Genomic DNA, 57,671 nt, shown 5'->3' with positions numbered 1-57,671 from the left:
TGCTACACCGTGTACCTGCTATATGTGGGGCTGCCGACCTTCATGAACATTCCGTCGGACGAAGGTTTTCTGTTCTCGAGTTCAGTGCTCGCCGTAGGGCTGGTGGTGCTGGTTGCGATCATGGCATTCACCGTGATCGTCTGGGGCCTGGGCGTCGGCCCGGTCTATACCAACTAGTACGGGCAACTTACACCGAGCAAATGAAGCGGGCGAAGGACGCTGCCTATAAAACAAACAGGGATCTGCCAACACAGGCCGCCGCAAGGCGGCCTTCTCTATTGCGCGACGACCATTCGGCGCCTGAGCGATTCGCAATGAGCACGGTTTGCAGCATACTCGACGCCTCTGGAGATCCGCCAAGCATGCCCGAGCAACTCAATTCCCGCGTCGAAGACTGTTTCCAACAAGCCGAATCCTTTTTCAAACGTTCCTTCAAACGCCCGGTGGTCAGCCTCAAGTTGCGCGGCCAGAAGGCCGGCGTAGCGCACCTGCATGAAAACCTGCTGCGCTTCAATCCGCAGCTGTACCGGGAAAACGCCGAAGATTTCCTCAAACAGACCGTGGCTCACGAAGTCGCGCACCTGATCGCCCATCAACTGTTCGGCGACCGCATACAGCCGCATGGCGAAGAATGGCAATTGATCATGCGCGGGGTGTACGAACTGCCGCCCAACCGCTGCCACACCTACGCGATCAAACGCCGCAGCGTGACCCGCTACATCTACCGCTGCCCCTGCGCCAACAGCGATTTCCCGTTCTCGGCCCAGCGCCATAGCCTGGTGCGTCAAGGACGACGGTATTTGTGCCGGCGTTGCCGGCAGACGCTGGTGTTTACCGGTGAGTCGCGGGTCGAGTAGCGGGATGTGTGGCGTCCATACCGACACCATCGCGAGCAGGCTCGCTCCCACAGGGGATTTGTGAACGACGCAGATCCAATGTGGGAGCGAGCCTGCTCGCGATGGCTCCCTGACCGGCGCTAAATCACCACCCCGGCGCGCCGCAACGCTTCAATCTGCTCAGCGCTATATCCCAACTCACCCAACACCTGATCGGTATGTTCGCCCAACGCCGCGCCGATATGTCGCGGCTCGGGCAAGCCCTCTGAAAACTTCAACGGACAGGCCATCTGCGCCTGCGCGGTGCCGTCTCCGCGTGGTACCTGGGTGACCAGATCCCGAGCCTTCAGCTGCGGGTGCTCGACCGCTTCGGCCAGGCTCAGCACCGGCTCAACGCAAGCATCGAGCCCGGCAAACAGCGTGCAGAGTTCGGCAAAGTCATGTTTTTCGAATTCGATCTGAAACGCCAGCTTGAGCGCCTTTTGCTGCTCGGGAACGGGCGACAAACCCAGTACCGCCAGCTCCGGCTGACCCAGCGCCGTGCACAGCTGCTGCATGAAGTCCGGTTCCAGGCTGCCGACAGACATCCAGCGACCATCGCGAGTGCGGTAATAGTCGTAGAAGCTGCCGCCATTGAGCATCTGATCTTCACGCCCCGGTGTGACACCACAAGCCAGATACCCTGCACCGGCCATGGCGTTCAGGCTGAATGCGCAATCGGTCATGCTCACGTCCAGGTGTTGCCCCTGGCCACTGTGCTCACGGGCAATCACCGCCGCCAGCAGGCCGATCACCCCATGCAGCGAACCACCGGCAATGTCCGCGACCTGAACGCCCAACGGCAACGGCCCGCTATCCTCGTGCCCCGTATAGCTGGACACGCCGGCCAGTGACAGATAGTTGATGTCGTGACCGGCGCGGTCCTTGTAGGGGCCCGTCTGGCCGTAGCCGGTGATCGAGACGTAAATCAGCCGCGGATTGATCGCCTTCAGGGCCTCGTACCCCAGCCCCAGGCGCTCCATCACTCCCGGGCGAAACTGCTCGAGGAGGATGTCGTGGTCCTGCAGCAGTTGCTTGACCACTTCCAGCGCTGCCGGCTGCTTGAGGTCCAGCGCCAGGCTGCGCTTGTTGCGATTGAGGTAGGCGTGGCTGGCGGAAGTGCCCTGATCGTGGGGTGGTAGAACCCGCACCAGATCCATCCGGGTCGGCGATTCTATCCGTAGCACCTCGGCCCCCATGTCCGCCAGCAACAGCGAGGCGAACGGCCCCGGCAACAGCGTCGAGAAATCCAGAACCTTGAGTGATGCCAGTGGCCCGTGCATGTGCGTTCTCCCTAAGCGATACATAAAGCCTAGGCAGCCGATGACCTGGCAGCAATCACCGTAACCATCAGCCGGACTGACCTTTGCGCTCAAACCACAGGCAATAAAAAACCCGCCGAAGCGGGTTTTTCATCAACTCGAAGAATTACTTCACCGAAGTCGGGGCCGGGCTTTCAGCCACATGCGCATCGTCTTCGCCATGCGTATTGGTGATTGCACGACCACCGGAAGCCAGTTCCTCATGCATCTGGTCGACATCCAGCTCTTTGACCCACTTGGCCACGACCAGGGTGGCAACCGCATTACCCACCAGGTTGGTCAGGGCGCGGGCTTCGGACATGAAGCGGTCGATACCCAGGATCAGTGCCAGACCGGCAACCGGCAGGTGACCGACCGCCGACAGGGTGGCGGCCAGCACGATGAAGCCGCTACCGGTCACACCGGCGGCGCCTTTGGAGGACAGCAGCAGCACGATCAGCAAGGTGATCTGGTGAGTGATGTCCATGTGGGTGTCGGTCGCCTGAGCGATGAACACCGCGGCCATGGTCAGGTAGATGGCAGTCCCGTCGAGGTTGAACGAGTAACCGGTCGGGATCACCAGACCCACGACGGATTTCTTCGCGCCCAGACGCTCCATCTTGATCAGCATGCGTGGCAGCACCGATTCCGAAGAGGAAGTACCCAGCACGATCAGCAGCTCTTCACGGATGTAGCGAATCACTTTCAGCACGCTGAAACCGTGAGCGCGAGCGATGCTGCCCAGCACGACCAGAATGAACACCACGCACGTGATGTAGAAGCACGCCATCAACTGACCCAGTTGCACCAGCGAGCCAACGCCGTAGGCACCGATGGTGAACGCCATGGCGCCCAGGGCACCGATCGGCGCGAGCTTCATGATCATGTTGATGATGTTGAACATCACGTGGGCGAAGCGATCGATGAAGTCCAGGATCGGCTTGCCGTAGGCACCCAGGCGATGCAGGGCGAAACCGAAGATCACCGAGAACATCAGTACTTGCAGGATGTCGCCGTTGGCGAACGCGCCGACGATGGTGGCCGGAATGATGTTCAGAAGGAAGCCAACGACGCTTTGATCCGCACCGGCAGCGACATAAGCAGCCACTTTGGAAGCATCCAGGGTGCTGACATCGATGTGCATGCCGTTACCTGGCTGCACGATGTTGACCACCACCAGACCCACCAGCAGCGCGATGGTCGAAACGATTTCGAAGTACAACAGCGCGTAACCGCCGGTCTTGCCGACCGATTTCATGTTCTGCATGCCCGCGATACCGCTGACCACGGTGCAGAAGATGATCGGTGCGATGACCATTTTGATCAGTTTGATGAACCCGTCACCCAGTGGCTTCAGTGCCACGGCGGTTTGCGGGTAGTAGTGACCGAGCGCGATGCCGATAGCAATGGCAACGATCACCTGGAAATACAGGGATTTGTACAGTGGCTGACGAGTCGTCATTACAAAGTTCCTCAAGAGCACCGCACTGCAATCAATCATCTGACGCAGACGACACCTAAAGTGCGAACCCTCCTGCACCGGAGGGATTTGTTTTGTCGAGCTGCGCGCTGGCAGACCTCTCGCCCTTATCGCAAAGCTCGTGCCACCTTGCCAAAATCGTCCAGAAGCCTTTTGCCATCGGGGCTGCCGGATTTTTTTCATCCCTTGACCCGCCGACCGAAGTGGCGGATTCCCGCCCATCAACCGACTCTCGTCCTGCAATTTGGCGGATATCCGCCTTGTCCCGCCACCAGGCCGTGGCTAAGATCCGCCACTCAATGGACGGACCAGCCCCCAATGCGCGAACGTACCATCGCCAGTCATTTTGCTCGTGCGGCCCTCGGTGGCGCGCGCCGGCGCGGCTATGACTATTCGGGCCTGCTGCAACAGTTGGGGATCAGCGTCGAATTGCTCGACGAACCTCGCGCCAGGATCGCGCCCGAACAGTTCACCAGCCTGCTGCAAGGGCTCTGGCAAGCGCTGGATGACGAATACCTGGGCTTTGCCCGCGGCCCAAGCAAACGTGGCACCTTCGCCATGATGTGCCATGCCTTGATTCACTGCCGCACCCTCGAGAAAGCACTCAGTCGCGGCTTATTATTTTATAGCCTATTCCCCGACGCTCCGCGCCTGACCCTGACCCGCGAAGGTGAAATGGTGCGTTTGAGCCTGGATGATGCTCGGCTGTGGGACCCGGATCACTTTTTCAGCGAATGTCAGCTGGTGATCTGGCATCGACTGGGCAGTTGGCTGATCGGTCAGCGCATTCGCCTGGAACAAGCCTGTTTCAGCTACCCGAAACCCGGGCACGCTGCCGAGTACGACCTGTTGTTCCCCTGCCCGATGGTGTTTTCTTCCGAGCAAAGCAGCCTGTTGTTTCACAGCCGTTACCTGCAGATGCCATTGCTGCAGGATGAACGAACCCTCAAGCATTTCCTCGAACGCTCGCCCGCCGACCTGTTGTCGCGCCCGGATGACGGCGACAGCCTCAGCAGCCAGCTACGGCGCCTGCTCAGCCGCGAAAACGCGCGCTGGCCAGACCTGGAAGCGGTTGCCGCACACCTGCACATCAGCCCGCAGACCTTGCGTCGACACTTGCGTGAAGAGGGTTCGAGTTTTCAGGAATTGAAAGACCAACTGCGCCGCGACATCGCGATTTATCACTTGAGCCGTGCCGACCTGTCGTTGCAACAGATCGCCGAACAGCTGGGATTCTCCGAGCCGTCGGCGTTTCACCGGGCGTTCAAGAAGTGGACCGGGTTGACGCCTGGCGCCTATCGCGCCCAAGAGAATTGAGTTTCAGGGCTGATTTTTTGATGTGCCCACTGGCCCCTTCGCGAGCAGGCTCGCTCCCACATTTGATCTCAGGTGTTCACAATTAGTGTGTTCACAGCATATCCCCAGTGGGAGCGAGCCTGCTCGCGATGGGGCCAGAAAGAGCACTACCCACTACCTCAAGCCACCGGAAAATGTATCCGGAATGCCGCGCCGCCCAAGGCTGAGTCCCCCAGGGTCAACTGTGCGCCGTAGCTCTCGATGATGTCCTTGACCACCGCAAGGCCGATGCCCTGCCCCGGGTGCTGGCGGTCCAGCCGTTCGCCGCGCTGGAGAATCCGCGCGCGCTGATCCGGCGGCACGCCCGGGCCGTCATCTTCGATACACAGCTCAACACCACTCATGGTTTGCCTCAGGCTGACGCGCACTTCGCCCAGGCACAAGCGATAGGCGTTTTCCAGCAAGTTGCCGAGCATTTCCAGCAAGGCGCCCTGCTCGATCGGTACGTAGCACGGGTCCGGCAGGTCGAATGAGGTCCGTACCTGCTTGTCGCGATAGACCTTGTCCAGTGTATCGCAAAGGCTTTGCAGCACCGGCCGCAATCGCACTTGGTGACGCACCAGGCCGCTTTTGCGCAAGCTCGCACGCTGCAACTGGTAGCTGATCTGTTGGCTCATGCGCTCGATCTGCGATTGCAGCACCCACGCCTGCTCCCGATTTTCCGGCCGCTGGGCCATGTCTTCACTGACCCCTTGCAACACCGCCAACGGGGTTTTCAGGCTGTGGGCCAGATCATCCAGAGAGTCGCGGTAGCGACTGCGCTGTTCACGCTCGCTGCGCAGCAAACGGTTCAGCGAGCCGGTCAGGCGCAACAATTCGCGGGGGTGTTCTTCGCTGAGGCTTTCAAGGGCACCGTTCTCGATCTGGTCGAGTTCCTGGCTCAAGCGTTTCAAGGCCTGCAAGCCCCAGGTCAGGCCGATCCACAGCAGCGACAGCAACACCAGCAACGCGGCGCCAAACCCCAGGTAGAGATTTTCCCGCAGGCCGTCGAGCGTCTGCTCGTATTCACGCACCGGCTGCAGCGCAACCATACTGAACGCTGCGCTTTTACCGCCGAGCAGCTTGACCTCGACGTCATAGACGAAGAACTCCTGACCGTTGGCCTCACGAATCCGCGCGAATTGATCGCCATGTCCGTCGTAACGCGGTCGGTAACTGATGTCCTCGTCATGCGTCGCCCGCGAGCGCCAGACCAGATGACCGTCACGGTCATAGATGTAGCCCAGCAAGCGGCTGTCGGTGAGCTTGAAGAGCTCGTCCGGCAACTGCGTGGGCATCAGTAATCGGTTGCCTTCAACCCGCGCAGCAGATATCAGTGTGGTGACATCCGAGGCCAGGCGTTGCTTGATCGAGTCTTGCAGCGCAAGGCTGAACGCGCCCTGCATGGCCGGCAACAAGGCCAGCATGAACAGCACCGCCAGTGTCGTGGCGGCGAGCATCAGACGCAGGCGCAGCGATCGAATCACCGGCAGCGCTCGTTGAACAGGTAACCCAGGCCACGCACGGTATCGATCGGCTTGAAGCCGGTCGGCCCTTCCAGCTTGCGCCGCAGGCGGCCGACCAGCACTTCGATCACGTTTGGATCACGCTCGTCGTCGTCCGGATAAAGCTGTTCCATCAAGCGGTCCTTGGCGACCACCTGCTGGTGATGACGCATCAGGTATTCGAGGATCCGGTACTCGTAGGCGGTCAATGCCAACGGCTGCTCGTCGAGGGTCGCCTGCTTGCGATTGAGGTCCAGCACCAGCGGCCCGGCAATGATGGTTGACTGGGTAAAACCGCTGGAGCGGCGCAGCAAGGCGTTCAGGCGCGCGTCCAGTTCTTCGAACTGGAACGGCTTGACCACGTAATCGTCGGCACCGGCGGCCAGGCCCTCGACCTTGTCCTGCCAGTTGCCGCGCGCGGTCAGGATCAGGATCGGAAAGGTCTTGCCTTGCGCACGCAGCTGGCGAATCAGGTCCAGCCCGCCCATGCCCGGCAGACCGAGGTCGATTACCGCCAGGTCATGGTTGAATTGCCCGGTCTGGTACAACGCCTCTTCGGCATTGGCCACGGACTCGACCACGTGGCCATTGTCGGTCAGGCGGGTTTGCAGGTGATGACGCAGCAGCGCTTCGTCTTCGACGACCAGCAGTTTCATAACGCTCTCCCAGGCAAAATCAACATCTCCACAGGTACCTCGCACCTCGATTGCTAATACGCCAGTAACGGTAACCTGGTTCTACCAAGGTGTTTGGCGAAACCTGCTGCATCATCCCGGACAACCCTGACGAAGTAACCGATACCACAATTGTGACTGTAGGTTAACCACCACCCGCTGAACTCGGACTGAACAGGATCGACTAGGCTGTCTGGACGTCTTTATAAAGGAGCATCAACCATGCGCGTATTGATCGCACTCGTTTTATTCGCCCTGAGCGGCCTCAGCCAAGCGGCAATCAAGACTCAGGAGATCCCTTACAAGAGTGCCGACGGGACTGAAATGATCGGCTATTACGCCTACGACGACAGCATTCAGGGGGCTCGCCCGGGCGTGGTGGTGGTCCATGAGTTCTGGGGGCTCAACGACTACGCCAAGCGCCGGGCGCGTGACCTCGCCGGGCTGGGCTACAGCGCGCTGGCGATCGATATGTATGGCAAAGGCAAAAACACCGAGCACCCGAATGATGCCATGGCGTTCATGAATGAAGCGCTGAAAAACAGCGCGACGGCCAGTGCCCGCTTCAATGCCGGGCTTGACCTGCTGAAAAAACAACCGCAGACCGACCCGAAAAAACTCGCGGCGATCGGTTACTGCTTCGGCGGCGGGATTGTCCTCGATGCCGCCCGCCAAGGGGCACCGCTGGCGGGTGTGGTGAGTTTCCACGGCGTATTGGCGACCAAAACCCCGGCGACGCCTGGCAGCATCAAGGCCAAGGTACTGGTGGAACACGGCGCTCTGGACAGCATGATCACCGCGGATCAAGTGACAGCATTCAAAACCGAAATGGACAAGGCTGGCGTCGACTATAAGTTCGTCAGCCTGAAAGGTGCCAAGCATGGTTTCAGCAATCCGGACGCTGATCGCCTGAGCCACGGCGATCACGGCGGTCCGGACATCGGCTACAACAAAGCCGCCGATGAAAGCTCGTGGGCGGATATGAAGGCGTTCCTCAAAAAAATCTTTGGCTGATCGCTGCCTGCACCCGCCTTGTGGCGAGGGAGCTTGCTCCCGCTGGGTCGCGAAGCGGCCCCCAAAACCTGCACATGCATTCACTCCAATGTACCGAGTACGCAGGGTTTGCGATGGCTACGCCATCGAGCGGGAGCAAGCTCGCCACAACAGCACTGCGCGCCAGATGTTTACAAAGCGGCCACTACCCAGCTCCCGGTCAACCCGGCAAAATGCCGGGATGAACCTGCTCCCCGCTCTCCCCGCCTGCTGCACGCCGCTCGACACCCACTGGCCGTTGCCTGATGCGCTGCCCGACACCGTGCTGCTCAGCACTCGTTTCGATCCGTCATTGCTGGTGTTCGATGACTTCCGGCGCAGCATCATCGAACCGCCCCCCAGCATCCAGCGCTCGGTCGCCAAACGTCAGGCCGAGTTTCTCGCCGGACGGGTATGTGCCCGGGCCGCCTTGCAGCAACTGGAAGGCCTGGACTGCATTCCGGCGATTGGCGAGGACCGCGCACCCGTGTGGCCGGCGCATATCTGTGGCTCGATCACTCACAGCACCGGCCGGGCTGCCGCTATTGTTGCGCGCAAGACCCATTGGCGCAGCCTGGGCATGGACCTGGAAAACCTGCTGAACGCCGAACGTGCCGAGCGTCTGGCCGCCGAGATCCTCACCCCACCCGAGCTCGAACGCATGGCCGCGGGCCGTCAAGATCAGCTGGCGCTGTGGGTGACCCTGACCTTCTCGGTCAAGGAAAGCCTGTTCAAGGCGCTCTACCCCATCGTGCAGAAGCGCTTCTATTTCGAGCATGCCGAGGTGCTGGAGTGGACCGACAGCGGGCACGTGCGCCTGCGCTTGTTGACCGACCTCTCCAGCGAATGGCACTACGGTACGGAACTGGATGCGCAATTTGGCGTGCACGATGGACAGCTGTTGAGCCTGGTCAGCATCAAGGCCTGAGGGTCTTCAGTGTCTGTTCGGCCGTCATCGCGAGCAGGCTCGCTCCCACATTGGATCTCCAGTGTTCGCAAATCGTGTGTTCACCACAGATTTAATGTGGGAGCAGCCGGTCGACGCTCGACTGCTCGCGAAGAGGTCCTTACAGACGCTAAAGCTCTCAAGGCTTCTCCCGATTCCTGGGCCAGCTCAGACTGAAACACGCGCCCCCCAGGCTTTTACTCTTGCTGATCAACGCCCGACCGCCATGCCAGTGAACGATCCGGCGCACGATGGACAGCCCCAGGCCGTGCCCACCAGACGCCCGGGTGCGGCTGTCATCCAGACGCAAAAATGGCGTGAAGATCTTTTCCCAGGCACTTTCCGGCACGCCCGGCCCGTCGTCTTCGACATCGACGCGACAACGCTGCTGCCCCACCTGATAACTGATCGACACCTGGGACTGGGCATGACGCATCGCGTTGCTCACCAGATTCTGCAACGCCCGATGCAGGTAGCGCGGCTCAGCCTCGACCCAGGCCCCATCGCAATCGGCCGCCGACAGGCACAGGCCGCGATGCACCGTCACGTTGGCGCGTAAGGGCGCCAGTTCGCCGATCACCTGATTGACCAAGGCATCGAGGTCGACGCGCTGGAAGTCCAGCGCCGGTGAACCCTGCTCCAGCCGCGCATACGTGAGCATTTCGTCCACCAGGCCATCGAGGTCCTGGATATCGTGATCCATGCCCTCCAGGTACTTCTCCCGCGCCTGTTGCGTGCTCGCCGTGCTGATCATCTCCAGTCCGAAACGCAACCGCGCCACGGGCGTGCGCAGTTCATGGGACACCGCGCGCACCAGTTCGCGCTGAATCGCCAGCAGTTGCTGCAAGTGCTCAGCCATGCCGTTGAACGCCGCCGCCAATCGCCCCACCGAATCCGCACCACGTGCCGGCACGCGGGTTTCCAGGCTGCCTTTGGCGATCCGTGTGGCAGCCGACTCCAGACCTCGCAAGCGGCGCTCCAACTGGCGCACCAGTAAATAAACGATCAACCCGATCAGGCTCAGGCCCAATGCAGCGATCAGTACCAGCCACTCCGGCGGGTACGGGTTCATCTGATACAGCGGGCCGATTTCCAGCACCCAGGGCGTACCGACCATCCCGGCAAACACCCGGATCGAATCGCCGCCCTTGCCCAGCGCCATCACCGTGTCGCCTTCAGAGACCCGACGGCTCTGGTCCTCGTCCATGTCTGCCTGATCGACCGTAATCAGTTGCAGCTCGAAACCGAAGCCCTTGTCCTTCTTCAGTGCCTCAAGACGCTTGGGCTGCTCGGCCACCGGATAACGCACCAACTCATCGGCCAACAGGTAAATGGTCGCCCGTGCCAGTTGCTCGCTGATCTGTTGCACTTCCCCTGTCAGCACCAGCTGTTCTTTATCGCTGACCAAGCGGTAGACCTTCGCCGCGTGCGGGCCGGTCTGCTCCACCAATGCCTGGCCGTGCAGCACCCGCGTACGCTGGCTCAGGTCGAGGTCAGTCTGGGCGAACCTCTGCAAGCTCAAGGGAATGCCCAGCAAACGCTCCCACACCAGCAACGCGCGATGACGCTCGGTCTCGTTCATCGGTTGCAGATTGTCGGCCATCAAGGAAAACGTACCGTGGGCCAGGCGCTCGCGGTATTGCTCGCTGCGCACCTGATTGAGCAGGTGCAAGGCCAGTACGCCGAGCACCGCCACCAGAATCAGCGCGGCGCACATGCCGCCATAAATGCGCAGGAAGATCGAATTCACAGGGGTTGATCTACACAGGCTTCGGGAACGAACAGATACCCCTTGCTGCGAATGGTCTTGATCAGTCGCGGATGGTCCGGGTCATCGCCGATCTTCGGTCGAATACGCGAAATCCGCACATCGATCGAACGATCCTGGCCGTCGTAGCCGATGCCTCGCAGCGCCGTGAAAATTTCCTCGCGGGACAGAATCCGCCCGGCATTGGCCACCAGCAGCCAGAGCAGATCGAACTCGGCACTGGTCAACTCGATGCCAGTGTCCTGCAGCCACGCCTCACGCAGGGCGTTGTCGACAACCAGCGGGCCGAACTGCAAGCGACGGAGTTTTTCCGGTGCCGCAGGCTCGGGTGCTTCACTGCGTCGCAGCAAGGCCTGGACACGCGCCAGCAGCAAACGCGGGCGCACCGGTTTGCACACGTAGTCATCGGCGCCCATGTCCAGGCCCTGGATCTGGTCCATGTCGTCAGTGCGCGCCGTGAGCATCAGGATCGGCCCGTCGTAGTGATCACGGACCTTGCGGCAAATCGTCAGGCCGTCTTCGCCAGGGAGCATCAGGTCGAGGATCACCAGGTCCGGTTGCTCTTTGATAATCCGCGCCGCCGCCAGCGCTCCGTTGCCTTCGAGGGTGACCCGCAGACCGTGGCTTTCGAGATACTCACGGGTCAACTCGGCCAGGCGCTGGTCATCCTCGACAATCAATACCTGCCAGGCTTCTTGCTCCACGGGTGACCTCTACTTGCCAGAACGCTATTAAGGAAGGCTCCACTCGTCTTTTTGTAATGATTGGAGTGGATAAGTCTGCGTATGCAGTGACCGATTGTAGCAACGCCTTCCCTTGAGAACACAAGCTGGCAAATGCGCTCGGTAACGGCGTTTTTTTTGTGATAGGGTTCGCGCCCTCAAAAATACGCCCAAGGCTATTTTTCAGGGCAAAATTCCATGACAAACGGTCCACCCCAGCAGGGTTGCGGCCTACACGCGGATTGACAGTTTCATACACATTTTACGCACAGCTTTATCCACAGGTAGTACGTTGCAATCACCCCCCAAAACGCATTATCTTGTAGCTCGCGTTCAAAAAACCCCTACATGTAGGGGTTTTCACGAAAAACCAAACACAAATCAGACAAGAAACTCAAGTCCTTTTCTTGCATGTTTTTGGTTGAACCAAACGCATTTTCAGAAGCCCAAACCGCACCTGCGGATGGCGACTGTTTTTCAGCCGCCAACGGCGAAAACGGTACGGGTGTTGCAGTCAATCACTGCTACCCAAACGGAATTCGGTTTTCGGCCCCAGGCTTGAGACCAAAGACTTCGGCAAGGAAGCGGCGCTCACCAGCCCCTTCCTGACTGTCCCGAAGTTGTTATGCCCGGCGCTTGCCGGTTGTAGTGCTTCAGGACGGAACGGTGGGCGCCTTCATGGTGCCCAAACAAACATAGAGAACGTGGAGACACCCATGCAAACCGACACAACTCGCGAGAACCCGCAGGGCACCGCGCCGATGGCCACTGATTCGAATTCGGATCTGTCCGCCACCGCGCCAGGCCAACTGCGCGTGATCAAGCGTAACGGCACTGTCGTTCCTTACACCGATGACAAAATCACCGTCGCCATCACCAAAGCGTTTCTCGCAGTTGAGGGTGGCACCGCTGCTGCCTCGTCGCGAATCCACGACACCGTTGCCCGCCTGACCGAACAAGTCACCGCGACCTTCAAGCGTCGCATGCCATCGGGCGGCACCATCCACATCGAAGAAATCCAGGACCAGGTCGAACTGGCCCTGATGCGTGCCGGCGAGCAGAAAGTCGCTCGCGACTACGTGATCTACCGTGACGCCCGCTCCAAGGAGCGCGCTGTACGCGCACCTGCCGAGGAAGCGGTGCAGGCTCACCCGTCGATCCGCATCACCCGTGCCGACGGCACGTTTGCGCCTCTGGACATGGGCCGCCTGAACACCATCGTCACCGAGGCCTGCGAAGGCCTGGAAGAAGTCGACGGCGACCTGATCCAGCGCGAAACCCTGAAGAACCTCTACGACGGCGTGGCCCTGACCGACGTCAACACCGCACTGGTGATGACCGCCCGTACGCTGGTCGAGCGTGAGCCGAACTACTCGTTCGTGACCGCGCGCCTGCTGATGGACACCCTGCGTGCCGAAGGCCTGAGCTTCCTGGAAGTTGCTGAAAGCGCAACTCACCACGAAATGGTCGACCTGTACGCCAAGGCCCTGCCTGCCTACATCGCCAAGGGTATCGAATTCGAATTGCTGAACCCGGTCCTGGCGACCTTCGACCTGGAAAAACTCGGCAAGGCGATCAACCACGAGCGCGACCAGCAGTTCACTTACCTGGGCCTGCAAACCCTGTACGACCGTTACTTCATCCACAAGGATGGCGTGCGTTTCGAACTGCCGCAGATTTTCTTCATGCGCGTGGCCATGGGCCTGGCAATCGAAGAGAAGAACAAGGAAGACCGTGCGATCGAGTTCTACAACCTGTTGTCGTCCTTCGACTACATGTCCTCGACCCCGACCCTGTTCAACGCCGGCACCCTGCGTCCTCAGTTGTCCAGCTGCTACCTGACCACCGTGCCGGACGACCTGTCGGGCATCTACCACGCGATCCACGACAACGCCATGCTGTCGAAATTCGCTGGCGGCCTGGGCAACGACTGGACCCCGGTTCGCGCATTGGGCTCGTACATCAAGGGCACCAACGGCAAATCCCAGGGCGTCGTACCGTTCCTGAAAGTAGTGAACGACACCGCTGTGGCCGTCAACCAGGGTGGCAAGCGCAAAGGCGCTGTCTGCGCTTACCTGGAAACCTGGCACATGGACATCGAGGAGTTCATCGAGCTGCGCAAGAACACCGGTGATGACCGTCGTCGTACCCACGACATGAACACTGCCAACTGGATCCCTGACCTGTTCATGAAGCGCGTCTTCGATGACGGCAAGTGGACCCTGTTCTCGCCGTCCGAAGTTCCGGACCTGCACGACCTGACCGGCAAGGCCTTCGAAGAGCGTTACGAGTACTACGAAGCCCTGACCGAGTACCCGGGCAAGGTCAAGCTGTTCAAGACCATCCAGGCCAAAGACCTGTGGCGCAAAATGCTCTCCATGCTGTTTGAAACCGGCCACCCATGGCTGACGTTCAAAGACCCATGCAACCTGCGTAGCCCACAGCAGCACGTTGGCGTGGTTCACAGCTCGAACCTGTGCACCGAGATCACCTTGAACACCAACAAGGACGAGATCGCCGTTTGCAACCTGGGCTCGATCAACCTGCCGAACCACATCGTCAACGGCAAGCTGGACACCGCCAAGCTGGAACGCACCGTGAACACCGCCGTTCGCATGCTCGATAACGTGATCGACATCAACTACTACTCGGTGCCACAAGCGAAGAACTCCAACTTCAAGCACCGTCCGGTCGGCCTGGGCATCATGGGCTTCCAGGACGCTTTGTACCTGCAGCACATCCCTTACGGTTCCGACGCGGCCGTCGAGTTCGCCGACAAATCGATGGAAGCGGTCAGCTACTACGCGATCCAGGCTTCCTGCGACCTGGCTGACGAGCGTGGCGCTTACGAGACGTTCCAGGGTTCGCTGTGGTCCAAAGGCATCCTGCCGCTGGATTCGCAACAGATCCTGATCGACCAGCGTGGCCAGAAGTACATCGACGTTGACCTGAACGAGACCCTGGACTGGGCGCCGGTGCGTGCTCGCGTACAGAAAGGTATTCGTAACTCCAACATCATGGCCATCGCACCGACCGCGACCATCGCCAACATCACTGGCGTCTCGCAGTCGATCGAACCGACTTACCAGAACCTCTACGTGAAATCTAACCTGTCGGGCGAATTCACCGTGATCAACCCGTACCTGGTTCGCGACCTCAAGGCTCGCGGTCTGTGGGACTCGGTCATGATCAACGACCTGAAGTACTACGACGGTTCCGTGCAGCAGATCGAACGCATCCCGCAAGAACTCAAGGAGCTCTACGCGACTGCCTTCGAAGTCGACACCAAGTGGATCGTTGACGCGGCCAGCCGTCGTCAGAAGTGGATCGACCAGGCTCAGTCGCTGAACCTGTACATCGCCGGCGCATCGGGCAAGAAGCTCGACGTGACCTACCGCATGGCGTGGTACCGTGGCCTGAAAACCACTTACTACCTCCGTGCCCTGGCCGCGACCAGCACCGAGAAGTCGACCATCAACACCGGCAAGCTGAACGCTGTTTCCAGCGGCGGCAACCACGGTGACGACTCGGTCCTGGCGGCTCCCGCCGGTCCAGCTCCAGTGCCTAAGGCCTGCGCTATCGACGAGCCGGATTGCGAAGCTTGCCAATAAGCTGAGCCGGTAAGCGTCGCAAGGCGCTTACCTGAAACCCCCGATCAGTCTTCTGGACTGGTCGGGGGTTTTCTTTTGCCTCAAGGAAAGTGGTGACCGTACAGGCAACCAGAGCCTCAGTTGCCGACACAAATCCCGACCACAAAAAAGCCCCTCTTCCGAGGGGCTTCTTGTGTAGCGCTATCAACCAACCAGCATCAGGTCATCTGAATGATGGTCTGCATGATGGTGCTCTGGGTGGAGATGGTCTTGGCGTTCGCCTGGTAGTTGCTCTGCGCCTTGATCAGGTTGACCAGTTCGTTGGTCAGGTTGACGTTGGACTCTTCCAGGGAGTTGGACTGAATCGAACCCAGGGTCCCGGTTTCCGGAGCATCGTAGCCAGGAATACCCGAGGCGAACGTTTCTTTCCAGCTGGTGCCGCCTACGGCTTGCAGGCCTTGTTCGTTGGTGAAACTGGCCAGCGCAACCTGGCCGATGGCCTTGCTCTGGTTGTTGCTGAAGTTGGCGAACAGGGTGCCGGTGCCGTCGATGGTCAGGTTGGTGATCTGGCCAGTCGCGTAACCGTCCTGAGCCGGGATAGAGCGGGCGGAGTCGGCATTGAACTGCGTGGTGTTGGTCATCGAAATGACCATGCCGCTAGCGCTTGGTGCCGCGCCGTTGGCCGCCCACACACCGTTGGTCACCTTGCCTGGTACCCAGCCAGCTAATGTTATGGCGTTGTTTACGTTAGGTGCCGCCGGTGTTGCAGGAGGCGTGGCAACCGAGACCAGTTTGCCGGCCGAATCAAACGTCATGGTCGTGGCGACCGGAGGGGTGATTTTCGGGTCGCTGCCGGTGGCATCCGGGTTGCGACCGTCTACCAGGGTGTAGGTCTTCCAGGTGTTGGCGCCGGTCTTGACCATGTATTGATCCATGACGTGCGAGTTGCCCTGGCTGTCATAGATCGGCGTACTGAACGATTTGGTGTAGGTGGCGAGGGTGCCCGGGTCGAATTTGTTAGCCGGGATCGTGTCGTCAATCACTGGAGCCGTCGAATCCAGGTTGATCGTCGAGGACACGGTCGACGTCGGTTTGGGCGCCAGGTTCGAGGTGTCGATCTTAAGGTCGGTCAACACGCCGTTGATGACCTTACCATTGGCGTCCACACCGTAACCCTGCAAACGGGCGGTTTGATTGGTATTGGTGATGAAGCCATCCTTGTCGACCTTGAACGTACCGGCACGGGTGTAGGTCGTCGAACCGTTATTGCTCAGGGTGAAGAAACCCGAACCATTGATGCCCATGTCCAGTACGTTGCCGGTGTTGTTGATATCACCTTGGGTGAACTGCTGGGATACGTTGGCCAGGCTTACACCGCTGCCGACGACTTTACTACCACTACCCAGCTTGGTTGCCGAGTAGACATCCGCGAACTCGGCGCGCGAGGACTTGAAACCGGCGGTCGCAACGTTGGCGATGTTGTTGCCGGTCACGTCCAGTTGTTTGTTGGCTGCATAGAGACCGCTAAGGCCGATATTGAAAGACATATTCCACTCCTTTATGCCGCGTTAGCCGGCTCTATAGACCAATGGTTTGAACTTTGGACAGGGCGATAGGGCCCAGACCTGCAAGATTGAGCATCAACTCGCCGCCGGTTTGGCTCAGCGTCACGCTGTTGACCGTTGCCGGCAGGTAGGTCGCCAGATCGGTCGCCGTGCCGTTGATCGGCGCATTGGCCTTGAAGGTATAAGTGCCCGCAGCGACTGCGGCGCCGCTATTGTCGTTGCCGTCCCAAGTGAAGCTGGCGCTGCCGGCCGGCCGGTTGCCCAGGTTAAGGGTTCTCACAACCTTTCCGCTTGCATCGCTGATAGTCACGGTGCCATCGGCAATGGACGAGGTCAGGTTCACCGAACCGCTCAGTCCCTTGCTCGGGTCAATGATCTGCGCGGTGCTGGTTTGCGCAATGACCGAACGGCCGACCAGAGAAGAAGCCTGCAAGGCCTGGGAAGAGCTGAAATTACTGGCAAGGGAACTCACAGTCGTATTGAGGGAGGTAATCCCTTCAAGGCTGCTGAACTGCGCCAGTTGAGCCACGAATGCGCCGTTGTCCTGTGGCGAAAGCGGGTCCTGGTTCTTCAGCTGGGTCACCAGCAACTGCAGGAACGCGTCCTTGCCCAACGCCTTGCCGCCGGTCGCGCTACTGGTTGCTGCGGAAAGGCCATTCGCGGCCGTACCGGTGCTCTTGACCGAGGAGTTCGCCAGCAGGTCGGTCATGCTCAGGCCGCCGGTGGAATCGGTAACGCTCATAAAAATCGCCCCTTATCACTGACCGAGGGTCAGGACCTTCTGCATCATGGTTTTGGCGGTGTTCATCATTTCCGCATTGGTCTGGAACGAACGACTGGCGGAAATCATGTCGGCCATTTCCTCCACCACGTTGACGTTGGGGTAATACACATAACCCTTGGCGTCAGCCGCCGGATGGTTCGGCTCGTAGCGTGCTTCGAGGTTGCTTTGATCTTCGACTACGCCGAGTACCTGCACGCCCTGCCCTGCGGCATCCTGATTCTGGAACAGCGAATTGCTGCCACCGGACTGACCGCCCTGGAACATGGTGGCAAACACCGGGTGACGGGCACGGTAGGTCTGATCGATGCTCGAAGAGACGGTCTCGGCGTTGGCGATGTTACTGGCGACGGTGTTCAAGCGAGTGGTTTGAGCACTCATGCCGCTACCGGCAATGTTGAAAACACTGGACAGAGACATGGATTACTCCCCGCGCAGGGCTGATACCAGCCCTTTGAATTTGCTGTTGAGCAGCGTGAAGCTGGCCTGGAAGTCGACCGCGTTTTGCGCGTAGTTCGACTGTTCCAGCTGGGCGTCCACGGTGTTTTGGTCAATCGACGGTTGCATCGGCGTGCGATACAGCAACGACTCCTCACCACTGCTCATGCCCTGGGCTTCGATATGACGGCTATTGGTCATGCTCAAAGCAAAGGTGCCGTTCTTGTTCTTGTCGTTCTGGGCGGCCAGCACCGACGAGAAGTCCAGATCCCGAGCCTTGTAGTTCGGGGTATCGGCGTTGGCAATGTTGTTGGCCAGCACTTCGGCACGCTGAGCGCGGAAGCCCAGGGCCTGTTCGTGGATACCGAGCGCTTTATCGAAGCTGATGCTCATGTCGGAAACCTTTGGGTGACCTGATTTTTCGTAACAGGGGTGTAGCAAGCCCCGTGCCAGCTTCTCACCCCCCGTAAACCGGGGCTTTGCGGGCGACGGCAAAGCGGCAATGCCAGAAAAGCGGCAACGGATTTCCGGCGCCTGCCGCTTTTCTGCCGCTTCCCGAGAGAACAACACCGGACCCCTTGTGGGAGCGAGCCTGCTCGCGATGACGTCGTGTCAGTCAATATCAATGCAACCTGCAACACCGCTATCGCGAGCAGGCTCGCTCCCACAAAGGGGTCCGGGTGCCGGGGAATTTGGCGGGCAAAAAAAACGGGAGCCCCCGAGGGCTCCCGTTTTCATGCAGTACCGATTACCGTCCAATCACTTGGCCTGGTAGATGATCCCCGGGCTGCACTGAACCATCTGATAGTGATCCGGCAAACCGTTCAACGCTTCGGAAGCCCCCAGGAACAGATAACCGCCTGGCTTCAGCGTGCTGTGAATCCGCAGCAGGATGTCTTTCTTCACTTCGGCAGAGAAGTAGATCAACACGTTGCGGCAGAACACGATGTCGAACTTGCCGAGACTGGCGTAGCTGTCCAGCAGGTTGAACGAGCGAAACTCCACCCGACTCTTGATCGGTGCCTTGACTGCCCAACGCCCCGGCCCTTTCGGATCGAAGTAACGCTGCAGACGCTCCGGCGACAGACCCCGACCGATCGCCAGGCTGTCGTATTCGCCGGTCTTGCAGTTGGTCAACATGGTCCCGGACAGGTCGGTGGCAACAATCTGCACCCCCATCTTCAACTGCCCCATATTGACCCGCTCGAACTCGTCGATCGACATCGACAGCGAATACGGTTCCTGCCCGGACGAGCACGCCGCCGACCAGATCCGCAGGCGCTGCCCGGGACTGGCCTTGATGGACTCAGGCAGCACTTTGTTCTTCAAGACTTCAAACGGATAGGTGTCACGAAACCAGAGGGTTTCGTTCGTCGTCATCGCGTCCACCACCATCTCGCGCAAACCACTGCGCGGTTGGGTCTGCATCCGCTGCACCAACTCACCCAAGGACTTGATGCCTTGCTGTTCCATCAGTTTGTTGAGACGGCTCGACACCAGATACTGCTTGTTCTCACCGAGCAAAATGCCACAGGCTTTTTCCAGGAAGACCCGGAACTGTTCAAAATCCAAATTACCCGTAGACAATGATGCCGCCTCTTAAATCGTGTTGACCGCCAGGAGCGAAGGCCACTAGCTGTTGTCTGCTGCTTTGATCCGGTCGACTACCCGGGATGCCAGGTCATCAGGACGGAATTTGGCAAGGAAGTCATCGGCACCGACTTTCTTCACCATCGCCTGATTGAACACACCTGACAACGAAGTATGCAGGATGATATGGAGCTTTTGCATGCGAGGGTCACTGCGGATCTCGCTTGTAAGGGTGTAGCCGTCCATTTCGGGCATTTCGATGTCGGAAATCATCATCAGAAACTCTTCTTCCGGCTTCTTGCCCTCATCGACCAGTTTGCGCAGGTAATCCAGCGCTTGCCGGCCGTCGTTCAACGAAATGACTTCAACCCCCACCGTCTGCAGGCAACGCGTGATCTGCTTGCGCGCCACCGACGAATCATCGACCGTGAGCACTCGCAAGGAGATTGCCTTGTGTTGGGTATCGGCATCGATCACGCCAACCGAAATCGCATCCGACGTCGGCGCAACTTCCGCCAGGACCTTTTCCACGTCGATGATTTCGACTAGCTGATTGTCGACTCGAGTCACAGCGGTCAGGTAATGATCGCGCCCCGTGCCCTTGGGTGGCGGATGGATCTCTTCCCAGTTCATGTTGACGATCCGCTCGACCGACCTCACCAGAAACCCCTGGGTCTTGGTGTTGTACTCCGTGATGATCACGAAGGGATTGCTTTGATCCTGCAACCCGCCTGAGCCGGTCGCCATTGCCAGATCCAGAATCGGAATGGTTGCCCCCCGAATATTTGCCACACCGCACACGACAGGACTGGACTTGGGCATCAAGGTCAGCTTGGGGCATTGCAGCACCTCCCGAACCTTGAACACGTTGATCCCGTAAAGCTGCTGGCCGTCGAGACGGAACAACAACAGCTCCAGGCGATTCTGCCCTACCAGTTGCGTGCGCTGGTTAACCGAATCCATTACACCAGCCATGCCCAGACTCCTACACCAACGCTAAGTGTGTTGCGACGCACATTCATCACTAAACGGCACGGCGCTTGCTTTTTAACTGCGATGAACACAAAAACGACATTTTCCCGACGCCTGACATCAATGTGCCGTAAATTCCTCGGCGCCCTGTCAGCCGTATGCCTGTTGAACGCTGGCAGCCCTGCCTTTGCCGACCCGGTTACCTTGCCTGATCTACTTATCGGCGTCACTCAGGGCTTTCTTGAATTCACCGTAGAAGACTATCTGGCCACCAGTCAAACCGCAGGGCGCTACGAAATCGAAGTCAACAAGCTCGACCCGCGCATGTACATGCCGCCGTGCGACAAGGAATTGACAGCGACACTGGACCGCCCAGCCATACCTTTGGGCCGGGTCACGGTGAAAGTCCGTTGCGAAGGCGCCTCCCCCTGGACCGTCTTCGTACCCGCTCAAGTCCGCCTGTTTCGCGAGGTCGTCACGACCACCCGCCCCCTCAAGCGGGCCGGAATCATCGACCCTTCGGATGTGATGCTGCGTGAGCGCGATATCAGCCTGATCAATCAGGGATATCTGACAAACGTCGATCAAGCCATCGGACAAAAACTTGTCCGACCAATGGTCAGCGATCAAGTGATCACGCTTGTTCATCTGGAGCAGGCAGAAGTCGTGCGCAAGGGCGATCAGGTGGTCATCACCGCCCGCAGCGGCACACTGAGTGTGCGGATGCCGGGTGAAGCACTGTCCAATGGCGGCCTGAGCGAGCAGATCAGAGTCAAAAACCTCAACTCACAACGAGTCATCAAGGCGCAAGTCACGGCACCGGGCCAGGTGGAAGTCTCCATGTAGATAACTGGCGCACAACCGTCCTGTTCCCTAAACTGTGCCTCACGCAGGGCAAATACCGACGCGCCCGAGCTCATCGACTATTGAGCCTAAAGTTTTCCCGGGTATGGCCGAAAACATGGCAAGCGTCCAAATTCCCAGAGGTTTTTTTATCATGGTCATCGATTTCAGCCGTTTAAACAGCTCCCCCACGCTCGCAAGCAGCGCGCGGACCAGCGTCAGCAAGGACACCGGCGATGCCGGCAAATCCGCGCCGCTGAGCACCTCGACCGAACAGGTCGGTGCCACCCAAAGCGGGGAATCGGTACACCTCAGCAATGAGGCTCAACAGTTGCAGAAGATCACTGACAAGCTGCGCGATCAGCCTGCCGTCGACAACGCCCGCGTGGCCGAGTTGAAAGCAGCGATTGCCGATGGCAGCTATAAGGTCGACAGCAACCGTGTAGCCAGCAAACTGCTCAACTTCGAAGCCCAGCGCTAGCCAAAGGCCTGCGCCAGGCTTTTGGACGCTTAAAACCCAAGGCCAGCCATGCACGACACTAATTTACTGCAACTGATCACCGATGACTTTGCTCCAGCTCAACAATTGCTGGAGCTGCTGAAGACCGAATCCCTCGCCCTGCACGGCCGCGACATGCCGCTGCTCGAGGATATTCTGGCGCAGAAACAGGCACTGATCATTCTGCTGGAACAGCATGGCCGCAAACGCAGCGAAATTCTCGCGAGCCTGAACCTTCCTGCCAACCGCGCAGGCCTGGAGCAGTTCGCCGCCCACTCAAGTATCGGCGATCAGTTGCTGACCCAAAGCGACGCCCTGACCCGACTGCTTGCAGATTGCCAAACTGCCAACGAGCTCAATGGCCGCTCGATCCAGGTGCAACAAGCCTCCACCGCCAATCAGTTGAAAATTCTTAACGGTGGCGAGCCTCCAGCGCTTTATGACGCCCGTGGATCAACCTCCATGCTCGTGAAGCCCCGCGCACTCAGTCAGGCTTGAACTCATAAATAAGCGTGCTCTATCAAGGCACGAAACATGCTGGCAGAATGCTGGCTCTTGCGTGTGATCGTATTCTGTCTGGAGATTGATAAACCGTGTTCAACGCCTCAAGCGCGGAAGATGCTCCGCAGCCACCCAAGGTGCTCAGCACTCCGCTGGAAATCACCGGCAATCTGCGGATGCTGCAAGAGAGCCATGATCCCCTGATCATCACGTTCCATGAACGCAGCCAGCGCTTTCAGAGCTACCTGATCGACGTCGATCGCGACAGCAACATGATCGCCCTGGACGAAATGATCCCTCGCGATGGCGAACGCTACCTGCTTGCCGGCGAAGCTTTTCGGGTTGAAGGCTTTCATGAGGGCGTACGTATTGCCTGGGAAAGCAACGGCGCGCTGACCATCGACGAGTCCAACGGCGACCGCTGCTACCGTGGCACGCTGCCCGATGAAGTGGTTTACCACCAGCGTCGCAATGCGTTTCGCGCAGCCTTGAAACTGGCACAACTGGTAAACATCGAACTCGGTGGCGAAAAGCTCAAGACGCCTCTCAGTGGCAAACTGCTGGATATCTCTGCGACGGGTTGCAAGCTGCGCTTTGATGGCGACATCACCAGCGGACTTCAATTGGGTCAGGTCTATGAACGCTTCATCGCCGCCCTGCCCTTCGGCAGCATGACCGCACCGATCGAGCTGCGTTATCTGCACCACGAAGAGAAAATCGATACCACCTTCGCCGGCGTACGCTTTCACAACATGAGCGGACTGGTGCAGCGTCAGGTCGAGCGCTTCGTCTATCAGTTGCAACGCGAAGCGCGCCGCTTCGACAAAGACGACTTCTGATCCAGACGCTTGAAAAAACGGGCAGTCCCTTTCGGTGACTGCCCGTTTTTTTTGCCCCTAAGGCCTGGCCTCGGTAAAGCTTTTCGGATGCTCCGCCCCCGGATCATCAGGCTGCTCATCAGAGCCGCCGACATCCTCAGCGTCGGACTTTGCGTCCCGCTCAGGATCCAGATCAGGGCTCGTGCCATTTTGCATCTGCTCATGCACGACCTGCTCATCGACCCGCGGATCGAGAGCCGCCACCAATGGCGAACTCGACATGCTGTCCGGCATTGCCACGTGATGCAGCGGCGCATCTTCCACCTGATGCAGGTTGGTCACCGCTTTTGGCCGGATGCGCCATACCAGTACCAACGCGAAGAAACTGAAGAACGCATACAGCATCTGACTGCCGAACAACTTCATCAGCACACCCGCCACCAGCGGCCCGATGCTCGCCCCCACACCGTAAGTCACCAGCAACATGGCAGTCAGCGATACCCGCCGATCGCTTTCGACGTGGTCGTTGGAAAACGCCACCGCCAACGGGTACAGACAGAACTGCACCAGCGAGCAGGCGAAGCCCGCGATAAACAGCATCTCAAGCGGCACCTGCGGCATGATCGCCAACGGCAACGCCGCCAGCGCCAGGCAAAAGGCAAAACTGCGAATCAGCACGGCCCGATCATAACGATCCGACAACCAGCCCAACGGCCATTGCACCAGCAACCCGGCAAAGATGCAGCTCCCCATGAACAGACCGACCTCTTCAGTGGAAAGCCCTTGCTGGGATGCGTACAACGGCGCCAGACCATAGAACGAACCGACGATCAGGCCAGCGCCGAGCACCGTACTGAGAGATTGCGGAACCCGCTTCATGAAAAAGCGCGGTTCCATCGGCGCCGGGTGCAAGGGCGCCGGGTGAATCCGCCGCGTCAGCGCGACCGGCACCAGGCACAGCGCAAAACACAACGCCACCAGCATCAGCAATTCCAGCCCCAGGGACGGGTGCATGACCAGAATCAACTGACCCAGCACCAGCCCCAGGTACGAAGCGATCATGTAGCCGCTGAACACCACCCCGCGCTGTCTGGCTTCGGCCTGCTCGTTCAGCCAGCTCTCGATGACCATGTATTGGCACATCATGCCCAGACCGACGACCATCCGCAGCACCAGCCACGCCGGTAGCCAGTCGATCAGGCCGTGCCCCAGCACCGCCGCACCGACGATCCCGGCACAGGCCGAGTAGGCCCGGATATGACCGACCCGGGCGATCAACCGGTGGCCTATTTTCCCGCCCAGCACCAGGCCGAAATAGTTGGCCGCCATCAGCGCACCGACCCACAGGCTGTCGACATGGTCCGCTGCCAGGCGCAAGCCCAGGTAAGTACTGAGGAGGCCCGAGCCGATCAACATCATCAGCGAGGCGAAATAAAGCGCTCGAAAGGATTTCAGGATTTGGCGCATCGGCGTTCCGAGCGGCTCCTTGCAGTGAGTACCGGACTACCGTCAACGATAGCCCGACAGCGACGAATCGGTTAGGCCTGGGCGGCTAAAACGCGCCGCTCCCAGGGAGTGATTTCATCAAGAAAACTGCTCAACTCCATGGTCTTCGAAGCGATGTAGCCTTCGATGAACTCCTTGCCAAACAGTTCCTTCGCCAATTGGCTACGGTTCAGACGTTCAAGAGCAGCATGCAAGGTACACGGCAACGACAAACTGTCCGGCACTTCAAACTCGCCCTGAATGGCCGGCGTCGGCTCCAGCTCGTTTTCAATGCCATACAACCCGGCCGCCAGACTGGCGGCAATCGCCAGATACGGGTTGGCATCGGCGCCCGGCAGACGATTCTCGACCCGACGCGCCTCTGGCGAACTGGCAGGAATCCGCAAACCCGCCGCCCGATTGTCATAAGACCAACAGGCATTATTCGGCGATGCGTAAGGATGGCACAGACGCTGGTAAGAGTTCACGTTCGGCGCAAACAACGCCGTGAAATCTGCCATCGCTGCCTGCTGGCCACCGATGAAATGACGGAAGATTGCAGTCGGCTGTCCAGCGTCATCGCTGAACACATTTCGGTCCGTGCCCACCTCGACGATGCTCTGGTGAATATGCATCGAACTGCCCGGCGTATGCGCCAGTGGCTTGGCCATGCAGACCACGGTCAGGTGGTGCTTGAGCGCGACTTCCTTGAGCAGGTGCTTGAACAGGAATGTCTGGTCGGCCAGCAGCAGCGGATCACCGTGCAGGAGATTGATTTCGAACTGGCTGACGCCCATCTCGTGCATGAAGGTATCGCGCGGCAAACCGAGGGCCGCCATGCATTCGTAGACGTCATTGAAGAACGGGCGCAAACCGTTGTTGGAGCTGACACTGAATGCCGAATGACCTTCCTCGCGACGTCCGTCCAGCCCGACCGGTGGCTGGAAGGGTTGAGTCGGGTCGGTGTTCGGTGCAAAAACAAAGAACTCCATCTCGGTCGCCACCACGGGCGCCAAACCATGGGCGGCATAACGGGCGATCACCGCTTTCAACTGACCGCGAGTCGAGAGACGCGAACTTTCCCCACTCAACTCATCGGCATCGCAAATGGCCAACGCGCGAGGCTGCTTGCTCCAGGGCAAACGGTGAATCTGTTTTGGATCGGCATTGAGCGCCAAGTCGCCATCATCACTGCCGTAAAATCGTGCCGGCGGATAACCGCCCATGATGCATTGCAGCAGCACGCCACGCGCCATTTGCAAACGCCGCCCCTCAAGGAATCCTTCTGCGGTCATGACCTTGCCACGCGGCACGCCATTGAGATCCGGGGTGACGCATTCAATCTCATCAATGCCCGTCAATCGCTGCGCGAGTGAACGCTGGCCATCGGTCGTCATGACTCTATCCTTGACGTTGTGCAAGCCGCGAACGGCGACATGTACAAAATAGGCACCAGCTGTTCGGAATATCAAGCACCGGGACATAAAAATGTCCGACAAAATTGCCGCTCGGGGTGGCGGCCATCAGGGCAGGTAAAGATTGAACAACCCACCTCCCAATGGGCCGCCATTACGGATCTCGGTACGCCCGTGCACGCCGCTGCGCTGATGCAGGTGTGCAATACGCGCGGCAAAATACAGACCAAGACCGGTGCTGCCACTGGCCGGATTGATGCCCTGTACGTAATCCGCCTGACGCTCGATCATCTGGGCCGGGAAACCCTCGCCGTCGTCGTTGATCGACAATAGCAACTGCCCGGTTTCCTCACCGATGCTGATCAATAGCGAATGCCTTGCATGACGAATGGCATTGTTGATCGCATTGGCCAGTACCGTCCCAATCAGCTCCCGGTCGAAGAACCCGAGAGGGCTCAAGGGATCGATCTCATAAGTCACCACAAGGCCGCGACTCTTGAACACGTCCTGATGCGCCGCCAACTGCGCTTCGATGAAATCGTCCAGCTCGTGATAGTCCGGGCGCAATGGCAACTGGTTGACGCCGAGCTTGTAGAGCCCCAGCAACTGCACCAGCATGCCGTTCAGATGAGCGAACTCATAGTCGATCACGCCCTGCTCGGCAGTGTGCTGCTGAGCCGCAGGCAAGCGCGCAAGCCACTGTCCGTGGGCCTGCATCAGCAACGCCAGGGAGTTCTTCATGTCGTGTACGGTGGAGGCAATCACCGTGGAAAAGTCGAGCCCCTCGTCAACATCATTCATTCGCCAAACGCCTTGCTTCGCAGCTTCTGATAACGCGGATAACGCGCATCGCTCTCGGGCATCATGCCCACCATTTTCAGGCACGTACGACACTCTTCCAGCAGCGCTGAATCGAGGCTGGCATCGGCCCCATGCAACAGCGATTGCGCCATGTTGAGCGCAATACTGATGTTCTTCGGCTGCAACAACAGTGCACCGCGGAAAAGCTCCCGCGCCTCGGGTAACGCGCCCGCCTTGTAACTGCGCACGCCCTGGCGGTTGAGGTCCGCCGCCGCGTTGCCGGAGTTGAGAATCGCCGGGTCGTCGGTCTGCTGGGCAATGCCTTGCATCACCACCGGGTCGTCGCCGTAAATCTCGGCGCAGTTTTTCAACATCGAATTACCGGCGTCAGCCTGCCCCAGCATCTTCAACTGCTTGGCAACCAGCAACGCCGCTTCGGCGCTCATGAACTGCTCCATGCCATCCAGACGGGCCAGTGCTTGCTCCGTCAGCTTCTCAGCGGTTTCGGCATCGTTGAGCAGCAGGCTGGTGGCTTTCATCAAGCGCGCCCGGATCTGCAATCCCGGATCGTTGATGTTTTCCTTGGCGACAGCACTCAGGGTCTGGTTGATCTCCAGTCGAGTGCGGGTATCCAGGCCTTTTTCACTGCCTTTACTGATGAGCGCATGAGCCAGGCCCAGATTGCTTTCAGGGTCCTTGAAACGTGACTGCGCGCCTTGGGAGACCGCTTGACGATAGGCTTTCGCCGCACCCTCGAAGTCTTCGTTGGTCATCGCCAACTTGCCCAACAACGATTGCCTGCGTACCGCCAATGGCGACAGGCGAACGGCTTCTTCCAGCACATTCTGCGCAGCCTTGGTGTCGCCTTCAGCGACCAGCACTTCGGCCAGTCCGTCATACAACGCCGGCATCATCGGGAAAGCCTTCAGTGCCTTTTCGTAGACGGCTTTGGCCTGAGCGACCTGGCCACGCTTGAACATCAATCGCCCCAGACCGACATAGGCCCAAGGCAACGGGCGATCCGCCAGAATGCTGTTGTACAAGCGCTCCAGCGCCTCATTCTGATTCATGTCACGCAGCGCATCGGCACGATAGCGCAGACACAGCGGCGAATAGCGCGGGTCCTGCTTGCACAGCTCAATGCAGGCATTCAGGACTTCAACCGGCTTACCCCGATCCAGCGCTTGCAGAATCGGCTTGAGCAACGTCTTGCGCTGCTCCAGTCGCTCCAGCCGCTGGGCCAGGCCAGCGCGGTTGAAAGGCTTGGTCAGATACGCATCCGGCTCATGCTCGAGCGCACTGAGCACCATCGCCTGACTGCTCTCGGCAGTTACCATCAGAAACACGCTTTCATGGCTGATCAGCTTCTCGACCATCAGGTCTTCAAGCACCTGCTGACCGTTCTTCTTGCCATCGCCAAGGTGATAATCCTGCAAGATGAAGTCGTAGCGTTTCTGCGCGCACATGCGCAGCGCCACCTCACCCGTGTCGGCAGTGTCGACATCCTTGACACCCAGCTCACGCAACATCGACCTGACCGAACTACGGAAATCCGAGAAATCATCGACGATCAAAAAGCTTTTTTGGTGGTACGCCAGCATCGAAGATTCCAGGCAATTAAGAAGATGAACCCAAAGACAAATGCAGGGACCAGCTCAACTTCGCCGCCCATAGGGGCGTCGTGCAGGACAACGGCCCATCGGGTTATCGGCCAGTTGTGGCGTTCCCTTATAGGGGCCGGCACAAATTGTGGGCTGATGCAGGCGCACTGCAAAAACACCTCAAAAAAAAACCCGCCAGGTAATCCTGAGCGGGTTTTTCGATGTTGTTTTCGGCTACGCAACGGTCCCGATAATATAAAGAGGTCGGAGCGCGTGAAGAAACATCGTGTGTTAGTGGTGTCCCAGGGCAGGTTCGAACTGCCAACCTTCCCCTTAGGAGGGGGATGCTCTATCCAATTGAGCTACTGAGACACATGCCGGCCGCAAGGACATGCGGCGCGATGGACGGCGTGCATGTTAACGGGCAGGCCCGGTTTTGTCATGTCGTCTGTAGGGCTTATTAAGTGTAGGCAAACGCCGGCTTCGATCACGGGCTCAGATTTGACCCGCTTTTGCGCTGATACCCTCTAGCATCAATAGAGCCAGCAAGTTGTCGACGGCAGTGGAAAGCTCACCAGAATTATCCAGCTGAAAAATCCCTTCCCAGTTCTCCTGAGCAGCATCCGTTGAAAACAGGGCATTGCGCTCAAGTCGGGCCTCGATTTCCTCAGTGCTCTCACGCCCTCGCCGTTCCAGGCGTTTGCGCAGGGCATCGGTCTTTACCGTCAGCACTATGGGCAACAACGTCGGATAACGCGCCATGGCTTCAGACAAATGACCTCTTGAGCCGTTGATCAGCACATGGCGACCGTCACTCAACCAGCGATCGATCTCTGCCGGGATGCCGTAATCAAGCCCATTGGCACGCCAGCACAGCGCAAAACCGCCTTCGCGCCTCATTTGAGCAAATTGCTCCCTGGAAACACTCAAGGCGTCTTCGCCGACCGATTCAGCCGACCGGGTAATCACCCTGCGCACCACAACGCAATCAAGGCCAAGCAAGGCGCCGCGGGCCGCATCGATCAGGCTGTCTTTGCCGGAGCCGGATGGCCCCATTAAATAAATAAGTCTGCCGCGCATCGCTATATCACCCCCATTGCGTGCCCGCCCTAGTAAATCGGCCATTTGCCACTATTCTGTATCTCGTAAGGAACGAAGATCGTATCCGCATAGCATGCACGCTCAGGGGCGCCCAAGCACCCATCTGTCGGGCAAAGAGGACGCGGTCAGATGTACGGGCCCGGTGACTGTTTTCAAACCAGTCCGCATTTCTGATAATTGGTGCTGGCATAACGCCTGCTTCCAGTTCAATATTTGTCACAGAATTGACGCCAATGATCTGGCAACTTTGAGGCATGATGCGGGCCTCATATCAATTCAGGTTGAACATTTGGCGACGAGGCTTGTCCTACATGACATCCTGCGGCCAATTCCGAGAACCGCTCCCCTGAACTAACCGGTTAAATATATGCGCCCATTGAAACAGGCAATTTATTCCAGCCGTACGGCTGACAAGTTCGTCGTACGTCTGCCAGACGGGATGCGTGAACGCATTGCCGAGGTGGCTCGCAATCATCACCGCAGCATGAATTCCGAGATCATCGCCCGCCTTGAGCAGAGTCTTATTCAGGAAGGCGCGCTGGGCGAAGAATTGAGCATGCGCCTGGACAGCCCCGAGCTGTCACTGCACGAACGCGAACTGCTTCAACGTTTCCGCCAACTCTCCCACCGCCAGCAAAACGCACTGGTTTCGCTGATTGCCCACGACGCTGAAATGGCCGCAGACGCCTCCTGATTGCATCCCGTAAGCTCTAGCCAGCCATGTGCTGGCTTTTTTTTGCCTGAAATTCAGCCAATCGCTTACTCAACGGCAAGCTCAGTTGCCATCGACATTACGCTAACAGATTAAAAAATGAAGATGCGCKGCCTGCCGGCTTGAGCAGGACCGCGCAATAGAAACTCAGAGCAGGAAGATTGTCGCCAGCCCGAGGAAGATGAAGAAACCACCGCTGTCGGTCATGGCCGTGATCATGACGCTCGCCCCCATTGCAGGGTCGCGTCCGAAGCGCGCCAGGGTCATCGGAATCAAAACCCCCATCAACGCCGCCAGCAACAGGTTCAAGGTCATCGCGGCAGTCATCACCACGCCCAGCGACCAACTGCCATACAGCATGTAAGACACCACGCCGATTACCCCACCCCAGACCAGGCCATTGATCAAACCAACCGCCAGTTCCTTGCGCATGAGACGTGAGGTATTGCCGGTACTGACCTGATCGAGTGCCATCGCACGAACGATCATGGTAATCGTCTGGTTGCCGGAGTTACCGCCAATACCGGCAACAATCGGCATCAACGCTGCCAGAGCTACCAGCTTCTCGATAGAACCTTCGAACAAACCGATTACCCGCGATGCTACAAACGCGGTAATCAGGTTGATCGCCAGCCAGGCCCAGCGGTTGCGCAAGGATTTCCAGACTGACGCGAAAATATCTTCCTCTTCACGCAAACCCGCCATGTTGAGAACTTCACTTTCGCTCTCTTCACGAATCAGGTCGACCATCTCGTCGATGGTCAGACGACCAATGAGCTTGTCGTTCTTGTCGACCACCGGGGCCGAAATCAAGTCATAACGCTCAAACGCCTGTGCGGCATCGTAGGCGTCTTCATCCGGGTGGAAACTCACCGGATCGCTGGCCATGACTTCCGAGACTTGCTTGTCAGGATCGTTGACCAGCAGTCGCTTGATCGGTAGCACCCCCTTGAGCACACCGTCGTAGTCAACCACGAACAACTTGTCGGTATGACCGGGCAGCTCTTTGAGGCGACGCAAGTAACGCAGAACCACTTCAAGACTGACATCCTCACGGATCGTCACCATCTCGAAGTCCATCAATGCACCGACCTGCTCCTCGTCATAGGACAACGCGGAGCGAACGCGCTCACGCTGCTGACCATCAAGGGTTTCCATCAGTTCGTGGACGACGTCTCGCGGCAGCTCGGGGGCCAAGTCAGCAAGTTCGTCGGCATCCATCTCCTTGGCCGCCGCCAGGAGCTCCTGATCATCCATGTCGGCAATCAGGGTTTCGCGAACCGAGTCGGATACTTCAAGCAGAATGTCGCCGTCGCGCTCGGCCTTGACCAACTGCCAGACAGTCAGACGCTCGGCAAGCGGCAAGGCTTCAAGAATGTAGGCAACGTCGGCGGAATGCAGATCATCGAGTTTGCGCTGCAACTCGACGAGGTTTTGCCGGTGGACCAGGTTCTCGACCAGATCGTGATGATGACCTTCCTGGCGATGAGTCAGGTCTTCGACCACCCGCTGGCGGTGCAGCAACTCAACGACTTGAGCAAGGCGGTCTTGCAGGCTTTCTTGCGTTTTCTTTACTTCAACTTCGGTCATAGGCGAACTCCACTCCCAGCAGCGGGGCACGCCGGAAGGATCAATCAGTCAATTCATGATTGGTAAAACGGGGTACTGAGTAACTACTGGGTAAGTCCATGGAGGTATTCCACAAGCCCCGGCGGGGCTGACGGGCGCAATCATACACCGCCCGAGGGTTTTAAACGTTAAAAAATCCAGCCTGAAACAAGCGCTTGCGAGATAAACCTGAGCGCTGTCCGCCTCCGTGAAACTGCGACGACTCATCCTGAAAAGAAAACACACCCCCCGGGAGAAATGTACTGACTACCCTTGATCGTGACCGTCATGGAGGACGTCCAATGCTCAGGAAAACACTCGCAACCCTGTTGATCACCCTGCTCTGCCCGCCCCTACAGGCCACTGCAATGACTGTGCATCGATGTGAAGACGCCGAGGGCCGTATCACTTACACGACGCTGAGCTGCCCTCCTGGAGAGGCACTGTCGCGACAGCACATTTACAACCCAAGCGTTTTCACATTCGAGGCGATACTCCCCAGCACCAACCACCAGGAAACATCAGGCATCAAAAGCACACCGAGAGATCCGACCGTCGTCGGCCAAATGAATGACAAATGCGCAAATGTGCTCAGTGCCAAGGAGCGTCGCGAAGCGATCATCAATCAGCGGATCGTTCCAGGCATGAGCCAGCAAGACGTTGAATGCGCGCTGGGCAAACCAGACAAGGTCAGCATTCGAAACGAGACGACGAATTATCGTTACGACAGCAAGAAAGGTCGTAGCGCGCAAATCGTGTTCGATGAGAAGGGATGCGTAAAAGGCAAATCCCAGACAGCAAAAAGCCCGCGTTAGACGCAGGCTTTTTGGTGTTTGGTGCACTCGACAGGATTCGAACCTGTGACCGCTCGGTTCGTAGCCGAGTACTCTATCCAGCTGAGCTACGAGTGCAATTTGTGTTTTTAGACCAGATCACAACTGGTTGAAGCCAGGTTACCTGCATTACTGCAAACAACCCTTAAATGGTGCACTCGACAGGATTCGAACCTGTGACCGCTCGGTTCGTAGCCGAGTACTCTATCCAGCTGAGCTACGAGTGCATTTGTTGCCGCGCATTATAGGCCGTTAAATCTTTTTGTAAAGCGCTTTTTCTAGTAATTTCAACAACTTACCGAAGAAGCCAGATTACAACGTACTAAATAAATAATGGCGGAGAACGGGGGATTCGAACCCCCGACACCCTTTTGAGGTGTACTCCCTTAGCAGGGGAGCGCCTTCGGCCACTCGGCCAGCTCTCCGCAACACGGGGCGTATCTTAACCAACCTTTTCCCCGTTTGCAAACATAAAAAACGATAAAAATTAATGGCTTGGTTCGTCGTCCTTCTCTTTCTTGATCCGCAGGTAGATTTCCTCACGGTGAACAGCCACCTCTTTCGGCGCGTTAACGCCAATACGCACTTGATTTCCTTTGACGCCAAGCACGGTCACAGTGATTTCGCCATCACCAATAATCAGGCTTTCTGCGCACCGACGAGTCAGAATCAGCATACCTTTCTCCTCACGCATTTCATTTCAGGGACAACAGTCTGCAAAAAAAAGGCGTTCGACCTACAACCAGAACGATCGTAGCCCTACACGCCTAAGTATTGACCAGCACGAGCAAAAGAACAGATTTCAGTCGCGCCGCTCAAAAAAACAAAGGGCGCGGTCAGACCGCGCCCTTAGAGGAGCATCACTCGCCCTGGCGGGCCGGTGCGTCCAGTTCGAAAGCCGTGTGCAGAGCGCGCACAGCCAATTCCAGGTACTTCTCTTCAATCACCACGGAAACCTTGATTTCCGAAGTCGAGATCATCTGGATGTTGATGGTTTCTTTAGCCAGCGCTTCGAACATGCGGCTGGCAACGCCTGCGTGAGAACGCATGCCGACGCCGACGATCGATACCTTGGCGATCCTGGTGTCGCCAACGACTTCACGGGCACCGATCTCGCGAGCGGTGTTTTCCAGCACGGTCTGGGCCGCCTGGTAGTCGTTGCGGTGCACAGTGAAGGTGAAGTCGGTGGTGTTATCGTGCGCAACGTTCTGCACGATCATGTCGACTTCGATGTTCGCGGCGCTGATCGGGCCGAGAATCTTGAAAGCCACGCCCGGGGTGTCTGGCACGCCACGGATGGTCAGCTTGGCTTCATCGCGGTTGAAAGCGATGCCGGAAATGATCGGCTGTTCCATGGATTCCTCTTCATCAATAGTAATGAGGGTGCCCGGACCCTCCTTGAAGCTGTGCAGTACGCGCAGCGGAACGTTGTACTTACCGGCGAACTCGACCGCGCGGATCTGCAACACCTTGGAACCGAGGCTGGCCATTTCCAGCATCTCTTCAAAGGTGATCTTGTCCAGGCGCTGAGCCACGGACACCACGCGCGGGTCGGTGGTGTAGACGCCGTCGACATCGGTGTAGATCTGGCATTCATCAGCCTTCAGGGCCGCTGCCAGCGCCACGCCGGTGGTGTCGGAACCGCCACGACCAAGGGTGGTGATATTGCCGTGCTCGTCGACGCCCTGGAAACCGGCAACGACAACTACACGACCGGCCTTCAGGTCACCGCGAATCTTCTGGTCATCAATCTGCAAGATACGCGCTTTATTGTGCGCGCTATCCGTCAGAATCCGCACCTGGTTGCCGGTGTACGACACCGCCGGTACGCCGCGCTTGATCAGCGCCATGGCCAGCAGTGCAATCGTCACCTGCTCACCGGTGGAGACGATGACATCCAGCTCACGCGGAACCGGTTGATCGTCACCACTGATTTGCTTGGCCAGATCGATCAGACGGTTGGTCTCGCCGCTCATTGCAGACAGCACAACCACCAGGTCATCGCCGGCTTCGCGGAATTTCTTAACCTTGTCGGCGACCTGCTCGATTCTCTCGACAGTGCCGACTGAGGTGCCTCCAAATTTCTGTACGATCAAAGCCATTTCAAAGCCGCCTCAGCCCATGAAGGGCGCCCATTAATCACTCAAACAGCTACGAAGCCCGCCACTAGACGACGGGCTCGGCACGCAGCCTTAAATACCCTGCTCTACAAACGGCACGGTCAGGGCCAATGCAGCATCCAGTGCGCCAGCGTCGATACCGCCGCCTTGCGCCATGTCCGGACGACCACCACCCTTCCCGCCCACTGCTGCAGCGGCYTGCTTCATCAAATCACCGGCTTTGAGTTGGCCAGTCAGGTCCTTGGTTACACCCGCAACCAGTACGACCTTTTCCTCATGGACACTGCCGAGCAGGATCACTGCGCGGCCGAGTTTGTTCTTCAGTTGATCGACCAGCGCCAGCAGCGCCTTGCCGTCCTGACCGTCGAGACGCACGGCCAGCACTTTCACGCCTTTGACGTCCTGGGCAGAAGCCGACAGGTCGTCGCCCGCCGCACTGGCGGCCTTGGCTTGCAACTGCTCGAGTTGCTTTTCCAGCAGACGGTTGCGCTCAAGCACAGCCGACAGCTTGTCGATCAGATTGTCGCGGCTGCCCTTGACCAGGTTGGCCGCTTCCTTGAGTTGCTCTTCCGCAGCGTTCAGGTAAGCCAGTGCCGCAGCGCCTGTCACCGCTTCGATACGACGTACGCCAGAAGCCACGCCGCCTTCGCTGATGATTTTCAGCAGGCCGATGTCGCCGGTGCGACTGGCATGGATACCACCGCACAGCTCGACGGAGAAGTCGCCCATGCTCAGTACGCGCACGCTGTCGCCGTACTTCTCGCCGAACAGCGCCATGGCGCCTTTTTGCTTGGCGGTGTCGATATCGGTTTCTTCGGTTTCAACTTCGGAGTTCTTGCGAATTTCGGCGTTGACGATTTCTTCCAGCGCTTTCAGCTGTTCAGGCTTGATCGCTTCAAAGTGGCTGAAGTCAAAGCGTAGACGCTGACTGTCGACCAAGGAGCCTTTTTGCTGAACGTGCTCGCCCAGCACCTGGCGCAATGCTGCGTGCAGCAAGTGCGTGGCGGAGTGGTTCAGCGAAGTGGCGTGACGCACCTCGGCATCCACCTGGGCCTGAACCGGCGAGCCGATGGTCAGGCTGCCCGAATCCAGCACACCGTGGTGCAGGAATGCACCGCCGGTCTTGGTGGTGTCGCGCACGTCGAAACGCGCAGCGCCTGCCTGCAGGTAACCGCAGTCACCGATCTGACCGCCGGATTCCGCATAGAACGGCGTCTGATCGAGAACGACCACGCCCTCTTCGCCTTCGCTCAATACGTCGACCGATTGCCCGTCTTTATACAGAGCAACGATTTTGGCCGAACCGCTGTGAGCGGTGTAACCGGTGAACTCGGTGGCCACATCAACCTTGACCAGGCTGTTGTAGTCCATGCCGAAGGAACTGGCCGAACGGGCACGGACGCGCTGGGCTTCCATTTCGCGCTCGAAGCCCTCTTCGTCGATGGTCAGGTTGCGCTCACGGGCGATGTCGCCGGTCAGGTCCATCGGGAAACCGTAGGTGTCGTACAGCTTGAACACCACGTCGCCTGGCACCACATCGCCTTTGAGTTCGGCCAGATCCTGCTCGAGGATCTTCAGGCCCTGCTCCAGGGTTTTGGCGAACTGCTCTTCTTCGGCTTTCAGCACGCGCTCGATGTGCGCCTGCTGGGATTTCAGCTCAGGGAAGGCTTCGCCCATCTCGGCAACCAGTGCGCCGACGATCTGATAGAAGAAACTGCCCTTGGCGCCCAGCTTGTTGCCGTGACGGCAAGCGCGACGAATGATCCGGCGCAGCACGTAGCCACGACCTTCGTTGGACGGCAGCACGCCGTCGGCGATCAGGAAACCGCAGGAACGAATGTGGTCAGCCACGACTTTCAGCGAAGCCTGGTTGTCGTTGGTGCAACCAATGGCCTTGGCCGAAGCGCTCAGCAGGCTCTGGAACAGGTCGATTTCATAGTTCGAGTGAACGTGCTGCAGCACGGCACTGATCCGCTCCAGGCCCATGCCGGTATCCACCGACGGCGCTGGCAACGGGTGCAACACGCCATCGGCGGTGCGGTTGAACTGCATGAAGACGTTGTTCCAGATTTCGATGTAACGGTCGCCGTCTTCCTCTGGCGAACCCGGTGGGCCACCCCAGATGTCGGCGCCGTGATCGTAGAAAATCTCGGTGCAAGGACCGCACGGGCCGGTATCGCCCATGGTCCAGAAGTTGTCGGAGGCGTACGGCGCGCCTTTGTTGTCGCCGATGCGAACCATGCGCTCGGCCGGAACACCGACTTCCTTGGTCCAGATGTCGTAGGCCTCGTCATCGCTGGCGTAGACGGTGACCCAGAGCTTTTCCTTCGGCAGGTTCAGCCACTTGTCGGAGGTCAGGAAGGTCCAGGCGAAGGTGATCGCATCACGCTTGAAGTAGTCACCGAAACTGAAGTTACCCAGCATTTCGAAGAACGTGTGGTGACGGGCGGTATAACCGACGTTTTCCAGGTCGTTGTGCTTGCCACCGGCGCGAACGCACTTCTGGCTGCTGACGGCGCGGGTATAGGCGCGCTTTTCCTGGCCCAGAAAGCAGTCCTTGAACTGGTTCATCCCCGCGTTAGTGAACAGCAGGGTTGGGTCGTTGCCCGGAATCAAAGAGCTGGAGGCTACACGGGTGTGGCCTTGCTCTTCGAAGAAGCGAAGGAAGGCTTCACGGATTTCTGCGCTTTTCATTAGGTTCTTCCACGGAGACTGCGGCCAAAGGCCTGTACGAATCGTCAACAGACGAAGCGACGGCAAAGGGCCGCATTATATCGGCGTTAGTGTGCAGGTACAGTGTGTTTGTACGATACAGACAGTCAATTGGACGGCTAACACCTTCAGTTTTGAGAAAACTCGACGAAAGTGGCGATCACCTGCTCGATCTGCGCCCGGTTGACGTCCATGTGAGTGACCATGCGCAAACGTGAGGCGGCGCTGAGCTTGATCCCGCGCTCACCGGCAAACGCCTTGAGCGCCTCGCACTTATCGCCCATCTGCACGTAAACCATGTTGGTCTGTACAGGCTCGACTGTATACCCCGCCGCGCGCAGGCCTTCAGCCAAAAACTGCGCGTTGTCGTGGTCATCCGCCAGGCGTTGCACGTTGTGATCCAGCGCATACAAGCCTGCCGCCGCAAGAATGCCGGCCTGACGCATGCCGCCGCCAACCATCTTGCGCAGGCGCCGGGCCTTGCCGATCAACTCGGCCGAACCACAGAGCACCGAACCGATCGGCGCGCCGAGGCCTTTGGACAGGCACACCGACACCGAATCGAAGTGCCGGGTGATTTCCCGCGCATCGACGCCCAGCTTGACCGCTGCGTTGTACAACCGCGCGCCGTCCAGGTGCAGCGACAGGCCGTGCTCACGGGTAAAGCGGCGAGCCTGCGCCAGGTACTCCAGCGGCAATACCTTGCCTTGCATGGTGTTTTCCAGTGCCAGCAAACGGGTTCGGGCGAAGTGGAAATCGTCCGGCTTGATCGCCGCTGCCACCTGAGCCAGGTCCAGCGAACCGTCGGCCTGAACGTCCAGCGGTTGCGGCTGGATCGAGCCCAACACCGCGGCCCCGCCACCTTCATACTTATACGTGTGCGCCTGCTGGCCGACGATGTACTCGTCCCCGCGCTCGCAGTGGGCCATCAACCCCAGCAAGTTGCTCATGGTTCCTGTCGGCACGAACAGCGCCGCTGCAAAGCCCAGACGCCTGGCCAGTTCGGCCTCAAGCTGATTGACCGTCGGATCTTCGCCGTAGACGTCATCCCCGGTGGCCGCGTTGGCCATCGCGTCGAGCATCCCTGCGGTCGGTTGGGTAACGGTGTCGCTACGAAGATCGATAACGCTCATGAATCAGGCCTCGGAATAGGACGCTAACGTCGCTGCTGATAAAGGAAATCTCTTTCGAAGGGGATTACTGCGGCCAACGCCGCAATTAATCAAGGCCAGGACTGGAAAAGCCGGTTCAAGCCAACGGAAAAACCGATGTATATCATCAGAAAGCAGCCATGCGCAGCCCGCAAATATGTGTTAAAAACTCTCCGCCGCCAGAAAACCTGGCAGCAAAACGTTCTCAGGGCGGGGTGCAACTCCCCACCGGCGGTAATTGCGCGCAATGCGCATAGCCCGCGAGCGCTTGGTGTCACTGATGCTTCGGCAGCAGGTGACGGCAAGGTCAGCAGACCCGGTGTGATCCCGGGGCCGACGGTCATAGTCCGGATGAAGAGAGAACGGGATTGGCACCAAAGGGCCGTCCGTGGGCAACGCGCATACTCTGCACGTCTGACCTGCACGTACCCTTAAATCCCATTCGATTCATAACGCCCTGTTTTTCACACAAACAGGAGTCAGAACAGATGCAACCCACCGCAATCGATAGCAAAAGCAAAAACCATCAGGGCGAGCGCGTAGCGTTTATCCAGGCGTGCTGGCACAAGGAAATCGTTGATCAGAGCCGTAAGGGCTTCGTCAGCGAGATGCTCGCCCAAGGCTATCAGGAATCGGATATCGACTTTTTTGAAGTCGGCGGCGCCTTTGAAATTCCACTGCACGCCAAGCTGCTGGCCAAGTCTGGCCGTTATGCCGGTATCGTCGCTGCAGGCCTAGTGGTTGACGGCGGCATCTACCGTCACGAATTCGTTGCCCAGTCGGTGATCAGCGGCCTGATGCAGGTTCAGCTGGAAACCGAAGTGCCGGTGTTCTCGGTCGTGCTGACCCCGCACCACTTTCATGCCGGCGAAGAGCACCAGAAGTTCTTCTTCGAGCACTTCGTGCACAAGGGCCAGGAAGCGGCAAAGACCTGCGCCGACACGCTGCACAAGATGCGCGCCTTGCGTCGCACTGAACACCGCGCAGTAGCCGTCTAAGCACAAAACCTGTGGGAACGAGCCTGCTCGCGATGACTGCTCATCAGCCGACAACTGTGCTGGCTGATACACCGCTTCGCGAGCAGGCTCGCTCCCACAGTAGATCTTGGTCGGGATCGAGGTTCTGGTCTCAGACCAGGTTTTCGTCGGTGGTCGGCACAATCAAAATGCCGGCGCGCAGGCCGTTCTTGACCTTCGGGTTCGGGAAGATGATTCGCGCCCCCTCCTCCTCGACGATCCAGCGGGTCTGGGCGATGTCCTCGGCCAGCAGATAACCCTTTTTCAGCTCCGAGAAGTTCTCGATATCCGCTGGCAGGTTCAAGTGGAAGCTGTCGCTGTGCTTGATGATTTCCCGCGCCACGCTGAACAGCTGCAAGCCATCCAGGCTCTCTTCTGCTGACTCCGGCTCGGTGCCTTCGATGATCTGCTTCAAAAGGGTTTCAAGGCGCGAGACGTTGACCCCGTCGTTCTGCCCGAACGGCCGGGCCTTGCCCAGTTCAAGGGTGAAAGACTCGGCATCGAGCTTGTCGTAGGTATACGAACTGAAAACGATGGAGGGCTTGTTCTGCAACAGCACCGCCTCCATGCCGGCAGCGCGCAAGCGGGCCAGTTCATGACGGGAATGGTGGCGACCTTCTTTCCAGGGATACAGCGCGAACTGCTCGATCTTCGAGCCACGGATCGCGGTGTGCAGGTCGTAGTGCAAACGGGCGCGGTCGGGCAGATTGAAGAAAGTCGCCGCCAGACGCTCCAGTTCACAGGCTCGCAGTGCTTCGGAGCCACTGCTGAGTTCGTGACGGCCGTTGAACAGCCGATTGACGTCCTGCTCGATAAACCGCTCGCCGCGACGCATGGCGTCAGGGTTGCCGAACAGGAACAGAATACGTGCGCGCGGCTTCAACTCTCCGCGGGCAATGTCATGCAACAGGCGATCGAGTAACTCGATCGGCGCTGTTTCGTTACCGTGGATGCCGGCCGACAACAGCAAGTCCAGGCCATTGTCGCGAGCCTCGGGTGGCCGGACTTCCAGCGCCCCTTCGCTCAGCCAGCGCATCCGCACGCCTTCGACAGTCAGTTGAGTCTTCTCCGCCGGTTCACGACCGGCGAGGGTCAGTTCAAGCAGTTTGCCGAGGGCGAGCATAGAGCGAATTCCTTAGTGATCGTGTTTGCAATCCGGGCCGTGCACGTGGTCTTCGTCACCGATTTCAGCCGGTTCCATTTCCAGTTGCAGACTTACCAGATTAGTCGCCAATGGGCGCAGCAGCAGGTTCGCGTATTCGGCATCGCCTTCTTCGACGTCAACACCGATCAGCAGCTGGCCACGGCCATCGTGCTGGATCCACAACTCTTTGCCCTGCCACATTACCGCAACGCGGGTGCAAGAGGTTTCCAGCTGAGTGCCGTCGGTGTCTTCAAGAATCAGCTGCAGGGTATCGCTCATTTTTACGTTCTCATCGGGAGATAAAGCAACGTGTCCGACTCTTCATGAGCAGGACGCGGGCTTTCAATTGATCTGGAATGGATAAACCGCGCCCAGTTTAAGGATTTGCGTCAGTTCATCCAGTGCCGTCCGGCACTCAAGCAACAATTGTGGGTCCGCCAGATCGATTTCGGTCATGCGGTCACGGTAGTGCTTGTCGACCCATTGGGTCAGCGTGCCATACAACGGCGGGGTCATGATAACCCCTGGGTTGACCGCCGCCAGCTCGGTTTCATTCAGTGCGACACGTAACCGCAGGCAAGCCGGGCCACCGCCGTTCTGCATGCTTTGCTTGAGATCGAAGACTTTCACTTCGCGAATCAGGCCGCCAGAGCTGGTCAGCTCTTGCAGGTACTGCCAGACGCGCGGGTTGTTCTGGCACTCTTGCGGCACGATCAGCAGCATCGAACCGTCAGCGCGCGACAGCAACTGGCTGTTGAACAGGTAAGAACGCACGGCGTCTTCGACCGACACCTGGGAACGCGGTACGCAGATCGCCTTGAACTGGCCGCCACGCTTGGCCAGCTTGGCCGACAGTTCCGCCAGCATCTGCTCGGTATCGAGGAACGCGTCCTCGTGATAGAACAGCGCCTCGCCGTTACCCACCGCGATCACGTCGTTGTGGAACACGCCCTGGTCGATCACCGCAGGATTCTGCTGGGCGAACACCACGCCGTCATCGCTCAAGCCGTGCAGACGGGCAACCGCTTGCGACGCTTCAAGGGTCTGACGCGCCGGGTACTTCTGCGGTGCCGGGTAGCGGGTATCGAACGCGCTACGACCGAACACGAAGAACTCGACACCGGCTTCACCGTATTCACGGCAGAAGCGCGTGTGGTTGGCTGCGCCTTCATCACCGAACTGCGCCACGGCAGGCAACGCTGCGTGGTGGGCGAAGTGTTTCTGGTCCGCGAACATCGCCCCCAGCACGCGGCTGGTGGTCGGGTGCTCGATGCTGCGGTGATATTTGCAGTTGAGGTTGGCGGCGGTGAAATGCACGCGACCGTCGGCGGTATCAGCGCTCGGGCTGACGGTGGCGGCGTTGGCCACCCACATGCTCGACGCCGAGCAGCTGGCAACCAGCAACGGCATCGCCTGTTTGGCGGCCTGCTCGATCACTTGAGCGTCGGTGCCGCTGAAGCCCAGGCTGCGCAGCGCGCCGACATCCGGGCGCTCTTGCGGCGCGAGTACGCCTTGCTGAAAGCCCATTTCCATCAGCGCTTTCATTTTCGCCAGGCCTTGCAGCGCCGCTTCCTTCGGGTTGGAAGACTGCTGGCTGTTGCTCTGGGACGCGACGTTGCCGTAAGACAGACCGCCGTAGTTATGGGTCGGCCCCACTAGACCGTCAAAATTGACTTCATAGGATTTCATCAGCGAGGCTCCACAAGAATCTGTTGTTATAGGCTTCAGTAACTGTTCTTCAAGACCGGGGCGCGGCCATCGCGAGCAGGCTCGCTCCCACAGGGATTTCATCGCCCTTGTGGGAGCGAGCCTGCTCGCGATTGGGCATCACGCCATTTTTACGCCAGGCGTCAGGGCGGCCGGCAAGGTCAGGCTTGGGGTTTCCAGCGAGGCCACCGGGTACGCGCAGTAATCCGCCGCGTAATAGGCACTGGCGCGATGGTTGCCCGAGGCGCCCACACCGCCGAATGGCGCGCTGCTCGCGGCGCCGGTCAGCTGTTTGTTCCAGTTGACGATACCGGCGCGGCTTTCCAGCCAGAACTGCTGATAACGCGCTTCGGAATCCGACAGCAAACCTGCGGCCAGACCGTATTGGGTGTTGTTGGCTTCAGCGATCGCCGCCTCGAAATCAGCGTAACGAATCACTTGCAGCAACGGGCCGAACAACTCTTCGTCAGGACGATTGGCAACCGCGCTCACATCAAGAATGCCCGGGGTCAGCAACGCGGCGTTGGCCTGTGGCTGGGTCATTTTCAACAGCGGCACGGCGCCATTGGCGAGCAAGTGTTCTTGCGCATCCATCAGAGCCTTGGCAGCGGCCAGAGAAACCACCGAGCCCATGAACGGTGCGGGTTGCTGATCGAACGCGCCGACGTCGATCGTTGCGCTGACCGCCACCAGACGCGCCAGCAGCGTATCGCCCCAGGCACCTTGCGGTACCAGCAAGCGACGGGCGCAGGTGCAACGCTGACCGGCAGAAATGAACGCCGACTGAATGATCGTGTACACCGCAGCGTCGAGGTCTGCGACCTGATCGACCACCAGCGGGTTGTTGCCGCCCATCTCCAGCGCGAGGATCTTGTCCGGACGACCGGAGAACTGCGCATGCAGGTGGTTGCCGGTACGGCTGGAACCGGTGAAGAACAGACCGTCGATACCCGGATTGGCCGCCAGGGCGATCCCGGTTTCACGCGCGCCTTGCAGCAGGTTCAGCACGCCGGCAGGCAGGCCGGCTTCGATCCAGCATTTGACCGTCAGCTCGGCGACTTTCGGGGTCAGCTCGCTTGGCTTGAACAGCACGCTGTTACCGGCCAGCAGCGCCGGAACGATGTGACCGTTCGGCAAGTGCCCAGGGAAGTTGTAAGGACCAAACACCGCCACCACGCCGTGAGGCTTGTGGCGCAGCACGGCAGTGGCGTCGCCCAGCGGGCCGCTCTTCTCGCCGGTACGCTCGCGGTAGCTCTGCACCGAAATAGCGATCTTGTTGACCATGCTGGTCACTTCAGTCGCGGCTTCCCACAGCGGCTTACCGGTTTCTTCACCGATGCAGTGAGCCAGTTCGTCAGCGTGTTTTTTCAGGCTGGCGGCAAAGGCCTCCAGCACGCCGATGCGATCTTCCAGGGAGCGTTTGGCCCAGGCCGGGAAGGCCTGACGCGCAGCTTGCACGGCGCTTTCGACTTGAGCAGCGCTGGCGCCCTGCCCCGACCACAGCACTTGCTGGGTGACCGGGTTCAGCGATTCGAACGTGTCACCCTGGCCCGCCAGCCATTCACCAGCGATATAAAGCGAATTCATTATTTCGACTCCCGAGCAGCAGACAACGGCACGGCACGTACTTGATCGCCGGCATTGAGTTGAAGACGTTTGGCGGTCAACGGGTCAACCACCAGCGTACCGGCAGCAAAGCGTGCGGGAGCGGCAGTGATCCGGCAGTCTTCGCGTTTGCGGTTGTGAATCAGAAATGGCGTGGCGTCGTCACCCGGGGTGCCGATGGCCAGTACCAGCGCCTGGCTGTCGCGGACCGCGCGGATCTTGCCGGTTTCGCATTCAACGGCAGGACCGGCGTCGAAGATGTCGACGTAACCCTGGTAGCTGAAGCCTTCGCTCTTGAGCATCGCCAGCGCTGGCTCGGTGTCAGGATGAACCTTGCCGATCACATTGCGCGCGCCTTCAGAGAGGAAGCAGGTGTACAGCGGGAACTTCGGCATCAGCTCGGCGATGAACGCCTTGTTGCCCACGCCCGTCAGGTAATCGGCCTGGCTGAATTCCATTTTGAAGAAGTGCCGCCCCAGGCTTTCCCAGAACGGCGAGCGGCCGGCTTCATCGGACACTCCGCGCATTTCGGCGATGATCTTGTTGCCGAACAGCTGCGGGAATTCGGCGATGAACAGCATCCGCGCCTTGGCCAGCATGCGACCGTTGAGGCCGGAACGGTAATCGGCGTGCAGGAACAACGAGCACAGCTCGGAATTGCCGGTCAGGTCGTTGGCCAGGAACAGCGTCGGGATTTCCCGGTAGATGTTCAGCTCTTGCGACGCGCTGACGGTCAGACCGACCCGGAAGTTGTACCAAGGCTCACGCAGACCGACAGCGCCGGCGATAGCGGAAATCCCTACCACGCGACCGTTATCGTCTTCGAGCACGAACAGGTAGTCCGCGTCGCCGCGCCCCGCTTCGCCGCGAAAGGTCTTTTCAGCCCAGCCAACCCGGTGAGCCAGACGCTCTTCGTTGGCCGGCAAGGTGGTCAGGCCGGTGCCGGTGCTGCGGGCCAGGTCGATCAGCGCGGGTAAATCGCTGCTGCGTACGGGACGAACGATCATGCTATCTCCTCAAACGGGTCGCTCAGGCCACCCGTAAAACTCTCTGCTCTTAAGCCTGAAATCGGCCCTTAAACTGCCACCAGGCGCACGCTGGCACCTTCACCGACACCCAAGGCCTCGGCGGCTTCAAGATCCAGGGTTACCGGTTTGCCCGGCGCATAATCCAGCTCGAGCAATACCGCGCGGTAATCCTGCAACTGCGCGTTGGCCACCAGGTACTGACGACCGGCCCCCTTGACCGGCTCACCGATTTTCACCGGCACCACACGGCTCTGGGCGATCGAACGAATCCCCGAGACACGTGCGTGCAGAGTCGGGCCACCGTCGAAAATGTCGATGTAGTGATCGGTCTCGAAGCCTTCGCGCATCAGGATGTCGAAGGTGATCTGCGCGCGCGGGTGCACCTGGCCCATCGCCTCTTGGGCGGCGTCCGGCAGCAGCGGCACGTAGATCGGGTAATGCGGCATCAGTTCGGCGAGGAAAGTCCGGCTCTTGAGCCCGCACAGACGCTCGGCTTCAGCGTAGTTGAGGTCGAAGAAGTTGCGACCGATGGCATCCCAGAACGGCGAGTCGCCATTTTCGTCGCTGTAGCCGACGATTTCGGTGACCACCGAATCGGCGAAACGCTCCGGATGGCTGGCAACGAACAGCAGGCGACCGCGAGAGTTGAGTTCCGACCAAGGCGAACCGACCAGCTCCGGCAGCACGTAGAAGCTGGTCAACAGGCTGTTGCCGGTCAGGTCGTGGCACTGGGAGAGCACGTGAATCTTGTTATGAATCTTCAGCTCGCGAGAAGCGTGCACGAAGGTTTCATTACGGAAACTGTAGAACGGCTCCGAATAACCGGCCGACGCGACGATGGCCGAGCAGCCCACCAGTTTGCCGGTGGCGGTGTCTTCGAGAACGAAGAAATAGCTTTCTTCACCGTTGAAGCTGACTTCGGCAGCAAACGACGCTTCGCTTGCGGCGATCTTGTCGCTCAAGCGTTCGACATCATCCGGCAAGGACGTGACACCAATCGGGCTGTCCGCAGCCAGACGCTGTACCTCGCCCAGATCAGCCATTTGCGCGGGGCGCATCACCAGCATGGTGTCACTCCTTTTTCGAAAAACTCTTTGAGGAAAATAAACCGGGCCGGCCTTGAGTCACTCGGACTCAAGTGTGGGAGCGAGCCTGCTCGCGATAGCGTCAGATCAGCCAACAAAGATGTTGAATGTGAAACCGCCATCGCGAGCAGGCTCGCTCCCACATAAGAACCGGCCCGGCATAAGAATTTGCTTCGACGCCTGAATGATCAGGCGTCGAAGGGACTATCAGGCTTGAGTCAGTTTGGCCACGGCACGCTCGAAGCGCTGCAGGCCCTCTTCGATGTCCGCGTCTTCAACCACCAGGCTTGGCGCAAAGCGAATCACGTCCGGACCGGCTTGCAGAATCATCAAGCCTTCACGTTCAGCCGCGTTGAACACGTCCTTGGCCTTGCCTTTCCAGGCCTCGCTCAAGACGCAACCGAGCAACAGGCCCAGGCCACGCACTTGAGTGAACAGGCCGTACTTGGCGCCGATCTGCTCCAGGCGAGTCTTGAACAGGTCGTGCTTGGCTTTGACGCCATTCAGCACTTCAGGCGTGTTGACCACATCGATCACCGCTTCAGCGACGGCGCACGCCAGCGGGTTGCCGCCGTAAGTGGTGCCGTGGGTGCCGACGACCAGGTGTTTGGCCAGGTCTTCGGTGGTCAGCATCGCTGCGATCGGGAAACCGCCGCCCAGGCTCTTGGCGCTGGTCAGGATGTCCGGCGTCACGCCGTAATGCTGGTAGGCGAACAGCTCGCCGCTGCGGCCCATGCCGGTTTGTACTTCGTCGAAGATCAGCAGCGCATTGTGTGCAGTGCACAGCTCGCGGGCGCCTTGCAGGTACGCAAGATCAGCCGGCAATACGCCGCCCTCGCCCTGGATCGGCTCCAGTACTACCGCGCAGGTCTTGTCGGAAATGGCCGCTTTGAGCGCGTCCAGATCGTTGTACTTGACGTGAGTGATGCCGGTGATTTTCGGACCGAAACCGTCGGAGTACTTCGACTGGCCACCGACGTTCACGGTGAACAGGGTACGACCGTGGAAGCTGTTGAGCGCGGCGATGATTTCGTATTTCTCTGAACCGAAACGATCGTGGGCAACACGACGGGCCAGCTTGAAGGCGGCCTCGTTGGCTTCGGCGCCAGAGTTGCAGAAGAACACACGATCGGCAAAGGTCGCGTCGATCAGCTTATGGGCCAGGCGCAGGGCAGGCTCATTGGTGAACACGTTGGACACGTGCCACAGCTTGTTCGCTTGCTCGGTCAAGGCACCGACCAGCGCCGGGTGGGCGTGGCCCAAGACGTTAACCGCAATCCCGCCGGCGAAGTCGATCAGCTCGCGGCCAGACTGGTCCCAAACGCGGGAACCGGCGCCACGTACCGGAATGAAAGCGGCAGGCGCGTAGTTGGGAACCATTACCTGGTCAAAATCGGCGCGTTGTACCGCAGCGTGCTCAACGGACATCGGAGTCTCCTGATGAGAAACACCCGCCTGAAACTGGCGAGCGATGAGGGGGATTGTAAGGACAGTTTTCACCCCGGCCTTGCCGCCAAGCGACAACTTCTTATAGCGCAAACACAGGTTTGAGCCGGGTTTATGGCAATGCGACAAATAGCGTCGCAAAGGCGCAGTTTAAACTGCCGGAGTACGTTATAGGCAGGCTTGTCCAGCCGGACGGTAATTATGTACTGCACGGAGCGCATCGCCGTTTGTTTTCCTTGTGTCTACTTCAAACGCCAAGGGACTTGCGCATGAATCAACACGACGAGCTTGCCGCTCATCCGGACAGCCACTACCAACACCTTTCCACACTCCTCCCGATCTGGGTCTTGCAAACATCGCCCGAGACGCGCAACGCGCTGAAAAACGCCAGGCTCGAAACGCCTCACGGGTATCGCAACGCGACCCGCCAGCAACAGCAGACACTGAACGCACTCAACACCGAACACTGGTCCCATCGAAACCCGCTGGAGCAGATGCTGGGCAAACTGCAAAACGCCCGCGCCTTCGCCGAGCCGCTGCTGAGTGAAGCACTGAAAACCCGCTTCGGCCTCGAACTGGACGTCAAGAGCACCTTCCTGCGCCTGTACATCCCTCAGACCATCCCCTGGTTCCCGGTCAAATCCGGTGCCGCACGCACCTGGACAGTGTCATTGCTCGACGCTGCCCTGCACAATTTTCAGGCATCGGAGACTGAGGTGGATGCCTACGAGCCGGCCTCGGCCTTCATCACCGAACCCTCCCCCACCGGACAATTCGACACGCTGCCAACGATCAAGCAGCACATCAGCATCGCCAGGTTCACCCGACTGTGCCGAGAACTGGATATCGGCGGCCAGTACAGCGCCTACCTCAACGACAACCTGGGCGTGACCAACCCGCTGGTCGGCGCCGTTTTAAAGCCAAGCGTCAGGAACGCGCAGCAAGCCGCGCTCAAGTCGGCGCTGCATCAGGGGCTGCTGCGACAGGATATTGAGAAAGACACCTGCGACTCGATTCTCGGTCTCCTGGAAGGACGCCCGGGCATGAAGCCGGGCAACCAAGCGTTGCACTGCAACGACCTGACGATGATGTCTTCAGCGCTGACCGGCATTGTCATTTTCGCCCCCAACCTCGAGCACTCTCGCCAGGCAACGCGGATCGTGGCCTATATCCCGGAAGACCCCGAGCATCCCGTCAAGCAGTATCCCGACACGCTGGCGTTCATGACCGAGCTGACCCGCAAATTGCGTTCACCCGCCTACCAGCGCTTTTTCAGCCAGTTCGTCGACCATCAGGAGAGGGGGCATTTTTTCGCCGACCTTAACCGCCGCCTCAGCGCCGTGACCTGGCACCAGCATCAACACGGCGACCCGCTGCCCAGCTGGCGAGAGACGCCCATCGACAAACCCAACCTGCGATTTTCGCTGGCCCCGATCAAAGCCGACTTATGGGCTCACCTCTATCAGCGGCAACTGAACAAGATCCTCAACGACGCACGCACCATTGCCGTCTCCACCGCCAGCGCCGACCGGAACGCACGATGGGCGCTGTGGGACGCCTTCAGCAAAGTCGCCTCGACAATCCTTCAATCCGCCGCGTTCGTTGCCCTGCCCTTTGTTCCATTCCTCGGCGAACTGACGCTGGCCTATATGGCCTACCAGTTACTCGACGAAGCGTTCGAAGGCATCGTCGACTGGGCCGAAGGCCTGAAAACAGAAGCGTTCGGACACCTGATGAGCGTCGTCGAATCGCTCGTTCAACTGGGGACATTCGCGGTGGGTGGCGTCATTGCTGTTGGAGAGATCAAACCTTTGCTGTCCCGTGACACGCTGGCGCTGTTCGACCGGTTCACTCCCGTCAAAGTGACCGAGAGCAAAACCCGTTACTGGAAACCGGACCTGACGCCTTATGAGCACACCACCAACATCCCGACCGCGGTCAAACCCGATCACCTCGGCCTGTATCAACATCAGGGCAAGACCCTTCTGCCCCTTGAAGACAAGCTCTATGCCGTGCGCTTGAATAGCGAGACCGGGCAGTTTCAGCTTCAGCATCCGAGTCGGGCCGACGCTTATCAGCCGCCCCTGCGGCATAACAACTACGGTGCCTGGCAGACCGGACTCGAACAACCGCTGAGCTGGGACCGGGAAACCGTCATGCGTCGCCTCGGCCATAGCGTCGAGTCGTTCAGCAGCGTCGAGCGCGAACAGATCCTGCGGATCAGCGGCTTTCACGACAACGTATTGCGCAAAACGCATGTCGAAAATTATCGCCCGCCTTCGCTGCTGACCGACACCATCAAGCGCTTCAAGATCGATCGGGACATTCAGACCTTGATCGAGCAGACCAGCAGCGACCAACCCGAGCATTACCAGGCCCTGAACCAGCGCAAATCGCTGTTCGAATCTCGCTACCGTGAACTTGAAAAAACCGATGACCAGGACGTTCAGCTACTGCTCGGTGCAGTACAGAACTTACCGACAGACATCGCGCAAGAACTGGTGAGCAATGCAACAGGCACCGAGCTGATAAGCCTGCACAACGGTCAAGTGCCGCAGCGACTCAAGAACGTGGCGCTAAAAGCCATGGAGGCCGTACGTGTCGCCAGAGCCTATGAGGGGTTTTATCTCGCAGACATGGAGTCGGCAGATACCCACCGACTGGCTTTGCATAGCCTCGAATCATTGCCCGGCTGGCCCGCCCATCTGCGCATCGAGGTGAGGGATTATTCGCACGTCGGCACCTTGCGCGACAGCATTGGCCAGGCCGACGCGTCGATCCTGAGAACGCTGGTGCGTGCTGACGACTTCACTTACCAGGTCCATGAGAACAAGCAACTGCCCGGCGACTTTTATCACGCCATCCTTCAAGCGCTGCCGGATGCAGATCGCAGTGCATTGGGCTTCACCCTCGAAGACGGCGAGGCCCTCAAACAGCGCATCGCGAACACGCTGTGGACCAACCGACGTTACGCACACTGTTCGCAAAACACCCTCATCGAAAACCGTTCTACGACCCGACAACCATGCGCCTGCCGGGTGGCACACAGGGTTACAGTCGCAACAACCGCACGACGCCCACCCTCAACGACAGGGTTCGCGAGGTTTACCCCAGCCTTTCACCGGAAGAAATCGAGTCGACTGTCCTTGCATTACAAGGCCATCCGAACGGCGCTCGCGTGGAGCTCTCACGCCTGGCCAGCGAGCTCGCACAGCTGCATCGGGACCTGGGAACCTGGGTAAACGATACGCCCACCGTCCACCCCGGAACCGGGGTTGCGCTAAGCGATCTGGAGCAACAGGTTGCACGACACAATCGCCGGTTACTGGCCCAGGAAATCCAGCGTAGCTGGCGCCGACAATCCGATCGGGACTTTGACGCCCCGGATGGCACCGGCCGATATGTGCTCAGGCTCGCAGAACCGTTACTCGGTGACCTGCCGACACTGACTGCCGATTTCAGTCATGTGTCACTGCTGTCTCTGGAAGGCAGCCGTGCGGTACATGGCGTCCACGGTTTTCTGCAAAACTTCAAGGGTCTGCACCGTCTCGATTTGCGCCGCTTCTCCCTGACCACCCTCCCCGACGCCATTACCCGAATGCCGAACCTCGACGCACTGGTGCTCAGTGATTGCGGCATCCAGCTCGACGCTGTCGCCTGGTCGAAACTGTCTTCATTGAACAAACTGGTCATGCTCGACCTGTTCAATAATCCGCTCAGTGTGGTGCCCAGCATCGAAACGATGCCCGAACTCGTTCACCTGGATCTGAGCCAAACCGGCCTGAGCGAATTCCCCGCCAGCATCATGCATCACCCCAAACTCGACACCGCCAGACTTTCAAACAACAGTATCCGCGAGCTACCTGGCAGATTGTTCGAGAGTCCGGTCTACAACAAACACGGCGTGTTTCTTACCCGCAACCCGCTCTCCGACAGCGCGCGACAACTGATCAAGCAGCGCTACCTGGACAGCCTCTATGACTTGGGGGTCTATGCCCCCGAGGCGGATATCGCGCGAGTCAAGGCGCTGTACCCGAATATGGAGGTCGAGCAGGCAAGCGACTTTGTGTACGAGCTGCCCGGCACACTCGATGACGGCCGGCTCGAACTGGCACGCCTTGAAGCAGAGCTCAACCGACTCAGCACCGACTTGTCTGCCTGGACGGCCGACCTGCCGGCCCGCCACCCGCTGACCGGTGAACCTTTCGATGCACAGCAACAACTCATCGAGCACTCGAGTCGCGACGAGTTCAAGCAATTGCTGGAACAGTGCTGGCGACGTGAAACTGATCTGGATGACTTTAATGAGGCGCTTGAGCCCACGTTTGAACTCGTCATCCCTATCCTCATCAATGGAGATCTGCCGACCCTGAGCGCCGACTTCAGCCATGTGACGTTACTGGAGATACTGAGCACCGATGGCATCACCCGCATCGGAGGTTTTCTGGAGTCCTTCCCCAAGCTCAAAAGCCTCAGGCTTCGCGACTGCAACCTGGGCAACATTCCCGAGGCTGTGTTCAAGATGGGGCAACTGCGGTCGTTGTCGCTCCCGGAATGCCGCGTCAGCCTGTCAGTAGAATCGGCAAGCGCGCTAGCGGAAATGGAACAGCTCGATTATCTCGATCTGGCCCGTAATCCTCTGGGGCGAACGCCTGATCTGAGCCAGATGACAGGGCTGGCGACCGTGCTGCTGAATGAAACCGGCATCACCGAAATTCCGCACGGCCTGCTGCAAATGACAGAGCTGGACTGGGCCGACCTCAGTGGCAACGCCATCACCGAAGCCCCCAGCGATGTATTGGAACTACCGGTGGATATCGCCGAAAACATCACGTTAAGGGGCAATCCATTTTCCGAGGAGAGCCTGCTACGACTGATCGGTTACTTCGAACGCACGGGTACGGATTTCGGTGTGCAAGAGGTGATTGATCGAGGCGAATTGGACGTTTCGTCCACTGACGGCTCCGAAGTCGACGAGTAAAACCTCGGGGCGTGGCGTGCCGGATCAGCCACGCTCCGACGGCACCGAAGACAATTCGAACGGGCTGCTGCTGCGCCGCTGGTTACGATCTTCCCGCGGCGTGGCGCCGAAGAAGTTGCGGTAGGCGCTGGAGAAATGCGGCCCCGAAGAGAAGCCACACGACAGGCCGATCTGGATGATCGACTTGCTGGTTTGCATCAACATCTGCCGGGCCTTGTTCAGGCGCAGTTCCAGGTAGTACTGGCTCGGCACGCGGTTGAGGTACTGCTTGAAAATCCGCTCCAACTGCCGACGGGACACGCACACATGCTGGGCGATTTCGTCGGTGGTGAGCGGCTCTTCGATATTGGCTTCCATCAGCAGCACGGCTTGCGTGAGCTTCGGATGACTGGAGCCGAGGCGATTCTGCAACGGAATGCGCTGACGCTCACCACCTTCACGAATGCGTTCGACCACCAGCTCTTCGGACACCGCACCGGCCAGTTCAGCGCCGTGGTCACGGGCCAGCACCGCCAGCAACAGATCGAGCACCGACATGCCGCCGCACGCGGTCAGGCGATCGCGATCCCAGTCGAACAAATGGCTGGTAGCGATGACCTTGGGGAAACGCTCGGCGAAATCATCCTGCCAGCGCCAATGCACCGCAGCACGATAGCCATCGAGCAAACCGAGCTGGGCCAACGGATAGACACCGGCCGACAGACCGCCAATCACACAACCGGCACGCACCAATTGCTTGAGTGCGCTGCTGAGCGCTGGTGCCAACGTCGTCGGTGGCTCATCGGCCAGCAGGAACAGCTTCTGGAAGTTTTCCAGCTTGCCGGTCCACGCCTCACCCGGTAATTGCCAGGCCCCTTCGGCAGGCGTTTCGGCCTGCAGGAACGAGAGTTCGTAAACAACGTCCGGATGCACGCGCTGAGCAACACGCAAGGCCTCCTCGGCCAGCGCCAGCGTCAAGGCTTTAGTGCTGGGCCAAATCAGGAAACCAATTCGATGGGCAGTCATGGCGGGCAGTCCGAAACGAAAACAGTGATGAAGGCATGGGCCAATGCTAGCCCGTAAACGAACACAAATCTCAAAACCAGCAAAGCTCCCACAGGGATCGGGAAGCATGCACTATCCTTGTGCACAACGGCAGTCCTGATTATTTCAAGCTGCCGGAGAGGAATTGTTGCAGACGTTCGGACTGTGGATTGACCAGCACTTCACGCGGGTTGCCGCTTTCTTCAACCACGCCTTTGTGCAGGAACACCAACTGGTTCGACACTTCACGGGCAAAGCCCATTTCGTGCGTTACCACGACCATGGTCCGGCCTTCCTGGGCCAGCGCCTGCATCACTTTCAACACGTCGCCCACCAGCTCCGGGTCGAGTGCCGAGGTCGGTTCGTCGAACAGCATCACCTCAGGTTCCATCGCCAACGCACGGGCAATCGCCACACGCTGCTGCTCACCGCCGGACATATGACCAGGGTAGGCATCCTTGCGATGGGACACGCCAACCTTGGCCAGGTACAGCTCGGCCTTTTCACGGGCTTCGGCCTTGGACATGCCGAGGACGTGAACCGGCGCTTCCATGATGTTTTCCATCGCGGTCATGTGCGACCACAGATTGAAATGCTGGAACACCATCGACAGCCGCGAACGCATGCGTTGCAGTTGTTTCGGGTCGGCGGCTTTCAACGCGCCGTCCTTGTTCGCCACCAGTTTCAGCTCTTCGTTGTTGAGCAGAATCTTGCCGGCGTGCGGTTGCTCAAGCAGGTTGATGCAACGCAGGAAAGTACTTTTGCCGGAGCCACTGGAACCGATGATGCTGATCACATCGCCGGCTGCCGCTTTCAGGGACACGCCCTTGAGCACTTCGTGACTGCCATAGCGTTTATGCAGGTCTTGGACTTCAAGTTTGTACATGCTGTCGGTTCTCACAAAAACAGTCAGTCAGTGGTTTCAGTGCTTGCGCGGGGCGAGGTAGCCCAGCCAGCGGTGCTCGGCCATCTTGAACAGGCGCACCAGAATGAACGTCATGCACAGGTAGAACACGCCTGCGGTGATGTAGGCTTCGAACGGCAAGTAGTACTGAGCGTTCACGGTACGCGCGGCACCGGTGATGTCGATCAAGGTCACGATGGACGCCAGACTGGTGGTCTGCAGCATCATGATCACTTCGTTGCTGTACTGCGGCAGCGCCCGGCGCAGGGCCGACGGCAGCAGGATGCGCTTGTACATCTTGAAGCGCGACATGCCCATGGCCTTGGCCGCTTCGATCTCACCGTTCGGCGTAGCGCGCAGGCTGCCGGCGATGATTTCAGCGGTGTAGGCGCTGGTGTTGATCGCGAAGGCCAGGCACGCACAGAACGTCGCGCTGGACAGCCACGGCCAGAGGAAGCTTTCACGTACCGCTTCGAATTGCGCCAGACCGTAGTAGATCAAGAACAGCTGCACCAGCATCGGCGTGCCGCGGATCACGTAGGTGTAGAGCCAGGCCGTCATGTTGACGATCGGCTGCTTGGAAACCCGCATCAAGCCCAGCGGCAAGGCGGCCAGCAAACCGAACAGCAACGACAGCGCGAGCAATTTCAGGGTGGTGACCAGGCCGCCGAAGTACAGCGGCAAGGCCTCCCAAATGACGTTGTAGTCGAAGATCATAGATCAGCCGCCCTTACGCCTACCGAGTAGCGCTTCTCAAGGTGACGCAATGCCAGCAACGAGACACTGGTGATCACCAGGTACATCGCGGCCACTGCGAGGAAGAAGGTGAAAGGCTCGCGAGTGGCATCTGCCGCCTGCTTGGCCTTGAACATCATGTCTTGCAGACCGACTACCGAAATCAGCGCAGTCGCCTTGGTCAACACCAGCCAGTTATTGGTAAAGCCCGGAATCGCCAGGCGAATCATCTGCGGCACCAATACCCGGAAAAACACCTGAAAACTGCTCATGCCGTACGCCGCACCGGCTTCTGCCTGGCCTTTCGGGATCGCCATGAAGGCGCCACGGAAGGTTTCCGACAGGTACGCACCGAAGATGAAACCCAGGGTGCCGATACCGGCGACCAGCGGGTTCAGGTCGATGTAGTCGTCATAGCCGAGCAATGGCGCAACACGGTTGAGCAAGTCCTGACCGCCGTAGAAAATCAGCAGGATCAGCACCAGATCGGGAATCCCGCGGATCACCGTGGAATACAGATCGCCCAGCCTGGCCAGCCAGCGTATCGGCGACAGGCGCAATGCGACCCCGATCAGACCCAGAACAATGGCCAAGGCCATGGACGACAAGGCGAGCTGAAGCGTCAACCATGCGCCATCGAGGATGACAGCCCCGTAGCCTTTCAACATGATTCAGGTCCTCGAAAGTTGGGATGAAAAAATGGCGCAAACCTCAGAGATCCTGTTGCTTGCGCCATTTCGGACTGACAGCTGCGACTATTTACTTACCGTAAATATCGAAGTTGAAGTATTTGTCCTGGATTTGCTTGTACTTGCCATTCGCACGAATGGCGACGATGGCGCCGTTGATCTTGTCCAGCTCAGCCTTGTCACCTTTACGCACGGCGATACCAATGCCGTCGCCGAAGTATTTCTCGTCGGTGAAGGCCGGGCCAACGAAGGCGAAGCCTTTGCCAGCGTCGGTTTTCAGGAAGCCGTCATCCAGCAAGGTAGCGTCGGCCACGGTGCCATCGAGGCGACCGGCAGCCACGTCCAGGTAGATTTCGTTCTGCGAGCCGTACGGCTTGATTTCAGCACCCAGCGGCTTCAGGACTTCTTCGGCGAAACGGTTGTGGATCGAACCGCGTTGCACGCCGATTTTCTTGCCCTTGAGTTCGGCCAGGTTGTCGCTGACCTGCGTACCGGCCTTCATGACCAGACGCGCCGGGGTGTTGTAGTACTTGTTGGTGAAGTCGACGGACTTCTTGCGGTCGTCAGTGATCGACATGGACGACAGGATCGCGTCGATCTTGCGCACTTTGAGTGCCGGGATCAGACCGTCGAACTCTTGCTCGACCCAAACGCACTTGACCTTCATCTCTTCGCACAGGGCGTTGCCGATGTCGTAGTCGAAACCAACGATGCTGCCGTCCGGCGCCTTGGACGCGAACGGAGGGTATGCCGCCTCGATACCAATTTTCAGAGGCTTTTCATCGGCGAACGTTGGCAGGGACAGCACGGACAGTGCCAGGGCGCCAAGAAGCACGAGTTTCTTCATCTTAGGACTCCATCGGTATAGGGCGAAAACGGCAGAGTGAGCGACAGCCCAATATGCGAATGGGTGGAAATTGAAAGCGGCGCTGCGTCGTAGGATTGTTGCGTTGAATTCAGCTTTGATTTCAACGCAGGCAACGGCGAGCGAGTGATCGGCATTCTAACGACAGGCCCGAAGCCGATATTTCTTCAATGCGACAACAAATTACAGAAGCACCGAGAAACCCGACCGAGCGCATTGACAGCCCTGCAAATTCATGCAAGAGCAAAAGACAGTGAACCGATCTACATTGCAAATTGCGGGCCTATTATTCGCAAAGCCTTCTAATCCGGCAAGCGCAGCGTTATGTCTTATTTTTTAGGTGGCCTGATGAGGCCCTAAAACGGGGCTTTGCGTTTCCCAATGCCTCGAAAGCGGGCGGGCGGTTACACATTTAGTTACTTGAGACGCGCCGGGTAACAGTGGGAATTAGCCGACAGATGAAGTCGATAATTATTGGTTGTTGATGTGGTGCCTGCCAGACCGCCATCGCGAGCAAGCTCGCTTGTATGTTTAGACTTGAAGGGGTGGGTGGGACTAAAAGCCCGATTCTGACTCTAGCCAGTACAGACCGTGGGAGACTTCGTCCCACCCCTTCTACCCAAAAGCGCCAATAAGGAATTCATCGGCAAGGCCGACGATAGAGACAAG

General features: G+C 58.9%; 47 protein-coding genes, 4 tRNA genes, 1 pseudogene and 1 riboswitch (1 of these 53 running past the window's edge). Of the genes and pseudogenes, 14 read left to right on the top strand and 38 right to left on the bottom strand.

Annotation, left to right across the window (positions count from 1 at the left end):
- A protein-coding gene (locus AC1DIH_RS21210; protein ID WP_054593582.1) for a Yip1 family protein crosses the window boundary here: on the top strand, positions 1-177 show its 3' end. The gene continues 426 nt to the left of window position 1, outside the view; only the last 177 of its 603 coding nucleotides appear in the window; its start codon lies off the left edge, out of view; its stop codon occupies positions 175-177.
- Between the two features lie 185 nt (positions 178-362).
- A complete protein-coding gene (locus tag AC1DIH_RS21205; RefSeq protein WP_427530333.1) occupies positions 363-857 on the top strand; it encodes a SprT family zinc-dependent metalloprotease in 495 nt (164 codons plus the stop codon).
- 119 nt (positions 858-976) lie between these two features.
- Here the strand turns inward: AC1DIH_RS21205 and AC1DIH_RS21200 are convergent, their stop codons facing one another.
- Positions 977-2,158, bottom strand: coding sequence for a CaiB/BaiF CoA transferase family protein (locus AC1DIH_RS21200; protein WP_477773154.1), 1,182 nt, complete (start codon positions 2,156-2,158; stop codon positions 977-979).
- A gap of 145 nt (positions 2,159-2,303) precedes the next feature.
- Positions 2,304-3,638, bottom strand: a complete 1,335-nt coding sequence (locus AC1DIH_RS21195; RefSeq protein WP_477773153.1) for a dicarboxylate/amino acid:cation symporter — start codon at positions 3,636-3,638, stop codon at positions 2,304-2,306.
- Positions 3,639-3,974: 336 nt separating this feature from the next.
- On the opposite strand from AC1DIH_RS21195, the gene AC1DIH_RS21190 reads away from it, so the two are divergent.
- The gene (locus AC1DIH_RS21190; protein ID WP_477773152.1) at positions 3,975-4,973 is read left to right on the top strand and encodes an AraC family transcriptional regulator; all 999 of its coding nucleotides are present in this window, start codon (positions 3,975-3,977) and stop codon (positions 4,971-4,973) included.
- A gap of 158 nt (positions 4,974-5,131) precedes the next feature.
- Here AC1DIH_RS21190 and AC1DIH_RS21185 read toward each other — a convergent pair whose 3' ends face one another.
- Both AC1DIH_RS21185 and AC1DIH_RS21180 read right to left on the bottom strand, forming a co-directional pair.
- Positions 5,132-6,478, bottom strand: coding sequence for an ATP-binding protein (locus AC1DIH_RS21185; protein ID WP_477773151.1), 1,347 nt, complete (start codon positions 6,476-6,478; stop codon positions 5,132-5,134).
- Positions 6,475-7,152: a response regulator transcription factor gene (locus AC1DIH_RS21180; RefSeq protein WP_054593588.1), complete on the bottom strand. Its 678-nt coding sequence runs from the start codon at positions 7,150-7,152 to the stop codon at positions 6,475-6,477. The genes AC1DIH_RS21185 and AC1DIH_RS21180 overlap by 4 nt, the downstream gene beginning before the upstream one ends.
- A 240-nt stretch (positions 7,153-7,392) precedes the next feature.
- Between AC1DIH_RS21180 and AC1DIH_RS21175 the strand changes: the two genes are divergently transcribed.
- Together AC1DIH_RS21175 and AC1DIH_RS21170 are read left to right on the top strand one after the other, a co-directional pair.
- The gene (locus AC1DIH_RS21175) at positions 7,393-8,184 is read left to right on the top strand and encodes a dienelactone hydrolase family protein (protein ID WP_477773150.1); all 792 of its coding nucleotides are present in this window, start codon (positions 7,393-7,395) and stop codon (positions 8,182-8,184) included.
- Between the two features lie 220 nt (positions 8,185-8,404).
- Positions 8,405-9,130: a 4'-phosphopantetheinyl transferase family protein gene (locus tag AC1DIH_RS21170; RefSeq protein ID WP_477773149.1), complete on the top strand. Its 726-nt coding sequence runs from the start codon at positions 8,405-8,407 to the stop codon at positions 9,128-9,130.
- Between the two features lie 157 nt (positions 9,131-9,287).
- Here the strand turns inward: AC1DIH_RS21170 and AC1DIH_RS21165 are convergent, their stop codons facing one another.
- Both AC1DIH_RS21165 and AC1DIH_RS21160 read right to left on the bottom strand, forming a co-directional pair.
- Complete coding sequence (locus AC1DIH_RS21165) at positions 9,288-10,898, bottom strand: ATP-binding protein (RefSeq protein ID WP_477773148.1); 1,611 nt, start codon at positions 10,896-10,898, stop codon at positions 9,288-9,290.
- The gene (locus AC1DIH_RS21160; RefSeq protein ID WP_477773147.1) at positions 10,895-11,620 is read right to left on the bottom strand and encodes a response regulator; all 726 of its coding nucleotides are present in this window, start codon (positions 11,618-11,620) and stop codon (positions 10,895-10,897) included. The genes AC1DIH_RS21165 and AC1DIH_RS21160 overlap by 4 nt, the downstream gene beginning before the upstream one ends.
- A 734-nt stretch (positions 11,621-12,354) precedes the next feature.
- On the opposite strand from AC1DIH_RS21160, the gene AC1DIH_RS21155 reads away from it, so the two are divergent.
- The gene (locus AC1DIH_RS21155) at positions 12,355-15,249 is read left to right on the top strand and encodes a ribonucleoside-diphosphate reductase subunit alpha (RefSeq protein ID WP_054593593.1); all 2,895 of its coding nucleotides are present in this window, start codon (positions 12,355-12,357) and stop codon (positions 15,247-15,249) included.
- Between the two features lie 197 nt (positions 15,250-15,446).
- Here AC1DIH_RS21155 and flgE read toward each other — a convergent pair whose 3' ends face one another.
- The 6 genes from flgE to AC1DIH_RS21125 form a co-directional block, all read right to left on the bottom strand.
- Positions 15,447-16,775 (bottom strand): flagellar hook protein FlgE, encoded by a 1,329-nt coding sequence (gene flgE / locus AC1DIH_RS21150; RefSeq protein ID WP_477773146.1) that lies wholly within the window; start codon positions 16,773-16,775, stop codon positions 15,447-15,449.
- 31 nt (positions 16,776-16,806) lie between these two features.
- Positions 16,807-17,535 carry a flagellar hook assembly protein FlgD gene (gene flgD, locus AC1DIH_RS21145; protein WP_477773145.1) on the bottom strand — a complete coding sequence of 243 codons (729 nt, stop codon included), beginning with the start codon at positions 17,533-17,535 and terminating at the stop codon, positions 16,807-16,809.
- Between the two features lie 15 nt (positions 17,536-17,550).
- A complete protein-coding gene (flgC, locus tag AC1DIH_RS21140) occupies positions 17,551-17,994 on the bottom strand; it encodes a flagellar basal body rod protein FlgC (RefSeq protein ID WP_054593596.1) in 444 nt (147 codons plus the stop codon).
- A gap of 3 nt (positions 17,995-17,997) precedes the next feature.
- Positions 17,998-18,405: a flagellar basal body rod protein FlgB gene (gene flgB, locus AC1DIH_RS21135; RefSeq protein WP_477773144.1), complete on the bottom strand. Its 408-nt coding sequence runs from the start codon at positions 18,403-18,405 to the stop codon at positions 17,998-18,000.
- Between the two features lie 366 nt (positions 18,406-18,771).
- Positions 18,772-19,599 (bottom strand): protein-glutamate O-methyltransferase CheR, encoded by an 828-nt coding sequence (gene cheR, locus AC1DIH_RS21130; RefSeq protein ID WP_477766720.1) that lies wholly within the window; start codon positions 19,597-19,599, stop codon positions 18,772-18,774.
- Positions 19,600-19,644: 45 nt separating this feature from the next.
- On the bottom strand, positions 19,645-20,577 hold the full coding sequence (locus AC1DIH_RS21125; RefSeq protein WP_477773143.1) for a chemotaxis protein CheV: 933 nt from the start codon (positions 20,575-20,577) through the stop codon (positions 19,645-19,647).
- Between the two features lie 81 nt (positions 20,578-20,658).
- Between AC1DIH_RS21125 and flgA the strand changes: the two genes are divergently transcribed.
- The 4 genes from flgA (at position 20,659) to AC1DIH_RS21105 (ending at position 23,256) form a co-directional block, all read left to right on the top strand.
- A complete protein-coding gene (flgA, locus tag AC1DIH_RS21120; protein ID WP_477773142.1) occupies positions 20,659-21,420 on the top strand; it encodes a flagellar basal body P-ring formation chaperone FlgA in 762 nt (253 codons plus the stop codon).
- Positions 21,421-21,571: 151 nt separating this feature from the next.
- Complete coding sequence (gene flgM / locus AC1DIH_RS21115) at positions 21,572-21,898, top strand: flagellar biosynthesis anti-sigma factor FlgM (protein ID WP_477773141.1); 327 nt, start codon at positions 21,572-21,574, stop codon at positions 21,896-21,898.
- Between the two features lie 48 nt (positions 21,899-21,946).
- On the top strand, positions 21,947-22,414 hold the full coding sequence (locus AC1DIH_RS21110; protein WP_477773140.1) for a flagella synthesis protein FlgN: 468 nt from the start codon (positions 21,947-21,949) through the stop codon (positions 22,412-22,414).
- Between the two features lie 95 nt (positions 22,415-22,509).
- Positions 22,510-23,256, top strand: coding sequence for a flagellar brake protein (locus AC1DIH_RS21105; RefSeq protein ID WP_477773139.1), 747 nt, complete (start codon positions 22,510-22,512; stop codon positions 23,254-23,256).
- Between the two features lie 57 nt (positions 23,257-23,313).
- Here AC1DIH_RS21105 and AC1DIH_RS21100 read toward each other — a convergent pair whose 3' ends face one another.
- The 6 genes from AC1DIH_RS21100 to phnN all read right to left on the bottom strand — a co-directional run bounded on the left by AC1DIH_RS21100 (position 23,314) and on the right by phnN (position 29,617).
- A complete protein-coding gene (locus AC1DIH_RS21100; RefSeq protein WP_477773138.1) occupies positions 23,314-24,702 on the bottom strand; it encodes an MFS transporter in 1,389 nt (462 codons plus the stop codon).
- A gap of 71 nt (positions 24,703-24,773) precedes the next feature.
- Positions 24,774-26,015: a glutamine synthetase family protein gene (locus tag AC1DIH_RS21095; RefSeq protein WP_477773197.1), complete on the bottom strand. Its 1,242-nt coding sequence runs from the start codon at positions 26,013-26,015 to the stop codon at positions 24,774-24,776.
- 228 nt (positions 26,016-26,243) lie between these two features.
- Positions 26,244-26,936: a sensor histidine kinase gene (locus tag AC1DIH_RS21090; RefSeq protein WP_427533056.1), complete on the bottom strand. Its 693-nt coding sequence runs from the start codon at positions 26,934-26,936 to the stop codon at positions 26,244-26,246.
- Positions 26,933-28,537: a response regulator gene (locus AC1DIH_RS21085; protein ID WP_477773137.1), complete on the bottom strand. Its 1,605-nt coding sequence runs from the start codon at positions 28,535-28,537 to the stop codon at positions 26,933-26,935. Before AC1DIH_RS21085 ends, AC1DIH_RS21090 begins: the two co-directional genes overlap by 4 nt.
- 295 nt (positions 28,538-28,832) lie before the next feature.
- A tRNA-Arg gene (locus tag AC1DIH_RS21080) sits at positions 28,833-28,909 on the bottom strand.
- Between the two features lie 123 nt (positions 28,910-29,032).
- Entirely contained in the window at positions 29,033-29,617 is a 585-nt protein-coding gene (phnN, locus tag AC1DIH_RS21075; protein WP_477773196.1) for a phosphonate metabolism protein/1,5-bisphosphokinase (PRPP-forming) PhnN, read from the bottom strand.
- Between the two features lie 388 nt (positions 29,618-30,005).
- Between phnN and AC1DIH_RS21070 the strand changes: the two genes are divergently transcribed.
- Positions 30,006-30,332: an Arc family DNA-binding protein gene (locus AC1DIH_RS21070; RefSeq protein WP_003178899.1), complete on the top strand. Its 327-nt coding sequence runs from the start codon at positions 30,006-30,008 to the stop codon at positions 30,330-30,332.
- Between the two features lie 165 nt (positions 30,333-30,497).
- Here AC1DIH_RS21070 and mgtE read toward each other — a convergent pair whose 3' ends face one another.
- Positions 30,498-31,940, bottom strand: a complete 1,443-nt coding sequence (mgtE, locus tag AC1DIH_RS21065; protein WP_477766710.1) for a magnesium transporter — start codon at positions 31,938-31,940, stop codon at positions 30,498-30,500.
- Positions 31,941-32,260: 320 nt separating this feature from the next.
- On the opposite strand from mgtE, the gene AC1DIH_RS21060 reads away from it, so the two are divergent.
- Positions 32,261-32,773: a cell envelope protein SmpA gene (locus AC1DIH_RS21060; protein WP_477773136.1), complete on the top strand. Its 513-nt coding sequence runs from the start codon at positions 32,261-32,263 to the stop codon at positions 32,771-32,773.
- A gap of 19 nt (positions 32,774-32,792) precedes the next feature.
- On the opposite strand, the gene AC1DIH_RS21055 is transcribed toward AC1DIH_RS21060, so the two are convergent.
- From AC1DIH_RS21055 to ltaE, 7 genes are all read right to left on the bottom strand, one after another.
- A tRNA-Arg gene (locus tag AC1DIH_RS21055) sits at positions 32,793-32,869 on the bottom strand.
- A gap of 72 nt (positions 32,870-32,941) precedes the next feature.
- Positions 32,942-33,018: transfer RNA gene (locus AC1DIH_RS21050), tRNA-Arg, on the bottom strand.
- Between the two features lie 107 nt (positions 33,019-33,125).
- A tRNA-Ser gene (locus AC1DIH_RS21045) sits at positions 33,126-33,216 on the bottom strand.
- Between the two features lie 62 nt (positions 33,217-33,278).
- Complete coding sequence (gene csrA / locus AC1DIH_RS21040) at positions 33,279-33,467, bottom strand: carbon storage regulator CsrA (RefSeq protein ID WP_003178872.1); 189 nt, start codon at positions 33,465-33,467, stop codon at positions 33,279-33,281.
- A gap of 184 nt (positions 33,468-33,651) precedes the next feature.
- A complete protein-coding gene (locus AC1DIH_RS21035; protein ID WP_477773135.1) occupies positions 33,652-34,893 on the bottom strand; it encodes an aspartate kinase in 1,242 nt (413 codons plus the stop codon).
- Between the two features lie 90 nt (positions 34,894-34,983).
- Complete coding sequence (gene alaS, locus AC1DIH_RS21030) at positions 34,984-37,605, bottom strand: alanine--tRNA ligase (protein WP_477773134.1); 2,622 nt, start codon at positions 37,603-37,605, stop codon at positions 34,984-34,986.
- Between the two features lie 146 nt (positions 37,606-37,751).
- Positions 37,752-38,756 (bottom strand): low-specificity L-threonine aldolase, encoded by a 1,005-nt coding sequence (gene ltaE / locus AC1DIH_RS21025; protein WP_477773133.1) that lies wholly within the window; start codon positions 38,754-38,756, stop codon positions 37,752-37,754.
- 215 nt (positions 38,757-38,971) lie between these two features.
- Positions 38,972-39,142: riboswitch (FMN riboswitch) on the top strand.
- Between the two features lie 120 nt (positions 39,143-39,262).
- On the opposite strand from ltaE, the gene AC1DIH_RS21020 reads away from it, so the two are divergent.
- Positions 39,263-39,772: a 6,7-dimethyl-8-ribityllumazine synthase gene (locus AC1DIH_RS21020; RefSeq protein WP_477773132.1), complete on the top strand. Its 510-nt coding sequence runs from the start codon at positions 39,263-39,265 to the stop codon at positions 39,770-39,772.
- 130 nt (positions 39,773-39,902) lie between these two features.
- Here the strand turns inward: AC1DIH_RS21020 and astE are convergent, their stop codons facing one another.
- The 7 genes from astE to AC1DIH_RS20985 form a co-directional block, all read right to left on the bottom strand.
- Entirely contained in the window at positions 39,903-40,913 is a 1,011-nt protein-coding gene (gene astE, locus AC1DIH_RS21015) for a succinylglutamate desuccinylase (protein WP_477773131.1), read from the bottom strand.
- A 12-nt stretch (positions 40,914-40,925) separates the two neighbouring features.
- The gene (locus AC1DIH_RS21010) at positions 40,926-41,213 is read right to left on the bottom strand and encodes a hypothetical protein (RefSeq protein WP_019693158.1); all 288 of its coding nucleotides are present in this window, start codon (positions 41,211-41,213) and stop codon (positions 40,926-40,928) included.
- 63 nt (positions 41,214-41,276) lie between these two features.
- Positions 41,277-42,623, bottom strand: coding sequence for an N-succinylarginine dihydrolase (astB, locus tag AC1DIH_RS21005; RefSeq protein WP_477773130.1), 1,347 nt, complete (start codon positions 42,621-42,623; stop codon positions 41,277-41,279).
- Positions 42,624-42,761: 138 nt separating this feature from the next.
- Entirely contained in the window at positions 42,762-44,231 is a 1,470-nt protein-coding gene (gene astD / locus AC1DIH_RS21000; protein ID WP_477773195.1) for a succinylglutamate-semialdehyde dehydrogenase, read from the bottom strand.
- A complete protein-coding gene (gene astA / locus AC1DIH_RS20995) occupies positions 44,228-45,253 on the bottom strand; it encodes an arginine N-succinyltransferase (RefSeq protein ID WP_427545772.1) in 1,026 nt (341 codons plus the stop codon). The genes astD and astA overlap by 4 nt, the downstream gene beginning before the upstream one ends.
- 68 nt (positions 45,254-45,321) lie before the next feature.
- Positions 45,322-46,341, bottom strand: a complete 1,020-nt coding sequence (gene aruF / locus AC1DIH_RS20990) for an arginine/ornithine succinyltransferase subunit alpha (protein WP_019693162.1) — start codon at positions 46,339-46,341, stop codon at positions 45,322-45,324.
- 225 nt (positions 46,342-46,566) lie between these two features.
- Positions 46,567-47,787, bottom strand: a complete 1,221-nt coding sequence (locus AC1DIH_RS20985; RefSeq protein ID WP_477773129.1) for an aspartate aminotransferase family protein — start codon at positions 47,785-47,787, stop codon at positions 46,567-46,569.
- Positions 47,788-48,074: 287 nt separating this feature from the next.
- Between AC1DIH_RS20985 and AC1DIH_RS20980 the strand changes: the two are divergent.
- Positions 48,075-52,786 (top strand): annotated as a pseudogene (locus AC1DIH_RS20980) (dermonecrotic toxin domain-containing protein).
- Between the two features lie 24 nt (positions 52,787-52,810).
- Here AC1DIH_RS20980 and argR read toward each other — a convergent pair.
- The 5 genes from argR to AC1DIH_RS20955 form a co-directional block, all read right to left on the bottom strand.
- A complete protein-coding gene (gene argR / locus AC1DIH_RS20975; RefSeq protein ID WP_427545766.1) occupies positions 52,811-53,791 on the bottom strand; it encodes a transcriptional regulator ArgR in 981 nt (326 codons plus the stop codon).
- A gap of 139 nt (positions 53,792-53,930) precedes the next feature.
- On the bottom strand, positions 53,931-54,695 hold the full coding sequence (locus AC1DIH_RS20970) for an ABC transporter ATP-binding protein (protein WP_019693166.1): 765 nt from the start codon (positions 54,693-54,695) through the stop codon (positions 53,931-53,933).
- Between the two features lie 36 nt (positions 54,696-54,731).
- Positions 54,732-55,430, bottom strand: a complete 699-nt coding sequence (locus AC1DIH_RS20965) for an ABC transporter permease (RefSeq protein WP_123585394.1) — start codon at positions 55,428-55,430, stop codon at positions 54,732-54,734.
- Positions 55,427-56,116: an ABC transporter permease gene (locus AC1DIH_RS20960; protein WP_019693168.1), complete on the bottom strand. Its 690-nt coding sequence runs from the start codon at positions 56,114-56,116 to the stop codon at positions 55,427-55,429. The genes AC1DIH_RS20965 and AC1DIH_RS20960 overlap by 4 nt, the downstream gene beginning before the upstream one ends.
- 91 nt (positions 56,117-56,207) lie before the next feature.
- Complete coding sequence (locus AC1DIH_RS20955) at positions 56,208-56,984, bottom strand: ABC transporter substrate-binding protein (RefSeq protein WP_429539255.1); 777 nt, start codon at positions 56,982-56,984, stop codon at positions 56,208-56,210.
- Between the last annotated feature and the right edge of the window lie 687 nt (positions 56,985-57,671).

It is taken from the genome of Pseudomonas sp. 05N36, from assembly GCF_056397385.1.
The sequence above is the reverse complement of the archived record's forward strand: the minus strand, read 5'-3'. Positions and strand labels throughout refer to the sequence as shown.

Coding starts and splice junctions, on each gene's coding strand:
- AC1DIH_RS21205 (WP_427530333.1), top strand. CDS start 363: ATGCCCGAGCAACTCAATTCCCGCGTCGAAGACTGTTTCCAACAAGCC.
- AC1DIH_RS21200 (WP_477773154.1), bottom strand. CDS start 2,158: ATGCACGGGCCACTGGCATCACTCAAGGTTCTGGATTTCTCGACGCTG.
- AC1DIH_RS21195 (WP_477773153.1), bottom strand. CDS start 3,638: ATGACGACTCGTCAGCCACTGTACAAATCCCTGTATTTCCAGGTGATC.
- AC1DIH_RS21190 (WP_477773152.1), top strand. CDS start 3,975: ATGCGCGAACGTACCATCGCCAGTCATTTTGCTCGTGCGGCCCTCGGT.
- AC1DIH_RS21180 (WP_054593588.1), bottom strand. CDS start 7,152: ATGAAACTGCTGGTCGTCGAAGACGAAGCGCTGCTGCGTCATCACCTG.
- AC1DIH_RS21175 (WP_477773150.1), top strand. CDS start 7,393: ATGCGCGTATTGATCGCACTCGTTTTATTCGCCCTGAGCGGCCTCAGC.
- AC1DIH_RS21170 (WP_477773149.1), top strand. CDS start 8,405: ATGAACCTGCTCCCCGCTCTCCCCGCCTGCTGCACGCCGCTCGACACC.
- AC1DIH_RS21155 (WP_054593593.1), top strand. CDS start 12,355: ATGCAAACCGACACAACTCGCGAGAACCCGCAGGGCACCGCGCCGATG.
- flgE (WP_477773146.1), bottom strand. CDS start 16,775: ATGTCTTTCAATATCGGCCTTAGCGGTCTCTATGCAGCCAACAAACAA.
- flgD (WP_477773145.1), bottom strand. CDS start 17,535: ATGAGCGTTACCGATTCCACCGGCGGCCTGAGCATGACCGACCTGCTG.
- flgC (WP_054593596.1), bottom strand. CDS start 17,994: ATGTCTCTGTCCAGTGTTTTCAACATTGCCGGTAGCGGCATGAGTGCT.
- flgB (WP_477773144.1), bottom strand. CDS start 18,405: ATGAGCATCAGCTTCGATAAAGCGCTCGGTATCCACGAACAGGCCCTG.
- AC1DIH_RS21125 (WP_477773143.1), bottom strand. CDS start 20,577: ATGGCTGGTGTAATGGATTCGGTTAACCAGCGCACGCAACTGGTAGGG.
- flgA (WP_477773142.1), top strand. CDS start 20,659: ATGAACACAAAAACGACATTTTCCCGACGCCTGACATCAATGTGCCGT.
- flgM (WP_477773141.1), top strand. CDS start 21,572: ATGGTCATCGATTTCAGCCGTTTAAACAGCTCCCCCACGCTCGCAAGC.
- AC1DIH_RS21110 (WP_477773140.1), top strand. CDS start 21,947: ATGCACGACACTAATTTACTGCAACTGATCACCGATGACTTTGCTCCA.
- AC1DIH_RS21100 (WP_477773138.1), bottom strand. CDS start 24,702: ATGCGCCAAATCCTGAAATCCTTTCGAGCGCTTTATTTCGCCTCGCTG.
- AC1DIH_RS21095 (WP_477773197.1), bottom strand. CDS start 26,015: ATGACCGCAGAAGGATTCCTTGAGGGGCGGCGTTTGCAAATGGCGCGT.
- AC1DIH_RS21090 (WP_427533056.1), bottom strand. CDS start 26,936: ATGAATGATGTTGACGAGGGGCTCGACTTTTCCACGGTGATTGCCTCC.
- AC1DIH_RS21085 (WP_477773137.1), bottom strand. CDS start 28,537: ATGCTGGCGTACCACCAAAAAAGCTTTTTGATCGTCGATGATTTCTCG.
- phnN (WP_477773196.1), bottom strand. CDS start 29,617: ATGCGCGGCAGACTTATTTATTTAATGGGGCCATCCGGCTCCGGCAAA.
- AC1DIH_RS21070 (WP_003178899.1), top strand. CDS start 30,006: ATGCGCCCATTGAAACAGGCAATTTATTCCAGCCGTACGGCTGACAAG.
- mgtE (WP_477766710.1), bottom strand. CDS start 31,940: ATGACCGAAGTTGAAGTAAAGAAAACGCAAGAAAGCCTGCAAGACCGC.
- AC1DIH_RS21060 (WP_477773136.1), top strand. CDS start 32,261: ATGCTCAGGAAAACACTCGCAACCCTGTTGATCACCCTGCTCTGCCCG.
- csrA (WP_003178872.1), bottom strand. CDS start 33,467: ATGCTGATTCTGACTCGTCGGTGCGCAGAAAGCCTGATTATTGGTGAT.
- AC1DIH_RS21035 (WP_477773135.1), bottom strand. CDS start 34,893: ATGGCTTTGATCGTACAGAAATTTGGAGGCACCTCAGTCGGCACTGTC.
- ltaE (WP_477773133.1), bottom strand. CDS start 38,756: ATGAGCGTTATCGATCTTCGTAGCGACACCGTTACCCAACCGACCGCA.
- AC1DIH_RS21020 (WP_477773132.1), top strand. CDS start 39,263: ATGCAACCCACCGCAATCGATAGCAAAAGCAAAAACCATCAGGGCGAG.
- astE (WP_477773131.1), bottom strand. CDS start 40,913: ATGCTCGCCCTCGGCAAACTGCTTGAACTGACCCTCGCCGGTCGTGAA.
- AC1DIH_RS21010 (WP_019693158.1), bottom strand. CDS start 41,213: ATGAGCGATACCCTGCAGCTGATTCTTGAAGACACCGACGGCACTCAG.
- astB (WP_477773130.1), bottom strand. CDS start 42,623: ATGAAATCCTATGAAGTCAATTTTGACGGTCTAGTGGGGCCGACCCAT.
- astA (WP_427545772.1), bottom strand. CDS start 45,253: ATGATCGTTCGTCCCGTACGCAGCAGCGATTTACCCGCGCTGATCGAC.
- aruF (WP_019693162.1), bottom strand. CDS start 46,341: ATGCTGGTGATGCGCCCCGCGCAAATGGCTGATCTGGGCGAGGTACAG.
- AC1DIH_RS20985 (WP_477773129.1), bottom strand. CDS start 47,787: ATGTCCGTTGAGCACGCTGCGGTACAACGCGCCGATTTTGACCAGGTA.
- argR (WP_427545766.1), bottom strand. CDS start 53,791: ATGACTGCCCATCGAATTGGTTTCCTGATTTGGCCCAGCACTAAAGCC.
- AC1DIH_RS20970 (WP_019693166.1), bottom strand. CDS start 54,695: ATGTACAAACTTGAAGTCCAAGACCTGCATAAACGCTATGGCAGTCAC.
- AC1DIH_RS20965 (WP_123585394.1), bottom strand. CDS start 55,430: ATGATCTTCGACTACAACGTCATTTGGGAGGCCTTGCCGCTGTACTTC.
- AC1DIH_RS20960 (WP_019693168.1), bottom strand. CDS start 56,116: ATGTTGAAAGGCTACGGGGCTGTCATCCTCGATGGCGCATGGTTGACG.
- AC1DIH_RS20955 (WP_429539255.1), bottom strand. CDS start 56,984: ATGAAGAAACTCGTGCTTCTTGGCGCCCTGGCACTGTCCGTGCTGTCC.